A 57671-nucleotide genomic window follows, 5' to 3' on the forward strand; every position below is an offset into this window, starting at 1 on the left:
CGATAGCTACCGTTTCAGAAACAGCACGACACAGCCAAAGAAGGAGAGAAAGAAGACCCAGATACCCACCGAATAACCCGTAAAGCTGGTCCAACGGGTGGGTCAGAATTCAATGCAATTTGTGGGTCAGGATTCCGTGCAAATCAACATGTAGAGTTTGAGCAGAACGGCCGGATGGTAAGACGGTCGCCCCGTGATCGCGGGCGTGGTACCTTCGAAGCCCATGGAAGCCAGATCGAGCTCGTCTACGAATGTGTCGACGATCCGCACGGGATTGTCATCAGCAATAAAGTCTTCGAGACATTCCGGCAGCAACGTGGCCTGATTGCGGTTCGCACCCTCGACAAATCGCCCCATCTCCGCTTCTCGCGCTAACAGGTTGATTCAGTCTAGGTGGTCGCCCGGGTTTTTACACACCCTCGGCCACGAGCCGCCAGTCGAGGTCGACATCCATTTTGAATAGCCAGGGGCTCATCCGCCCCCGCTCAATGGCCGGTTTCTGGCGAGCAAATTTCCGGTGACACTGCCTCAACCCGGCCATGATGAGACGGTGGTAGTTTCGCGCCGAATGACCAAAATCCGTGCCAAAGCGAACGTTCATCCTTGGCGAGCATGTGACATATTGAGGCCGATAGTTCGTCTGCTCAATCGGATCAGATTGCCCGTGCCATTACAACGAGGAAAAAATGCGGCTTTTACGATCTTTCGTCACGCCTTTGGGTTTCATCGTTGCGATTTCATTTTGTGCGAACTGGTTCGCGCGAGCGGATACCTCTCCGGAGCACAATGCAGGGGGTTCAGTAGGCGCGGTCGCGCCAATTTTCCGTCAGCTTGTATATTTTCGCGTACCTGTTAGCTTTGTATCTGTATTCGAAGAAACGCACGGAGATCGCTACATCCATGAGTGGGTTTTGTCGGGCGAGAGCGTTTCGAACTGGACACAGATGATAACCCTCACAGGTGCACAAAATGTCAGCCAAAGGCATCCCGAGGCCACACCTAAAGCGTTCGCCGGTGCCATCGCCAGCCGGTTCCAACGCACGTGTCCGACATCGTTTTCAGCAAAAGGAATTTACGAGGGGCAATTGAACGCGCAAGACACGTTCATCCTGGTCGTCGGTTGCGGTAACGCGCCGACTAGTGCTGGACACAGCGAGACAGCCGTTATCGCCGTGGTCAAGGGAGAAAATGATTTCTATACGTTGCAGTGGGCTCAACGAGCTGACGCAACGCCGACGCCGAAGGACATCGACGTGAACTTATGGGCCGGGCGGATAAAAAGTCTCATGCCTTTGAAGCTGTGTCCAATCGTCGCTGGAGAACGTCCGCCATATCCAAGTTGTGTCGGAAGTTGAGCGAGCGCTCATTCGCTCACCGCTTCATTACCGTCACTTCCGGCGAGCGAGTGGTCTAACTCACAAAAGAGTCGTTCGCGAAAAGAGGTCGTGCGACCGAGAAGGGTCGGGAGTACTCACTGCCGACTGGCCGCTTCCGGGAAGCGGAACTCCACTGGCCGCTTTCCGGCGATGAATTTGAAGAGCGGACTGACGCAACCCGACCCTGTACTGCCGTTCAAGCACGCCCCCAGCCAATGGCGGCTCCTGAAGACGCAACGGTCATTCGACTGACCGAGCGAAGCCACCCGCTGAATGTCTGGGCGACGCATCCGGTGAACGTCTCTGCATAGCCATGCTGCGTCTCCCTAAGCACGCAGCTGAATCAATCGTTTCGTTGCGTCCTGACCCGCTCTGTGGAGAATGCGTCATTGGCGAGACCATCACCGTCAATGAGAGATCTGTTCAGAGGAGGGACCAAATTGGACTGGATGACCATGGGTATCGAACGGAATAAACATCCCGACAGAACCAGTCTTGATCGATTCCACCATCCTGTTCAACGGCGCTTCTGCATCCTCAGTTCGCGGCACACACCCGTTTTTACCCGAGAGTGCCGCGACGAAGACGATTGCCCATTCCTGGAGCACCTGTCGTGATTCCGCGAGCAGATCGCTAAACGTACCCAGTTCCTCAGGTGTTTTGTCCACGCACATCAGTGGTGTCAACGCGCCACCCTGACCCGCTTCGAAGCGGGTCAGCTGGTCTGGCGTGAAATCATCGGGCAACTCAACTGAGGTAAATACGAATAGCAGACGCTGTGGCTCCGGTTGTTGCCGTGCGACGCGAAGAAGTTCATCAAAACTCGAAATACTTATCATCAATCGTCCGTGTGGTGTCGTGAAGGCAAGGCAGTACGTCGGCTGTGGAATCCGACACATAATCCACTCGTCCTGCCTGGGGGAATTTAGCCGCCCACAAGTGGAGGAGTTTGAACTGCCCATCGGAGAACATGGAGGGAGACTGGCCGGTCTCGTCAATGTGATGGGATTTGCTCTGGCGGCTTATATGTCCACTTTACCCTGAGAACTCTAACACCTCATCGCGCCACGACCAGTGGTGAACGGCCGCAAGGGAGGGAGTCGACTGTCCGCGTCGGGTTGCGGATTCAACCGGTGGATGCAATAGGTTTCTCGAATCGTTCGGCCGCTTCTTGGAGGGGAGCCGACGTCTCAATGTCCGGGCGTCGCCTCGGGCGAATGATACTTCCTGGCCGCACTTCGACCGATGGCTCGCGCCGGTTCGATCGCCGCCGGGCGAATCTATGCGAAAGGCATAAATCGATCCTGAACAGCCCTTTTATGCGTCCGAGAAGAGACGTTCAGGCCGCAGGGGCTGTAGGCGACGCATTTCCGTCGAAATTCCTGGCAGCGAATCAGGGAATATGAAAAGTCGCGGCGATTTGGTGCCTTAGAAAATAGACGCTCACGCCCAATATAAAGAAGCCCGTCAATACGCCAGCAACACGTTGCGTCGTGACATTCTTCGGCTTGGGCGCGTTGTCCATTACGCCCCGTCCCTTTCTAAGGTGATTCATGGCGTACAGCACTACCGCCAATGCCCCAGCCCTGAAAATAGCGTCCCCTAGCGTCATGTTTGCCCCTAACGGATCACTCACTTTTACATCGTTGATTCAACACCTCTGAACACCTTACTGGTAAGCCCGTTTTTTGTCAGGCGTATTTATGGCGTTACCCGACCCAGAGCGTGTGAAAACGCTGTTTTCTGCGGCGCGAGCAATGGACGGCCAGATCGGTCAAGTTTTTTTCGGCGAGTTTGAATCGATCGAACATCACGCACGGTACAACAACGCCCCTAGGGGCTTTAGCCCCTCGCCAACTTCATGGCCTTCAGAGTCCTTGCCACGCCCAGTATGCTGATGACACGCTTCAGGTTGTAGGCTAATACCTGCAGGCTCATCTCTGTACTCGCTCGTCCGGGCGTTCGGGTCAGGAAGTGTGCAGGACCCATCCAGTGCTTGAGCGTACCGAAGACATGTTCGACCGTACTTCGGCGGATAACCGCGTGCGATTCTGCACGCGTTTGGCGACGGCGTGCGAACTACAGCGTCGGAATCATGCTCGGGAACTCCAGGTGGCTCTCCACGCGCTTGATGCCGGGCACGGCCTCGGCCGCAATGCGGATCGCGTGCTTTTCCTCCTCGGACTCGATCGCGCCCCATAGATGCGCGACGCCGTCCTTGACCATTACGCCCTGTTTTGGCAGCCCCCAGCGCTGACCATGCATTTCCCGAACTATCGCGTCGCGCAGACTCGCGTCGTCGTGCGAAGCCGAGTCCACGGTCGGGACGACACTCGCGAGTGCACGGATCAGGTTCGAGCGGCTGACGATTCCGACCAGCTTGTTGTTCTTCAGCACTGGCATGCGTTTGAGATGCCGGCGCTCCATCAGATCTGCGATCTGTACGAGTGGCATGTCCTCAGGAATCGAAATCACCCGGTCACGCATCACGTCGCCGACGAGATGGCCGTGCTCCTTCACATACCTCGCGGCCTGCTCGCGGGGCGATGACAACAGGAATTCGAACCACCACGGACGCTTTGCGTGGCTTGTGCCGTTTTCCGCGCGATGCAGCAGATCGCCCTGGCTGACAATGCCGACGACCTGTCCCATCGCGTCGACGACCGGCATCCCGCTGATATGGTTGTCGACGAACAGTTTTGCCGCGTCGTGGATCGTCATGTCCGGTGTGGCGGTGACGACGGACGGAGTCATGATGTCGAGTGCGCGCATGGCCGCCCCCTCAGCATGAGGCGACGGGTCCCCATCTGTTGCATCCGTCGTATGATTTCGGCAGACGCACCGGCGGCGGGCCGCGCGGTGCTGAGGCGCTTGAATCCGATACTCTATGAACGCTCGCGCCGTCAGCGATTCACGCACATGACGGACGATGTCCTCTTCGCTGCGCAGCGCGATCGTGGCGGCAAGTCTGCGCGCGCCGTGCCTCGGCAACGTCTGCAATTCGCGTAATCAGGCGCTTCCAGGGGCACGTCCGAGCTTGTTGCGAAATGCGTCACGCACTGAGTTTAGGCTAACTATGCCGTAAGGTGTGGCAGGCGCTGGGTGCGCCAGGCGCAACGGATTGTGCTTGTGATATGGCTCGGAACGGTGTGATTGTATATCTAGGCAAGTTGCGAATTGCGCGGCTTCAGAGGGGGCGTAGAGGTCCTGGCGGTCGAAGAGCGTCACGGCACCGTTACTTCACTGCGCCTTCGGTAAAAGCGGCCACGAATCGGTCAAGGAAGACGTTGTAGAGCAGCGCGACCGGCAGGCTGACGACAAGACATGCGCCCATCAGCGAGCCCCAGAAGTAGACGTCGCCGCGCACCAGGAAGGTTGGCACGCCAACGCTGACGGTGTACTGTGAAGAACTGGTGATGAACGTGAGCGCATAGACGAACTCCTGCATCACCAGTGTCAAGGTGAAGATAACGACGGTCAGGATACCGGCCGACGAAAGCGGTACGACAACCTTCAGGAATGCGCCGAAGCGACTCAAACCATCCATCATTGCGGCTTCTACAATGTCGCGAGGCACCGCTTTGAAAAAGCCCATCATCAGCCAAATGCAGAAAGGCACGGTAAAGCTTGGGTATACGACCACCAGCGACCACAGCGAATCCTGCAGCCCTAGCGCGCCGATGATGCGCGAAAACGGGATGAAGAGGATGGTGGGCGGGATCAGGTAGGTGACGAAGATGGCGATCGCCAGTTGCCGCCCCCGCCGCCCGGTGAGCCGCGCCAGGCTGTAGCCAGCTGGTACGGCCAGCACTAGCGTGATGATCACCACCAGCACGCCCACCAGCAGTGTGTTGACGAGCCAGCGCACGTACTGGGTTTCCTGGAACAGGACTCGTAGATTCTCCAGCGTGGGCGGCCGGTTGAAAAGGAACGGGTTGTTTGCCGTATTGATCAGGTCGTGCACGTCCTTGAAGGTGGTAATCAGCATCCAGTAGAAGGGAAAGACGCAGAACACGGCAAAGGCGGCCAGCGTCATGAATGCCGCGAGTTGCGCACCGCGCGTGCGCCAGCGTGCGTTCGTCCATGCGGCCTTCCAACCTTCCGTTGCCGAGTCGGCGGGCATGTCAGATCACCTCGGCGCGATGCGCCACCGTTAGCAGGAGCGCGACCACCGCCACCAGCAACGGGAACAGGAAGAGCGAAATGGCCGCACCTTCGGCCAGGTCGCCGCCCTGGATGCCGGTGAAAAAGGCCAGACTGGCCAGCACCTGGGTCGTATCGTAGGGGCCACCACGCGTGAGCACGTAGATGATGATCATGTCGGTCAACGTAAAGACGATGCCGAACAACAGCGCCACCAGCATGACCGGCATTAACAGTGGAATATCGATCCGGAAGAGTCGCCGCCAGAAGCCCGCGCCGTCCATGGCGGCAGCGTCGTGCAGTTCGTGCGGGATGCCTTGCATGCCGGCCAGGATGATGACGGTGGCGAGCGGAAGCAACCGCCAGACATCCACCACGATGACAGACGCCATCGCCAGATCGGGCTGGCCCAGCCATATCGGCCACACGCCGGGGCCGACCACGCCAAGCGCGCGCAACGTCCAGTTGATGATGCTGTAGACCGGGTCGAAAATCCATAGCCAGCCGATCGACCCCAGCGAGATCGGCGCGACCCACGGCAGCAGGATCATGAGGCGCACCAGCCACTTGCCAGGAAAATCGCGCGCCAGCGCCACCGCAAGGATCTTGGCGAGCACCACCACCAGTGCCTGCGAAATCAGCGTGAACACCAGCGCATTGCGCAGCGACTTCCAGAACTGGGGACTTTGCATGACGTGGCGAAAGTTTTCCAACCCGACAAATCGAGCCACCTGACTGCCAACAGTGACATCAGTCAGGCTGTACCAGATCGACAACAGGAACGGGAAGCCGAGCAACAGAGCGATATAGACGAGCGCGGGCGCCAGCATCAGGGGACCAAGCCAGCGATCGTCCCACGGAGCGTGCGCAATGCGGCGGCCTGAAGTTCGTGGGGTACTTTGGGACGCGTTCATGGCGAATTGGGGATCGTGTCCAGGCGCGCGCCGGAACGCGCGTCAAAGCGGCACAGATCGGCGCGTCGCACGGCGAAGAGGTGCCGGGTTCCAGCCTGCAGCGCCATGTTTGCCGTACATGGTATCCGGGAGATGACCTTGACCGGCGGCTGCGGCGGTTCCAGCAGCCCATACACGAGTCGATCCGCGCCAAGGTATTCGATGCGCGTGATGCTTACCGGGAGGCGTTCAAGTTGCGCATCGTTTTCGAAGAGTTCAAGTGGCAGGAAATGTTCAGGACGGAAGCCGGTTTCCACGCTGTCGGAGGCGATCAGGTTCATCGGGGGTGAGCCAATAAACGCGGCGACAAAGTGATCGGCCGGATGCCGATAGACTTGTTGCGGCGTGTCAAGCTGACGCATGCGGCCGTGGTCCAGCACCGCCACGCGGTCACCGAGTGCCATGGCTTCGATCTGGTCATGGGTCACGTAGATGGTCGTAGTGCCCAGGCGGCGCTGGATTTGCTGCAGTTCGTCGCGCGCAGAGGCGCGGAGCTTGGCGTCAAGGTTGGACAGCGGTTCATCCAGCAGGAAGGTCACGGGATCGCGCACGACCGCGCGCGCGAGCGCCACGCGCTGGCGTTCGCCGCCGGAAAGCTCGCGCGGCTTGCGTGTCAGCAGATGATCGATGCCGAAGAGTGTTGCGGCCCACTTGACCTTGATCGCGATAGTCTTGCGTGCCGTGTGCTGGGCCTCCAGCGGGAAGGCAATATTCCTGGCCACTGTCAAGTGCGGATACAACGCGTAGCTCTGGAAGACCATAGCCATGTTGTGCGCGCGCGGTGGGAGGCCGGTGACGATGCGACCGCCAACCAGGACATCGCCGGAGGTGGGCACCTCCAGCCCGGCGATCATGCGCAGCAGGGTGGTTTTTCCCGAGCCGGACGGGCCGAGCAACACCAGGAATTCGCCCTCGCGCACAGCGAGGTCGATCCCGTCGACGGCGGTGGTGCCATCGAAGCGCTTTGTCAGCGAGCGGGTTTCCACTGTCGCCATGGCGGTCCGGGTGTTGCTCTGTGAGGGGCGTGGTGCCAATCGCTTCGGACTGCGGGCGTCTTGCGGCGCTCGCGGCCCTCGATCGCCGTCTACACCAGCCCTCTGGCTTGCCATTTGGCGAAGATCCGCTTGCATGCGGCCTCGGCGTCGCGGATAGCGTCCTCTGGCGTGGCATCGCCAGTTGCAGCCCTCGCAAACATGGTGTTGAGTACCCAGGTATTGAAGATTTCGTCGATGGCGGCGTTGGCGTAGCCTGGGTAGCCGACATTGGTGGCCTGCGCCATCAGGCTGCCCAGCACCTTGTATTTGTCGCGTGGCTTGGCCTTGGAGTCGTCCTCAATCATTTTTTTGAGGTCAGGTACGGTGCTGGGGAAGCATGGGAAGTTATAGAACTCGCTGCCCAGGAAGCCCTGGCGGAAGTTGTCAATATAGTCCACGAGGAACTGCTTGGCGCCGGCAATGTTCTCGGCGAATTTCCAGATCACGTAGCAGTCCATCACATGTTCCAGGCAGATGCGCTGCGCCGGTCCGCGCAGGGCCTGCGTCAGCCAGATGTCGGGTGTGACCGGAATGTTCTTGTTTTCGCCCTCGCGCGTGATGGAAATGGCGTTCAGGCATAGCGAAATCTTGCCCGCCAGCATGGCGCGGTTGTTCGAGGATGGATCCCACGCCAACACTTCCGGCGTCATGGTGTCGCGATACAGCGCCTGGACGTACTTGACTGCCTCCAGCGTGCTGGGCGAATTCAACACCACGTTGCTGTGCGCGTCCTGCACGGAACCGCCGAAGGCGTAGAGTATGGTGCGCATGGCCATGGCGGTATCCAGTTCGGCCGACAGGCCAATGCCCACTGGTATGCCTTTCGTCTGCTTGATCTTCCGCCCAGCGCGCAGCACGTCGTCCCAACTGTCCGGCGACGGCAAACCGGCTTCATCCCACAGGTCTTTACGGTAATTCACGGGATCCGGCACGAAGCTGTCGGAGAACGCGAAGTACTTTCGGGTCTTGGGGTTGTAGGTGCTGTGCACCGCCAGGTCAACCGGCTTGCCATGCTTGCGCTGGCACTCTTCATAGATTTCGCGGTGGTCAATTACTTGCTCTTCGTACACCGGAGGCGGTGAGAGGAACATGAAGAGATCGTGCCCTTTCTGGGCCGAGACCTCGGCGGCGGCGCGCGTGGCCAGCGCCGGAATGCCGACGTGATCGACGATGACCTCAGTATCGTGGCGCTGACCCCACTCCTTCACGTAGGTGCCGTCGAACCACTTGTCGTAGCCCGGCACGAAATGATTCCACTGGAGAATTCTGAGGGTACGCCTGGTGGCGGCATGCGCGGGGCGGGGACCGACCAAAGGGGTGAGTCCGGTGGCGAGCGCGGCTGCTGCTGCCGCCTGCATGAGGCGGCGGCGCCGTGAATCGATGAGGGAACCGCTGTCGCGCGCGGGAAGGCGCTGGAACCTGGCAATGCGTGGGTTGCTGTTCATGGCCGCCTCGCAAGCAAGAATTGAACCGCATGCGCTCTGTCTGCGTGGTTACGCCTGGGGCGCACGTACCATCACTTTCAAGGATAGGGAACAATCCCGGAAATACAATTAGCCTTCCTCAGCGTTGGATACCACCTTTCCAGGAGCAAGACCGACATGGGTAAACAGCGCCGCGGGCGGTAACAGGGGTAATCTGCGGCGCAGATATGTTCCGACAAATTGAGAGAGGCTTCGACAGACTGAGTCGCGTCGCCGGTCTCAGCTACATAAGTCGGAATGATGCCCGGACACCCGAGATGGATTTCGATGCGTTTCACGCCAGGCATGCCTTCGGCAGTGGTCAGGTTCGCGCGGCGCGCTTCTTCCGATTCGATGACACCCCAACGATGCACGACACCGTCGCTTACGATGAGGTTCTCCCGCGGCAACGTCCAGGGCTACTCGCACAGCTCACTGTCGTCTGGCATTTGTGACGGCATGGTTTTCCCGGGCACAGTTGCGAGCGCATGGATCAAATTGGCCCAGCTGGCAATACCGACGAGATCGCCATCGGGCTGGCGGGCTTCAATAGCCGAAAAGGCTGATGAAGCAACATTCGACTTCGCCAGTTGAACGGCCGTTTGCTGGATGGAGCCGAAGTCTGAGGGTCGTAACGGCGGAGCAAGCGAATGACTCTTCATGGCCGATTGGGTAAGGTCGCCAACTGCCGCTTAGTGGCACTCCAGTTTGCAAAATCTGGATTTGGCTGATTGACCGGTTTGGAGAAAATTGTCTGACCGGGGTGGGTCGTCTGATGCCTTTCACATAGTTCGCTGTTCGGAGCGATTCCGCCCGAGCATCCGTTCACGCGACTCAAACGAGGACGGTGCTGCACAGTGGCGATGTTCACTAACGGCACCACATGACCTCGGCAACAACAACTAGCCGGGCACCCAAAAGGCCCCCCACCGCACATAACCAGAACCAGAAGAATCCGAAAAGGGGCGCCGCACCACAACCGGCGGCACCCCAAACCCGATCACTGGCCTGCATTCCTGACGGTGACCCAGGTGTGATACTGCTCGGACCAGAAACGCCGCGGCGGAGCCGAAGCAGAAGCCGGACGCGGCGGCGCTTCGGTATAGGCAGTCTGCATCTCCGGCTGCGCAGCCGCGGACGCATCCCCCTGCGTGTCCTCGCTCCGTGCCATCTCCCGAGCGTAAGCCCGCGCGTCGGCCTCGAACTGCTGGGGCGTGACGGCCTGAACCTCCTGATCCCCATCGTCGGGAACCTGATCTTCGCGCGCCGTTACCGGGGTCGCACGTGCGGGCTGCGGTGCCGGATTTCCCGTGGCGCGAGCCTGTGTGGTTGCCGAACAGAACTCCGCGACCAACTGGTCTGTCGATGGCGCCCGCGCGGACGCCGCCGTGGATTTCGGTGCTTGCGCAACCTTCGCAGCGTGGCGTGCCGGCGCCGGCGCCATTTGCGCAGGTTGCTGGTCATCCGGCAACGGGGCGCTCGAGACCGGAATCTGCTGTACCGTTTCGACGTCCCCCGCATCGCTGTAAGTCTCTTTCAGGTCGACGATTTTGCGCGCGGGCCGCGCGCCCGCCGCCGCCTGTGTTGCGCCACCGGACGGGCTGGCCGCGATGTCGGCATGTGCGGCCTTGTAACCGGCAGCATAGGCCTCCTTGACCGCCCTCAACTCCGCCGGCGTCATGGTGGCGGGACTCGTGTCGGCGATAGCGGGTAAGGATAACGAACCACATACTGCCACCAGTGACGCTGCGGCGAGAGGCCGTAAGTACAGGTTCATTGTATTGCGCGGGCACCCGACCGGCCGGCCGGGGAGGGATAGCACGCCAGCGTACGCCGGCCAGGCCCGCATCTCCTTGGACGAAGCTATCCTTGCACGGGAGGGGAGCCCGGATCGATGCCGACCCGCCCGGGCTCGCTCACAACGTCATCACGATCATCACTGGCGCCACCGGCGATAACCACCGCCGTACCACCAGGGTGTGCCGTAATACCCCTGCACCACGGGGTACGCCGTCGCTACCGTGACACCCGGCGGCGCATAGACGGGCTGCTGATACGCGGGCTGCTGATACACGGGCACGTACTGCACCGGCGGAACAGGCGGCGGTGGCGGCGCATACACGGGTACGTACTGAACCGGCTGGACTGGAGGGGGCGGTGCCGGTGCGTACATCGGCGGCGCGTACGGTCCAGGCGGCGGGACGTCCGCATACGATGGCGGCGGTGGCGGCAAGTACCGCCGCACTGCCGGCCGGGGTGCGTTCACCGGCCGGGGCGCCGCGCGGGCTGCGGCCACCTGTTCATCGTGATGTTTCCGAATGAGTCCCTTCAGGATCCGGTCGTCCGTGTTGCCGCGGTGAATCCAGCCGTTGCGATAGGCGCGCGCGATTTCGCTCATCTTCGCGCTCGGATCCTCTTTCGCGCCATCGGCATTAACGAGGTAATCCCCGGGCTGGAGGCTCCGCTGCACGGGGGCGCCGTTGTCGTAGGCCTCGGGCGGTCCGTCGGCATGCGCTGCGGGTCCGTAGATCACGGTGGCGAAGGCCATGCCAGCCAGACTCCGCGTAATCCGTTTCTGCATGGTTGCCTCCTTGCAGCGCGATGGAGTTGTTCAACGAGCGACCTGGCCAGCCGATGGCGCGCGAACGAAGTGCAAGTAGTCGATGCGAATGCAAACGGAGGTCCAGCCGATCCGCTGCCGCGACCGCGGCGCCTGGCGCTCCGGCTTGTCCGGCATCCCACGAGAGCCGATGAGCCTTGCCTCGAACGGTTCGCCCTCGACGAAGGCATAGAGGAAAAGTGCCGATACCACGTGCGGGAAACCCGCAATCGATCCCATCACCACCGTCAACACATGATTTCCCAGCTATGGTCTTGAATGTGTGGTCGACCACATACGCGCCCGCAAAAAGATGCGCGCATGTGAGCCGCGAGCGGCCAGGCGTGCGAGGAGCGTGTTATTTCAATGTCGATGTGCGAGACAGATGCCGTTCGTTGTCAGGCGATAACGAACTGGCCAGATGATGCGCAGCGGCACGGATGATCTGAATGGCGTCCGGCCGTGAGGGGACAACGCGCGGACGATCGCGATGCGATCGTCCGCAGGTTTTTAGCGGGATTCCCGCTGCTTTTCGATGATGGCGGCGAAACGCAGTCCGCGACGCAGCGCGGCCTGGGCAATCCTTCCGCTGGCCGTCTCGTCGAAATCGACGGCGTCGATTGCGTTGCGCACGATCAGTCCCAGCTCCGTGTCACCCTGCATGACGAGGCGGCGGCTGAAGAAGAGCGTGTCCGCATCGATTTCGCGCGCGGCCATCCGGGCGAAGTCGATGCCGCTCGATGCGATCCGCAGGTCCGGCCTGGCTTCCGGCGGACGCGCTTCAAAACGCGTGCTGCCGAGCGTGAAGCCCACGACGAGTCCGATATCGGTGACTTCCATCACGTAGCTGCGGCCTTGCATCAGGGCGCGCGTATCTTCGTCGAGCACGGGCAGCACCAGCTGGTTCATCAGTGCGCAGCACGCGATCGAGGGCGGACGCACCGGCAGCCGGCCAATGCAGGCGCGCAGCCAGGGCGTGGGGAAAGCGGGAAGCAGATTCATCATCGCGAAGCTCCGGTATGTTCGTTAGCCGTCTTGCCGTCGGCCGATGCGCCGTCCTGCATGCCCTGTACGCCGGGGCGGCCGAACCAGAAGCCGTTGGTCGCGTCGCCCGCGTGCAGTTCGCTCAGGCTGCCGAACGCTTCTTCCGCGCTGATATCCCCTTGTGCGAGGTTCGCGAACAGATCGGCGATGCGCGGCGTGTGCAGCGATTGCGGACTGATACGGAGCACCGAAACGCCGGCTTCCTTCAATTGATCGAGCTGGCGGCACAGGTTGATGACCTGCGCGGTCTGGGTCTGGATGCCGTTCAGCAGGATGAAAGGCTTGCCGTCCTGCGTCGTGACGCTAATGCCGCTCGGGTCGTTGATGCAGCGCTGTTCGCAGTTGTCTTTCTGCACGTTGTGATGGCGCGCGGTGAAGCAGCGCGACGACAGCGAAAGCGGTGCGTTGCCGAAAGCGAACATTTCGATTTCGCACGGCTGGGTGCGTTGCTGATGGATCGTGCGCACGGTCTCGCCGGTGCATTCGATCGACGGAATCCAGCGGCGCGCGCCGAGCCCGACGAGCCAGTCGAGCATCTGCGCGCTGTAGCAGTTCAGGTGCGGGCCGATCACGAAGGGGCGCTTGTGCGCGACGAGCGCGAGCGCCGACATGTCGTTCGCTTCGAGCAGGAATTCGTCGGTGTCGGCGATCTTGCGCATGCGGCGCAGGTCGGCTTCGGTTTCAGCCAGTGCGAGCGTCGACAGCACGACTTCCTTGCCGTGCGACGCGAGATCGTGCGCGAGGCCGAGCCAGTCGGACTGGCGCATGCCGAGGCGCCGCGAGCACACCACTTCGCCGAGGTAGACGGTGTCCACGCGCGAGAGCGCGATGGCGTCGTAGAACCGCATGATGTCGCTGCGATCCCAGTAGTACAGGATAGGGCCGAGGGAGATTTTCATTGCGTTCATTTCCAGGGGCGCGAGTACGGGCCGAGGGTATCGGTTTGCCCTTCCGAAAGAGCGCCGAGCGTCTTGAGCGAAGCTTCGTCGACCGTGGCCGTATCGCCGTGTTTTGCGAGTGCGTCGAGTGCCGAGCGCCACACCTGGGTGACCGAGGCGGCGTAGGCCGGGCCGCGCTGCCGTCCTTCGATCTTGATCGCCGCCACGCCCATGCGTGCGAGCGTCGGCAGGATTTCCATCACGTTGAGGCTGGTCGGTTCTTCGAGGGCGTAGTAACGCTTGCCGTCGACGTCGAAGCGTCCCTTGCAGATGGTCGGGTAACCTGCGGGCTCGCCGGAGCGGTAGCTGTCGACCAGCACCGTGCCGAGACGCGCGTCGAGCCAGGTGCCGTCCTTCGCTTCGCGCTCGGACCAGTGCACGTGGCGCGCGGGCGAGCAGACGCCGTCGAGGTTCGGCGCTTCGCCGCTCGCGTGCGCGGAGAGGGCGCAGCGCCCTTCGACCATCACGCAGAGGCTGCCGAAGCCGAACACCTCGATTTCCACCGTCGTGTTGTTGAGCACGTTTTCGATCTGCTCGACCGACAATACGCGCGGCAGCACGGCGCGCTGGATGCCGAACTCGCGCTGCAGGAAGTTGATGCCTTCGTAGCTCGTGACCGAGCCTTGAACCGAGAGGTGCAGGCGCAGGTCCGGATGGACGCGCTTCGCGTAGGCCATCAGGGCCGGGTCGGCCACGATGATGGCGTCGGCGCCGAGCGTCGCCGCCGTGTCGATCGCCTTGGTCCAGCGCACGAGATCGTCGCCGTGAGCATAGGTGTTGATCGCCATCAACACCTTGCGTCCGGCGCGATGGGCATATTGCACCCCGTCGGCGAGCTGGCGCTCGTCGAAGCCCAAGCCCGGAAACGCGCGCGCATTGGTGTCGTTCTTCAGTCCGAGATACACGCAGTCGGCACCGCCGTCGATCGCTGCGCGCAGTCCGGGCAGGCTGCCTGCCGGGCAAACTAGTTCGGGTATTTTTAGCTTATCCATTGGATCGGGTTTCAGTCGCATTCCGTGAAAGCATGCCGGCGCCGGTGCGAAGCGCAGATCAGGGCCGCCGGACTGCCATGGCCGGCACTTGTTCGCGCAATCGCCTCAGTGTGTCGTCGCCGGGATACGAAGCGGGGATCGGCCGCACCAGCAAGTCTTCCGGCGTGCATCCGTTGCTGCGCAATCCGGGTGGATTCGAACGGCACGATGCGGCCATCGTGGTTGCTGGCGTAACTCGGTTGGATGGTCACGGACGTAAACTACATGTCGTGCGGGACGGAATTCCACGGACTATAGGTTGTGCACATCGGCGATAGAAGTGCAGGACGTGAAAGATTTGCCCTGGATCAACGCGTATGCATTGCCGGCCGACATATCGAAAAATTTCCGTGCGACGGCGCTGTAGGGCCGTTGACTGTCATCGGCACTCGCGGTAGCGCAGCGTCGAGGCAAACGTCGCGGCGTCGAGCGTCGCGAGCCGGTCGAGCCAGGCAGGCGTAAAGCTGCCGGGTCCGGCCGTTTCGCGGGCGGCCAGTTCACCGGCGACACCGGCGAGGGCGACAGCGGCGACGGCCGGAATCCAGAGATTGCCCTCGTAGCCGCCCGCGCCGATGAAAGCCGCGACGAGCGCAGAGAGCGCACAGCCGGTTCCCGTGACGCGCGGCATCACTGCGTCGCCGTTCGCCAGTTCGATGCTGCGCTTGCCGTCCGTGACGTAGTCGATGGCGCCCGTCACGGCCACCACCGCATGCAGATCGAGCGCGAGCGCCCGGGCGGCGCCCCGTGCGTCGTCGGTACTGGCCGTGCTATCGACGCCCCGGCCGCTCGCGGGGCCGCCCGCAAGGCCGATGATCTCCGAAGCGTTGCCGCGAATGACGGCCGGTTGCGCAGCAATCAGCTTGCGCGCGAAGCTGGTGCGGAACGTCAGCGCGCCGACTGCCACAGGATCGAGCACCCACGGCACGCCTGCCGCGCGTCCGGCCTCGACGGCCAACTGGATCGCCTCGGCCTGCGCGGCGTCGAGCGTGCCGAGATTGACGGAGAGCGCGCTGGCCAGCGTGACGAATTCCGCGACTTCCTCGCGCGCCACCACCATGGCGGGTGACGCGCCTGCCGCGAGCAGCACGTTGGCGGTCATATTGGTGGTGACGAGGTTCGCGAGACAGTGGACGAGCGGCGCACGGCGGCGGACGTCGTCAACGACTGAGAAAAGTATCGATGGCAGCATGCTGGGGTCGGTGTTTGTTTGACAAAGACGATCCGCTCCGGGGATTCACGTGCGAACGTAGCGGAGTCGAAATTCCTGTGCAATGCGCATTGGCGGCCTGCCATGCGGTCGGTCGCGCAGGGGCGACAGGCGGCGGGCCTGGATCGACCGTGAATCTATCCAGTTCCCGCCCGTGCGTCGAGAGCCGTTCCGTCGCACACATGTTCCAGAACAAGGGATCTGGGCCGCAGGTTGTGCCTGTGGCGATGCCGCTTGCCGTTCTGCATCTCAGAATATAATTCCGGCAATGTCGCGCCGCTGCTGGGTGTTTGGGGCGCGGCGCTTTCCGCTTCAGGCGAACTCCGAACGCACTTTCTCATATCAAGATGGCTGATATCGAGCACAAGACAGCCCGGCCCGCAGTTCAAAAAGCGGTTCATAAGGAAGACCGGCATTTCGTGACCGCACTAGCGCGCGGGCTCGAAGTGCTGGCGTGCTTTCGCGGCGGCGATGCGATGCTGACCAATCAGGAAATCGCGCAACGCTGCAAGCTGCCGCGCTCGACGGTCTCGCGTCTCACCATGACGCTCACGAAGCTCGGCTACCTGATTCATCTCGAAGACAACGGGCGCTACCGGCTCGGCACGGCTTGTCTTGCGCTCGGCAGTTCGATTCTCGCGCGGCTCGACGTGCGCAAGATGGCGCGCCCGCTGATGCAGGAGCTGGCGGAATTTTCGGGCGGCACCGTGTCGCTCGGGATGCGCGACCGGCTCTCGATGCTGTATATCGAAAGCTGCCGCGGCACGGCGGCGCTCGCGCTCACGCTCGATGTAGGCTCGCGCATTCCGCTCGCCACCTCGGCGATCGGGCGCGCCTGGCTTGCCACGGTTGCGGCGCGCGAACGACATGACGTGATGGAGCAGATCCGCGAACTCGACGACGTTGCCTGGCCGCGCATCCGGCCCGGCATCGAGCAGGGCATCGAAGACCATCGCACGCTCGGCGTGACATGTTCCTTCGGCGAGTGGTAGAAGGACGTCAACGGCATCGCCCGCGCGTTTCAGGCGGGCGGCGGCTTGCCGGTCATGGCGATTAACGTGGGCGGCCCGGCGAGTTCGCTGTCGAAGGAGTTTCTGCTCGGCGAGGTGAAGCCGCGGCTGCTGGACATCGTGGCGCAGCTCGAAGAGGGCGGCCTCGCCGCGTGCCAGCGGAATTAGCGGAATTAGCGGAATTAGCGGTCGATGGGCAAAAACGTGCCGCTCGTATGCAGCACTTCGCGCTCGCCAACCCTGAGCGTGCATTCCGCGAACACGATGCGCCGGCCGTTGCGGCGCACGCGCGCATGCGCTTCCAGCCAGTCGCCGACATGGGCCGCCGAGAGGAATTCGCTGTTGAGCGTGGTGGTCACCGTGACGTGCGCACCGCGCTGTGCGTGCGGCGCCTGGCTCAGGTAGATGCCGAGGGTGCCGTCGGCGAGCGTCAGCAGCATGCCGCCGTGGGCGATGCCGAGCGGGTTCGTATGCGCGGCCTTGACGCGCACCGCCACGATGAGCCCGCCCGCCGTAGCCGGGCGCGTGTAGAGCGGGCCGAGCGCGCGGAAATACGGGCCGCCGTGTTCGAAGAGTGTGTAGCCGTCCGGTACGCCGCTCGACGCATCGTTGGCCGGGGCCATGAGCCTGCTGCTCAGCAATTCGGGTGTCATCTTTTTTGATCTTCTCAATACCAGCCGGGTCTCGCCGTGCCGTGTGCCCGGAAACGTTTGCCCGCATGCGGGCGTTTCGGCAGAAAAATAAGCGGCAGCGGGAAATTTAGCACCGGCCAGCCAGGGCCGTGTGGATCTCGATCAGATGCTGCGCGCATTGTTGCGCGCGTTTTGCAGCCCAGGCTCACGAGCCGGTTTTGCCCGCCCGCGAGCGCCGTGTTCGGGTGTGCGGGCTTTTTGTGGGCTCGCCATAGAATCGCCCGTGCATCTGCAGTGTGGAATCGACGGATGGATTCGTGGAATTCATCGCTAACGCGCCGGCATGTCGGGGGCGCGGTGCGTGCCCCGACGATTCCTGGTCAACGTTGCGCCGCGTTACTTCGCGGCGCTCAGCTCGGCAGCCGGCAGCGGCTTGATCGCGCCGCCGTCCACCACGGCCACGACGGCGTGGCCCATCGTCAAGCCGCCGTGCGCGTCGACGCCGGTCAGCCCGTTCGGATTGTTGTCCGCCGCCAGGTTCTTGAGCGCCGCGTCGTACGCCTTGCGGATCGCCACGGCGTCGGTCGTCGTGCCCGCCTGCTTCATCGCCAGCGCCGTCGCCCAGACCGCCGTGTAGTTGAGTGAGTTTTCCTGCGACGGCATGCGGCCATCGTGCGTCTTCGCAAAGCGCGCGACGAACGTCTTCGCTGCGGGCGACGGGTCGTCGGACACGGGCATCACGCCCACCGATCCATCGAGCGCGCCGTAGCCGCCCGCGACCTTCGCGACTTCGTCGAGCTTGGCCTGGTCCATCACGACGAAGCCGCCCTTGAAGCCCAGCTCGCGCGCCTGGCGGATGATGAGTCCGGTGGGCTCGGACGGCCCGCCGACAAAAATCACGTTCGGCTTCGACGCGAGCACGCGGCTCACGCCGCTGTAAAAGTCGGTGGCGCGGTTATACGACATCGGGTTGTCGGCGACGACCGTGCCGCCCGCAGCCAGCCAGACCGGCTTGAATGCGGCGGTCCATGCCTTGCCGTAATCGGTGTCGGTGTTCGCGAGTGCAACGCCCTTGCCGAATTTGCCGATCTCATACTTCACGAACGATCCCGTATACGACGTGAACTCGGGCGGGATGCGCAGCGTGAGCGGATTGCCGCGTGCGGCCAGCTCCGGCACGCTCGTATAGGCGAGCAGCAGCAGCTTCTGTTGCTCGTTCATGGTCTGCACGGCGTAGCAGCCGCCCGAGTGCGGCACCAGCACGACCGGCGCACGGTATTCCTGCACGAGGCGGCGTGCGTTGATGGCGGTTTCGCTCGGGTTGTACTGATCGTCCAGCGCAACGATGTCCACCTTGACCTTCTTGCCCGCCACGACGAGCCCGGCCTGGTTGATCTCGGCCACCGCCATCTGCATGCCTTCGAGCACCTCCTTGCCGTATTTGGCCGCGCCGCCGCTCAGCGGGCCGGAATAGCCGATATGGACGGTATCGTCGGCAAAGGCCGGCTGCGCTACGTGCGCGACGACAAGGGCCGCGATCAATGCCGGGGATAGCTGCTTGAGGGTCATCGTCTGTCTCCTCCACGGAGTTTCAGTTGCTGTTGTTGTGACCGGCGTTCGCCGCGTTCAGCCGCCCACATAGGCGCGGCGCACCGCTTCGTTACCGGCGAGGCTCTCGTAGGTGCCTTCCAGAACGATCCGGCCGGCTTCCACGACATACGCGCGATGCGCGATCTTCAGCGCGGCATGGGCGTTCTGCTCGGCGAGCAGCACGGTGGTTCCCGCGCGGTTGATGCGCTGGATCACCTCGAACGTCTGCTTGACGATGAGCGGCGCGAGCCCGAGCGACGGCTCGTCGAGCAGCAGCACGCGCGGCCGGCTCATCAGCGCGCGGCCGATCGCGACCATCTGCTGCTGCCCGCCGCTCAGCGCGCCGGCTGCGTCGTCCTTGCGTTCTTCGAGTGCGGGAAAGAGGGCGAACACTTCGTCGAGGCGGCTGCGATTGCCCGCGCGATCACGCCGGTGCGTGTACGCGCCGAGCATCAGGTTCTTCAGCACCGACAAGCCCGGGAAGAGCTTGCGGCCTTCGGGGCAATGCACCACGCCTGCGCGCACGACATCGGCGGGCTGCTTGCCGACGAGATCGACGCCCTTGAGCCGGATGTGCCCCGCGCTTGCGCGAGTGAGCGCGCTGGCCGCGCGGAAGATCGAGCTTTTGCCCGCGCCGTTCGCGCCCAGCAACACGACGAGTTCCCCTTCGCCCGCATGCAGCGTGATGCCGTGCAGCGCGCGGAAACTGCCGTAGTCGAGGCACACGTCATTGAACGTCAGCATGGTCGCTCCCGAGATAGGCGTCGATCACCGCCTGGTTCGTGCGGATCTCCGCCGGCGTGCCTTCGGCAATCTTTTCGCCGTGGTCGAGGACCATGATCTTGTCGGCGAGATTCATGATCATGTTCATCTTGTGCTCCACGAGGCACACGGTCATGCCCGCGGTCGCGATCTTGCGGATCAGTTCGGCGAGCCCGTCCGTCTCCTCGGGATTGATGCCGCCCGCGGGTTCGTCGAGCAGCAGCAACGCAGGCTCGGTCGCCAGCGCGAGCGCAATCGCCACGCGCTTGCGCTCCTCCTGGGTGATGTCGCCGGCCGACCGTGCCTCGATATTCGACAGGCCGACGAAATTCAGCGCGTCGCGCGCCTTCTCGCGGCAGGCGCGCTCCTCGGCCTTGCAGCGCCGCGTGCGCAGCAGCACGTCGAGCAGGCCCGAGCGCGTGCGCAGCCGGTGCCCGACGATCAGGTTGTCGAGGACGGTCGCGCCTTCGAAGAGCGTCGTCGCCTGGAACGTACGCGCCACGCCAAGGCGCGCCATCTGGTCCGCGCGCAGTCCTGCCACGTCCCGGCCGCGCAGGCGGATCGCGCCGCCCGTCGGCCGGTACATGCCGCTGATCAGATTGAAGAACGTCGTCTTGCCCGCGCCGTTGGGACCGATGATCGCGTTGACCTTACAGGGCTCGATCTTCGTGCTGACGCCGGTAACGGCGCACAGGCCGCCGAAGCGCTTGGTGAGATTGTCGATTTCAAGCATGGCCGTCTCCTTGCGGTGCGCGGCGCACGGCGGCGGCCTGCGGCATGCGGCGCAGCGCGAGGCGGCTGCGGGCGCTCTCGTAAAAGCCGACCAGCCCGCGCGGCAGAAAGATCAGCAATGCGATCAGAAGCGGACCGAAGACGAGAAAGCGGTAGTCCTGCATGAACTGCAGATACTGCGTGATCCACGGCACGGCGAGCGCGCCGATCAACGGACCGGCCAGCGTCCCCACGCCGCCCACCATCATGTACATCGTCATGTCGAAGGTATGGTCGATGCCTGCGAGATCGGGGCCGAGAAAGCGGACGAAACCCGCATAGAGACCGCCGGCGATGCCCGCGTAGAACGTCGAGATCAGGAACGCCAGCAGCTTGTTGCGCATGAGATCGATGCCGAGCGCCTGGGCGAGGTTTTCGCCGTTGCGGATGGCAATGAATGTGTGCCCGAGCAACGAATGGACGATGCGGTGCATGAGCCAGAGCCCGGCGGCGAGGAAAGCGAGCGTGAGGTAGTAGAGCGAGCGCGGGCTGTCGAACGATATGGGACCAAACCCGGGCGGCGCGGCGATGCCCATGATGCCGACTACGCCGTGCGTGAGGCTGTCCCATTTCTCGATGACGAGAAAGATGATGTAGCCCACGCACAGCGTGAAGATCGCGAAGTAGTTGCCCCTCAGTCGCAGCGACAGGATGCCGACGCAGAACCCGATCGCGACGCATACGACGCCCGAAAGCGCGAACGCGATCCAGAACGGCACGTGGTAATCCACGGTCAGGATGCCGACCGTATACGCGCCGATGGCCATGAAGCCGCCATGCGCGAGATTGAACTGGCCGGCGTAGCCGGTGATGAGATTCAGGCCGACCGTTGCGAGCGCAAAGATGTAGGCCGTAGACATGACCGTCAACGAATAGTCGTTGTGCACCAGGAGCGGCAGTGCGAGGCCGAGCGCGAGCAGCGCGAGCCATCCGGCGTGGCGTGCGGTAATCATGATGCGCGCACCTCCCTGGCGAAGAGACCTTGCGGGCGCAACGAGAGGATCGCGACGAGCAGCACGAAGGCGATCAGATCCTGATAGTCGGGCGAAACGTAGAACGCGCCGAAGCTTTCGGCGAGCCCGATGATGAGGCCGCCCGCGATGGCGCCCGGCACGCTGCCCATGCCGCCGAGGATGATGATGACGAATGCCTTGAGGATCACGAGCTGCCCCATGGCCGGATAGATGAGATTGATCGGCGCGTAAAGCGCGGCGGCAACGGCAGCAAGCGCGCCGGAGATCGCGAACGTGGCCATGCCGGCCTTGCGCGGATCGATGCCCATCAGCGCGGCGCCTTCGCGGTTCTGCGCGACGGCGAGGATGGTCGATCCGGCGACCGTGTGATGCAGGAACAACTGCAGCGCGAGCACGAGTCCAAATGCGCCGCCGATGATCAGGAGCCGCTGAATCGGCGCGATGACCCCGGAGAATTCGACGACCCCGGACCACGGCGGCGACATGCGGTGAAAGTCGGTGCCCCAGAGCACTTGCGCGGCGGCCTGCAGGAACAGCATCAGGCCGATGGCGGCGATCATCGGGGCGAGGCCCGAAGCGTTGCGCAGCGGATGGAACACGAGCCGCTCGGCGAGGACGGCAAGGGCCGCTACGCACACGGCGGCGGCGGCCATGCCGACCCAGTAGTTCAGACCGAGACGGGTCGTCAGAAAGAACGCGGCAAAGGCGCCGACCATGTAGAACGCGCCGTGTGCGAAGTTCGGCACCGCCATGATGCCGTACACGAGCGTGAGGCCCAGCGCGACGAGACTGTAGACGCCGCCAAGCGTCAAGCCGTTGAGCACCTGCTGCAAGAACAGATCCACCCTGATCCTCCTGAAAACGGGAAACCGGTGTACTGCTGAGGCTGTTGCCACTGTGACCGCTATGACTGCTATTGACTGCCGTTACCGCGTGATTCGCGCTGTCGTCGTGGCCGCATGCGGGCATGGCGATGGCGCGCGTCAGGGCATCATTTGGCAATGGATTCCGCTATGCAGTCAGCCTGGGGGAAATACCGAATGGTCGTTCGTTTTGTGCGGATCGCTTTGCAGGGCGGGATGGCGAACGTTTTGTGGCCGTGGCTTGCGCGGGCATTACGGCCAGGTCGGCTGGTGCTCGAATGAAGTCTTTTGCAGTGATTCTGCAGTGCAGACCTCATTGCCGAATGCTGGAATTCGGCAATGAGAACGCGTAAGGAATGAAGCAGGGCCGCCGGTCGTTCGCGCGGCCCGTTCAGGGTTACAGCAGCGGATTGATCGACTCAATCGCCCTTGCGTGCGGCGGTTTTCCAGCCAGATTCGACGAACACGCGGCACAGCGCTTCCATGCCTTTCGCGTCTTCGTCATCGAAGCGGGCGATCTGCGGGCTGTCCACGTCCCACACGCCGATCAGCGTGCCATCGGGCGCGACGAGCGGCACAACGATTTCCGATTGCGACGCCGAATCGCAGGCAATGTGGCCGGCAAACGCGTTCACGTCGCGCACGATCTGCGTTTCGCGCGTTTGCGCTGCAGTACCGCACACGCCTTTGCCCAGCCCGATGCGCACGCACGCGGGTTTGCCCTGGAACGGGCCGACGACCAGTTCCTTGCCGTCGAAGAAATAAAAACCGGCCCAGTTGAGCCCTTCGAGCGAGTTGAACACGAGCGACGAAAAATTCGCCGCGTTGGCGATGACGTCGGGCTCGCCTTCGATCATCGCGCGCGCCTGGGCGGCGAGTGTTTCGTAGAGGGCGGGTTTGTCGGCGGGGAGGGGGCTGTCGAGTGCAAACATGGGACGTTACCGGGTAGTGGGCGATGCGAAGCCATCGCGACGAGATCGTGACGAAGCAGCGTGGGAGTGTAGGCGAGTTTGGGCCGCTGCGCCAAAGGGACACACGCGGGACGCGCGCTCAGGATTATCCACGTTTCGTGTTGAATGGCGCCACGCGAACGCAGCTTGTTTCCGTGGCGTTTTCAGGCATGCTGGCGGTCATAACGCGCGGATCAATGCCGGTTCGCGCCAGCAACGGAGAACGAGACATGAGCAAGACGTACAGGGTGGCCGCCATTGCGGGCGACGGCATCGGTCGGGAGGTGATGCCGGAGGGGCTGCGCGTGGTGCAGGCGGCGGCGAAGCAATTCGGTCTTTCGATCGAATTCACGCACTTCGCGTGGGCGAGCTGCGACTACTACCTCGAACACGGCAAGATGATGCCCGACGACTGGTTTGCCACGCTCAAGGATTTCGACGCGATCTACTTCGGCGCGGTGGGCTGGCCCGACAAGGTGCCCGATCACATTTCGCTGTGGGGATCGCTCCTCAGGTTCCGCCGCGACTTCGACCAGTACGTGAACCTGCGCCCGGTGCGCCTGCTGCCTGGCGTGCCGTGCCCGCTCGCGAACCGTAAGCCCGGCGATATCGATTTCCTCGTTGTGCGCGAGAACACCGAGGGCGAATACAGTTCGGTGGGCGGCAAGATGTTCGAGGGCACCGAGCGCGAGTTCGTGCTGCAGGAGTCGGTGTTCACGCGTCACGGCGTGGACCGCATCCTGAAGTTTGCCTTCGAGGCGGCCAGCAAGCGCGCGCGCAAGAAGCTCACGGCGGCGACGAAGTCGAACGGTATCGCGATCAGCATGCCGTACTGGGACGAGCGCGTGGCCGCGATGGGCGAGCAGTACCCGGATGTGACGTGGGACAAGCAGCACATCGACATTCTCTCGGCGCGTTTCGTACTGCAGCCCGACCGCTTCGACGTGGTGGTGGCCTCGAACCTGTTCGGCGACATCCTCTCGGATCTCGGACCCGCCTGCACGGGCACGATCGGCCTCGCGGCTTCGGCGAACCTGAATCCGGAGCGGACGTTTCCGTCGTTGTTCGAGCCGGTGCACGGCTCGGCGCCGGACATCTTCGGCAAGAAGATCGCCAATCCGGTTGCGATGATCTGGTCGGGCGCGATGATGCTGGAGTTCCTCGGCAACGGCGACGCGCGCTTCACGCAGGCGCACGATGCGATCATGCGCGCCATCGAGAAGGTGCTCGTGGAAGGGCCGCGCACGCCCGATATGGGCGGCACGGCCAATACCGCGGACGTCGGCGAGGCTGTCGCCGCTGCGCTAGTAGTGGGGTAATAAGCGGGGCAATGAGGCGTTCGCGCAGTTCGGAATCGGCATCGCCGCGCAGGAGCCGGCAGGCGCGTGAAGCGTGTGGAAAGCGCGCGTGATGCAGTTATGGCGGGCGGACTCAGTTTTCGTCGGCGCCGTCGAGCGCCTTGCGGTCGCGGCGCTCCTCGTTGCCGCGTCGCGCCCGCATGCGCTGGCGCGACAAGGCGGCGATGACTTCGCCCGTGCTCGCGCCCGCGGGGATCTCGTTGCGGATCACGTTGGCCACCATCGGCAGGCCCTTGCGCTGACGCTGCAATGCCCGCGCGATGGCCGTGCGGCAATCCTCGCCGTGACAATCCCATTCGTCACGGGCTTTTCCGCAGTAACGGCATGTGTCCATCGCGCAAGTTTAACTGGAAACACGGCGCGGATTCGGGGCGCTATCGGGGGCGGCCCGCGATGCGGTGTTCGTCGCGGTTAAGCAGCAGGCGACGACTCGTCCGGTGAGATGCCCAGTTCCGCCGCCATCCGCTCGACCAGTGCGCGCAGTCGGGCCACTTCGTCGGCGAGGCGCTCGTGATCGCTTTTGAGCGCATCGAATTGCGCGAACGAAACGCCGTCGCGCGCGGGTTCCATTTCGCTCATCGCAACGCTGCCCGCCACCGCGCCAATGTCCACCTCGCCGCACAACAGATGCACCCAGCGATTCTCGCGCTCGCCAGGCGCGCGCGGTAGTTTTACGACGAGCGGCGGTTCGCGGTCGGCGAGTTCGCCAAGGAACGCCTCGACCGACGAAACGTCGGCGAATCCATGCAGACGAGCGGAATTCAGCCGCAGTTCGGCGGCGGTCTGCGCGCCGCGCAGCAGCAGCACCGCGATCAGCGCGACGGCCTGGCTCGGAATGCCGAGCACGCGGCTCAGGTTGTGCTCGAAGCGCGGCACCCGGCTGCTGCTGCCCTCGAACACGAGGCTCAGATGCTTGAGGTCCTCGATCGCGCCCAGCACCTCGGTTTCGGTGACGTTCATCACGGGCGCGCGCGCAGTCTTCTGATTGCAGCCCGATGTCAGCGAATTCAGCGACAGCGGGTAAGTGTCCGGCACCGTCTGCTGCTTCTCGACCAGCACGCCGACGATGCGCGCCTCCAGTTGCGTAAGGGCACGCAGGGCGCGCGGCGAGGAACTATCGGCAGGAAAATTCATAAACAGACTCGGTTTTCGGAGATCGATCGTGGGGCTCGATGATACTCGGGTCTGCCGGGAGCGACAGGGTTGCACGAGGTCCGTCACAATCACGCCCGAGGACCGGACCGGCGGGCGATGCGCCTCGAAGCCCCTCGAAGCCCCGCCGTCCGGATTCAACGCTTCGTTTTCAAGGAAATGCGCGATGGCATACGGTCAGCACAAGTACAGCGTCACGGTGGAATGGACGGGCAACAAGGGCACCGGCACATCGGGATATCGCGACTACAGCCGCGATCACATCATTCGCGCGGGCGCCAAACCGGAGATTCCCGGCTCATCGGATGCGGCATTCCTCGGCGACGCCGCGCGCTGGAATCCCGAAGACCTGCTCGTGGCGGCGGCATCGGCATGCCACAAGCTCTGGTATCTGCATTTGTGCGCGGATGCGGGCATTCGCGTTCTCGCGTATGCGGACGAGGCGGAAGGCACGATGCTGGACACTCCGGACGAGGGGCGGTTCACGCAGATCGTCCTGCGCCCGCGCGTCACGCTTCGCCCCGGCGACGACCGCGAACTGGCCGAACAGCTTCACCACACCGCCCATGCGAAATGCTACGTGGCGAACTCGGTCAATTTCCCCATCCTTTGCGAGCCGACAATCGAGTTCGCTTCTGCGTAGCGCGCGGCGCTTTGCCGCTATCGTTCGCACCCACGCCCGCCCGTGCTGGATCCGGCGCGCGGCCCAGGGGATCCGTGCGCGGCGGACGGCATGCCTTGCCCTATGCCGCGCGCCTAAAGTTTTGTAGTTTCGTGCCGTTGTCATAATCCGGAGCCGTAAATCCATCGATCTTGCGAATCGCAAGCGGTCATGCGCGCCCGCCAACAGACAAAAAATAGGATCGAGGGTGTGCCACGGCTGACTTCGACCCGCCGGAGATGGGAAATGCTCAACAAGCTGTCGATTCGCACGTGCCTTACGCTGATGGTCACGTTTATTGGCTTCGTGCTGGTTGTCGGCGCCGCCGTGGGACTCTTGTCGATCCGGCAAAGCGACACGGAACTGCAGGATATGTACACGGTTGACGTGCCGGCCGTCACCGATCTGGAGGGCAGTTCGAGCGAGCTTCTGCGTTTGCGCCTTGCGCTCGCCACGGCGTCGTCGTTCATGGCCATCGGCGACCAGCCCGGGGCGAAGGGCGTGCTCGAACACATCGACCCGTACCTCAAGAATTCGAACGACCGGCTCGACCATTTCCGGTCGATCGCTTCGGCGGACGACGCCGAAAACCAGAGCCTCCTGAAGGCGATGCTGGAAAAGCGCGATACGTTCCTGCACGAGGGCATCGACAAGGGCCTCGCGTTGCTGAAGTCCGGCGATTACAACAGCTTCACGGAACTGCAGGCGCATACGCTGCCGTCGCTTTACGCCGATTACGACACGGCGATGGCCGCCCTCGAAAAGCACCAGGCCGGCAACGGCGCGAAGCGCTTCCAGAATGCGCATGACCGCTTTGTCGTGGTCTGCGTGGCGGTTGCCATCGGCCTCGTGGGTGCGCTGGTCTTCGCATGGATCGCGCGCATCGCGCTGATGCGTGCAATCGTGGACCCGATCGATGCGGCGGTGACCCAGTTCCAGCGGATCGCGAATGGCGACCTCACCCAGTCGGTTGCCGTGACGAGCAGCAATGAAATGGGCAAGCTGCTGGCGGGCTTGCAGCGCATGCAGGAATCGCTGGTCACGATGGTCGGCACGGTGCGCGACGGCGTTGCCTCGATCGATACGGGCGTGGGCGAGATCGCGACCGGCAATACCGACCTGTCGCAACGCACTGAACAGCAGGCGGCATCGCTCGAAGAGACGGCGGCCAGCATCGAACAGCTCACGTCCACGGTGCGGCAGACGACCGGCAACGTTCAGGAAGCAAGCTCGCTTGCGCAGGGCGCCTCGGGGCTCGCAGCCCAGGGCGGCGACCTCACGCGCGAAGTGGTGGGCACGATGCAGCACATCGTCAGCGATTCGCGGCGTATCGGCGACATTGTCGGCGTGATCGAAGGCATCGCGTTCCAGACCAATATCCTCGCGCTGAACGCCGCTGTGGAAGCGGCGCGTGCGGGGGAAGAAGGGCGCGGCTTCGCGGTGGTCGCAGGCGAGGTGCGCTCGCTCGCGCAGCGCAGCGCAGCGGCAGCCAAGGAGATCAAGGACCTCATCGCAACGTCGAATGCGCGGGTCGAAACCGGCGCGGGGCTCGTGGAGCGTTCGGGCACGACGATGCAGGAGATTGTCGACGCCATTGCCCGCGTGAGCGCGATCATGGGCGAGATCGCTTCGGCGGCTTCGGAGCAGAGCACCGGCATTGACCAGGTCAATATCGCCGTCTCGCAGATGGATCAGGTGACGCAGCAAAACGCCGCGCTCGTCGAGCAGTCCGCAGCCGCTGCGGCGTCGCTCGAGGACCAGGCGCGCCGCTTGAGCACGGCGATGGCCGTGTTCCGCATCCGCTAAGGCAAAACCGATGCACGCGCAACGAGCCGTCGCCGCCTGACACGCGGCGCGGCTTGCGGCGCGCTGCGGTGCGGGGGCGCGGGGGGCGCGGGGGCGTATGGCAGCGCCCCCGTTGAACCGGCACGCGCCTTACCGCTTCCAGAGCGTCTTGCCCCAGAACGTCAGCGTGCGATCCCACGCCAGTTGCGCCCAGACGGGATCGTATTGCGTGGCCGCGATGCGCCCCGGGCCCTCGGCGGTTTCGTTGGCGAATGCGTGGTGCGCGAGATAGCGGTGAAACTCGACATCGACCTTCGCATCGCGCAGCTTCGTTTCGAGCGCATCGATCATATCCGGCTCGAAGAACATGTCCTGCGTGGCCCAGTGGCCGAGCACGGGCGCGGTGATCTTCGTGGCGTCGATATAGTCGAGCGGCGGACAGCCGTACCACACCACGACGGCGGATAGACCCGGAATCTGCGTCGCAGCGAGCAGCGTCAGCGCGCCGCCCATGCAAAAGCCCGTCACGCCGACGCGGTCGGTCAGCGTCAACAGAAAATCGACGGCGCCGCGGATGTCCTGCGACGCGGCGTCGGCGAAATCGAGCCCATTCATCAGGTGATTGGCCTCTTCTTCCTCGACCGTCGCCTTGCCGCGGTAGAGATCGGGCACGAGTGCCAGATAGCCTGATTGTGCGAGGCGGTTGGCTACGCCGCGGATCTGGTCGTTCAAGCCCCACCATTCCTGGATCACGACGATGGCGGGCGCGCCTTCGGTCTTCTCCGGTCTCGCGAGATAGCCCTGCAGCGCCTGGCCGTCGGGGCGGGTAAAGGTGATCATGGGTCCGGTGTGCTGTTTCATGATGGGCGTTCCTTCTGCAGGCGAAATCACGGTGGATGGAAGCCGTAGCATAGCGCCGGCACGGTGCGTGCGCCGTGACGCACGGGCGTTGGTCCGATGTCACTCGCCGATCAGATGCAGGCGCCGCGCGCGAGCACGTGCGCATGCTGTACGATGTCGCGCTTGCTGGCGTTCTCGCTTAAGGTTCGTTCGCGAGGCAGGCGTTGACGTTTTGCGCCTGCCTTGTGCAGGCTGTGCCTTTCGCAGCTTGATTCGACAGCGGGTTCGACAGCGCGGCCCGGTTGCAATCCAGACCTGTTCCAGGTTCAGTGCACGATGGAGTGATTCATGCAAGGTCTGAAACGACGTATCGTCTATGTCACCGTATTCGAGGGGCTGGGCATTCTGGCGACCGGGGTGGGGCTCTCGTCGATGGCCGGCAGCGACGCTGGCCGCGCGGGTGCGGCGGCGGTGCTCACGTCGGTGATCGCCACGCTGTGGAATTTCGTCTACAACATGTACTTCGAGCGTTGGGAAGCGCGCCAGACGAAGCGCGGCCGCAGCGTTGCGAGGCGCATCGCGCACGCGGTGGGATTCGAAGGCGGCCTTCTCGTGATGCTGGTGCCGATGTTGGCGTTGATCTTGCGCGTGTCGCTGGTGGAGGCGTTCGTCATGGACGCCGGTCTCTCCCTGTTTTTCCTCGCCTACGCCTACGTGTTTAACCTCGCGTTCGACTACGTGTTCGGCTTGCCGGCCTCGGCCATGCCCGCGCCCGTTTCTGCGCCAGTCCCTGCGCCAGTCTCCGCGCGCGAAACGACCCAAAGCTAACAGCGCCTCCAGAAATGACGCAGTCCGCTTTCGGGCCGCCGCGCGGCGGGTGAAAGCGGACTTCGCGTAGTTTGCATTCGGCTGCATTCGATTGCGTTCACGCAGGCGAACCTGCGCACGTCGATCAGAACATGTGCCGGATACCGAGGCTCGCGCCCACGGTCGAACCGCGCACGCCGAACAGTGCATTGTTGACCGACAAGCCCGAGTTCATGAGACCGCTATTGTTGACGTAGCCAACCTGCCCGTAGAGCGTCGTCCACTTGGAGAGGAAGAACTGCACGCCGCTCGACGCCATGATCGAGTGGTTGCTTTCGCCGCCGATATGGGCGCCGTCGTGGGTGTACCAGACGCCGGCATTCACGTTGAGGTAGGGCTTGACGAAGTAGCTGAAGCCGCCGGAGTACACGCTGTTACTGAACGAACCTGCGACCTTGTAAAGCGCATACGAGGCATAAATCGCGAGGTCGTTCGGGAAGCGATAGCTCGCGCCAAGCGTGCGGCCGACAAATGCAACCGTGCTGATCGGAACTGCGGTGCCGCCCTCGTTGCCGTTATACATTGCGCCGGTGATCGTGAGGCCGCCGATGTGATAGCGCAAGCTCGCCGAATACTGGCGACCGGCCTGGAAGTTGCCCGCCGTGCCGCCGAGCGCCATCAGGCCCGACGCCTGGATGCCGGCGATTTCCGGCGACGTATACGTAATCGAGTTGCTGTTGAAGAGGCCCGTGATCAGGACGTTGTCGAGGTAGCTCACGAGGCCGGTGCCGAAGTACGACATGGCGCGCGGGTCCATGTCGTAGAGCGCCAGGAAGAACGGCGAGTACTGCACACCGGCTTTCACCGTACCGAACTTGCTATCGATGCCGACCCACGCCTGGCGGCCGAACAGGCCGCCGTTCGAATTGTTGAACTGGCCGTTCGCGACGCTGAAGCCGTTCTCGAGCTCGAAAATGGCGCGCATGCCGCCGCCGAGGTCCTCGCTGCCGCGCATGCCGAAGCTGGAGCCGGTCATGCCGCTGTCGGTCATCGAGAACTGGTGGCCGCCGTTCGCGGTTGCGGTGCGGCTCGTGTACAGGATAGAGCCGTCGACAATGCCATACAGCGTCACGCTGCTTTGCGCCTGCGCCGCACCCGAAACACCCAGCAGTCCGGCTACGGTCAATGCCGGTACAAGCCGTTTTTTACTCATGCCTTTCCTGTCGCGCATTTCGTCGTCCTCATTAAATATTATTAGCTGCTTCGATGTGGTGGTGTCGCATCATTGCGACATCTTTATGGCGCTTGAAAATCCGGAACCGATCCTGCAGTCAATATGCAGGCGGGAGAGGCGAATGCGCTTGTGGCGCCAGGACGAATGACAACGGCTCGCGCGGGTGTGCACGGTATGCCGCGGCGCGGGCGCCGTGCGGGCGGTGCGGCGTCGGGTACGGTTTTGGAGTCCATGCGGTAAGCCGCAGATGCGGGTTCTCGTTCAACGTGCGTCCCTCCGCGGACTGGTTGTGTACGAAACTTTTACCGGGTTGCTTCCACGATTCGGCTCATTTTTATACGGTCGTGCACAATTTGTCATCCTGGGAGAAACGATTAGTTTTCGAGCAACCAGTCAAATTTTTGAATGGTGTACCGGATGCATCCCGCGTGAACGGGAAAGCCGTCGTGTCGTGCAGCGCACCGGACCATCCGCCGCCCAGGTCGCCGATCAGCGCGGCCGTATTCAGAAGCCGTTGCTGCTGCACGTTCAACGCGGTTTGCTGTTGACTCAGTTGCGTGGTCTGGGCTGTCGCGACCGTCGTGTAATCGACGGTGCCCGCCGCGAATTCATTCTGCGCGATCTGCGTGCCGTGAATGGCATCGCGTACGGCGGCGTCGAGCACAGCGGATTGCTGCTCCAGGATGTGCAGCGCGGACAGATCGTTTTCCACGCTCTGGAACGCGGTCAGCACCGTGCCGCGATAGTTCGCCACGGCCGCGTCGTAACCGGCGCGCGCCGCGGCGACCTTGCCGCCGCGCAATCCGCCGTCGAAGATCGTCTGCGTCGCGCTGGCGCCCAGCGACCACACGTAGTTGCTCATATGGAGCAAACCCGAGAGCGGCGATTGCGTGAAGCCGTCGAGCGCCGAGATCGAGATGGCCGGGTAGTACGCTGCCGTCGCCACGCCGATCGAGGCGTTCGCGGCCGCCATTTGCCGCTCGGCCGTCGCGACATCGGGACGGCGTTGCAAAATCGTGGAGGGCACACCCGCCGGAATCACGGGGAGGGCAGGCAGTTTCTCGCTGTGCGGAATCTCGATGTCCTCGGGATTGCGGCCGACGAGCACCGCAATCGCGTGTTCATTTTGCGCGCGCGCGACGCCAAGCGCGATCAGGCTCGATTGCGCGCCCTCCAGTTGCGTGCGCGCGAGGATGAGCGTGGATGGTGCAACCGTGCCGGCGGAATCCTGATCGGCCACGACGCGCAAAAACGCCGTATAGGCGGCGACCGTGTTCGTGAACAGATCGATGTCGGCATCGGTCACGCGCAGGTTGATCACGGCGTCGGCGAGTGCGATTTGTTCGGATAGCTTGGCATTCGCGAGCGTCGCCTCGCTCGCCTGGGCAGTCGCGGAATTCTGTTCGATCTGGCGGCGCACTTCGCCCCACACATCCAGATCCCAACTGGCGTTGCCCTCCAGCGAACCTGCGTTGTTGATGCGGGCAAAACCGGCGCTGCTGCCGAGTGCGCTTGCACCGCTCACGCTGCCGAGCGTGCCCGTGGCCGAACGCTCCCGCGTGACCGAACCGGTCACGCCAAGCGTCGGAAAGAGGCCCGCGCGCGCCACGCGCACTTCGGCCAGCGCCTGCTGATAGTTCGCATAGCTTTGCCGCACGGTCTGGTTCGACACCACGACGAGCGGCTCCAGTTCGTCGAGCAGCGGGTCGTTGAACGCGGTCCACCAGTCGCCTTTCGGACCTTCGGCGGCGGGCTCGGCCTGGGTCCAGCCCGGCAGCGGCTTCCACGTGGCGGGCACGGCGACCTGCGGACGATGGTAGTCGGGGCCGACCATGCAGCCGCTGGTCAGCATCGCGAAGACGAAGGGTGCGAGCCGCAGCGCGGCGCGCATGAGCGTGGCGGGGGAGATTGGTTGCGTCCGCATGCGTGGGATATTCATCATGATGCGCTCTCATCGGCCTGGCGGTTCCAGGGCAGGCGCTCGGCCCAGCGCGCAAGGCGTGCGCGCAGGCGGTCGAGGAACAGATAGATGACCGGCGTCGTGTACAGCGTGAAGACCTGGCTCAACAGCAGGCCGCCCATCACGGTCACGCCGAGCGGCTGGCGCAGCGACGCGCCCTGGCCGATGCCGATCGCGAGCGGCACCGCGCCGAGCACGGCGGCGAACGTGGTCATCATGATCGGCCGCAGACGCACCACGGCCGCTTCGTGAATCGCGCGGCGCGCATCCATGCCTTCGTTGCGCTGCAACTGGATGGCGACGTCGACCATCATGATGCCGTTCTTCTTGACGATGCCGATCAACAGGATGATGCCGATCATCGCGATTACCGAAAACGGCGTGCCGAAGATCAGCATGGCGAGCGTCGCGCCGATCCCGGCGGAAGGCAGCGTCGAGAGAATCGTGAGCGGGTGGATGGTGTTTTCGTAGAGCACGCCCAGTACGATGTACACGACGGCGAGCGCGGCGAGGATCAGGAGCGGGACGGTGCCCATCGACTGCGCATACGCCTGCGCTGCGCCTGCAAACGCGCCGTGCACCGAAGCGGGCATGCCGATGTCGCGTTGCGCCTGCTCGATGATCTTCGATGCATCGCTGAGCGAGCCGCCCTTCGGCAGATTGAACGAGATCGTGCCTGCGACGAGGCCGCTCTGGTGGTTCACCTGCGTGGCCGTGTGGCTCGTGGTCCACGACATGAGGGCCTTTAACGGCACCATGGTTTCGGCGGCGGTGCTGTCCGCGCTGCCGCTCGAACTGCCGCCCTTGCTGTTCGCGATTGCGTTGGTGAGCTGGTTCGCCACGGCGTTCGCGTTCAGCGTGCTGGTGGTTGCGGCCGCACCGGCTGCCGTGCTTTTCACGATCCGTTGCGTTATGCCCGAAACGGCGCCGCCCGGCATCTGCGTCTGCGCGGCGCCGCTTGCGTTGCCCGCCGCCGTCGAAAGCCAGATCCGGTCGAACGACTGCGGAAACTGCCAGTACTTCGGCGCCACTTCCATCACGACGAAATACTGGTTGAGCGCGTTGTAGATGGTCGATACGGTGCGCTGGCCGAAGGCGTCGTAAAGCGTGCTGTCGATCTGGTTCGGCTCGAACCCGTAGCGCTTCGCCGTGTTGCGCTCGTAGGTCACGTACGCCTGCAGGCCGTTTTGCTGCAGGTCGGAGTTCACGTCCAGCATCTGGGCATGGTGCTTGTTCAGCTCGTCGACCAGCCGCGGCACCCACGTGAAGAGCGCGCCGGCATTGTCGCTCGTGAGCGTGTACTGGTATTGCGCGGCCGACTGCCGTCCGCCGATCTGCAAGTCCTGCTGCGCCTGGAGAAAGAGCCGCGCGCCGGACACGGCGCTGAGTCTGGGCCGCAGCCGGTTCACCACTTCGGTTGCCGAGGCGCGGCGCACGCCGATCGGCTTGAGTTCGATAAAGACCGTGGCCGAGTTGAGCGCGCGGCCGCCCGTGAATCCCGCCACCGAGGCGACGGCGGGGTCCTGCTGCACGATGGCCTGCAACTGTTCGAGTTTTTTCGACATCGCGGCGAACGAAATGCTCTGGTCAGCGATGATCTGGCCGATCAGGATGCCCGTGTCCTGCTCGGGAAAGAAGGTCGCGGAAAGCAGGCGCGCCACGAACACGTTGGCGACGAGCAGTCCGATCAGGATGAAGATGATGAGCGCGGCGTGGTCGAGCACGGCATCGAGCGAGCGCGAATAGGCGTGCTTGAAGCGGTCGAACTGCGCCTCGATCCACACGGCCCAGCGTGCGGGGGCACGTTCCGTGCGCTCGCGCTTGAGCACGTACGCGCACATGGCCGGCGTGACCGTGAGCGAGACCACGAGCGAAATCAGGATCGCGATGGACAGCGTCATCGCGAACTCGTGGAAGAGCAGGCCGACAATGCCCGGCATCAGCAGGATCGGCAGGAACACCGCGATGAGCGAGAGGCTCATCGACACCACGGTGAAACCCACTTCGGCTGCGCCGCGCAGCGCGGCTTCCTTCGGTTCGACGCCGGCCTCGATGTGGCGCACGATGTTCTCCAGCACAACCACCGCGTCGTCCACGACGAAGCCGGTGCCGATCGTGAGCGCCATGAGCGAGAGATTGTCGATGCTGTAGCCGAGCAGGTACATCGGCCCGAAGGCGCCGACAATCGAAAGCGGCAGCGCGACGGCGGGAATCAGCGTCGCGCGCGGCGAAAGCAGGAACACGAACACCACGCCGATCACGAGCAGCACCGCGATAAAGAGCGTGCGTTCCGTGTCGGACACGGAGGCGCGCACCGACTCGGAGCGATCGATCGCCACGTGCACATGGATCGACGCGGGCAGCGCCGCTTCGATGGTCGGCAGGCGCGCCTCGATCTGTTTCACCGTCTTCACGACATTGCTGCCCGGCATCGGATAGACGATCACCAGCACGGCCGATTTGCCGTTGTAGAGGCCCGCGTTGCGGATGTTCTCGTTCGAGTCGAGCACTTCGGCCACGTCTTTGAGCAGCACCGGCGCGCCCTGGCGATACGCGATCACCACGTCCTTGAACGGCGCGGCCCGGGTGATCTGATCGTTCGACACGACCTGGTAGCGCTGGTCGCCCTGATCGATATGGCCTTTCGCGCTGTTGGCATTGGCCGCGGCAATCGCGGCGCGCACGTCCTCCATGCCGATGCCGTAGCTGTTGAGCTTGCCGGGCTCCAGTTCCACGCGCACGGACGGCAGCGCGCCGCCGCCGAGCGTGATCTGGCCCACGCCGTCGACCTGCGAGAGCTGCTGCTGGATCACGGAATCGGCGGAATCGTAAAGCTGCGCTTTCGTGAGCGTGTCGGAGGTGAGCGCGAGCACCATGATCGGCGCGCTCGCCGGGTTGTACTGGCGATAGCTCGGGTTGCTGCGCAATGTGGTGGGCAGATCGGCGCGCGCGGCCTGGATGGCCGATTCGACGTCGCGCGCCGCACCGTTGATGTCGCGATTGAGCCCGAACACGATGATGATCATCGACGAGCCGACGTAGCTGATCGACGTGAGCTGCGAGACGTCTGCGATGGTGCCGAGCCTGCGCTCCAGCGGCTCGGCCACCGTGGCCGCCATGATGTCGGGGCTCGCGCCCGCCATGCTGGCCTGCACGACGATCACGGGAAACGCGATGTTCGGCAGCGGCCCGACCGGCAGCCGGAAGAACGCGAGCGCTCCGGAAATCAGGATCGCGATTGCGAGGAGCGAGGTCGCGACCGGTCGCCGGATAAAGAGCGCCGAGATGTTCACGGCGTGCCCTCGGGGGCGGGCGGCGCGCCGCCGTCTTGATTGCCTTCACCGCCTGAACCGTCCGCACCGGCCGCCGGGCGCTTGCGGCCGAAGCGTTGTGCGAGACGGTCGAAGAACAGATAGATCACGGGCGTCGTGAACAGCGTGAGCATCTGGCTCAGCGTGAGGCCGCCGATAATCGCGAGACCGAGCGGCCGCCGCAATTCCGAGCCCGTGCCGCTGCCGAGCAGCATCGGCAGCGCGCCGAGCATGGCCGCGAGCGTGGTCATGAGAATCGGGCGGAAACGCAGCAGCGACGCTTCGAAAATCGCTTCGCGCGGCGGCTTGCCGTGCACGCGTTCGGCTTCGAGCGCGAAGTCCACCATCATGATGGCGTTCTTCTTGACGATGCCGATCAGCAGCACGATGCCGATGATGCCGATCACGTCGAGGTCGTTGCCCGCGATCATCAGGGCGAGCAGCGCGCCGATGCCGGCGGAGGGCAGCGTCGACAGAATCGTGACCGGATGCACGTAGCTCTCGTAGAGCACGCCCAGCACGATATAGACGGCCACGAGCGCGGCGATCAGCAAATACACCTCGCTCGTGAGCGAATCCTCGAACGCCTGCGCCGCGCCCTGGAATGTCGAGGTGATCGATGGCGGCAGTTGCGCGGCCGCCTCGGCCTTGCGGATGTCGCGCACGGCGGCGGAAAGCGACGCGCCCTTCGCGAGATTGAACGAGATCGTGACCGAGGGGAACTGCGCGAGGTGGCTGATGGCGAGCGGCGAGCGCGTGATGTGGATCGTCGCGATGCCCTTGAGCGGCACCTGCCCCGAGGTGCTCGTCTGGCTCGGCAGATAGAGGTCGCCGAGCGAATCGACCGTGGGCAGCGCCTCCGGCTTCGCGACGAGAATCACGCGGTACTGGTCCGACTGCTGGAAGATCGTCGAGACGATGCGCTGGCCGAGCGCGTCGTAAAGCGCGTTGTCGATGGTCGCCGCCGTGATGCCGTAGCGCGCCGCGAGCTGGCGGTTCACTTCCACGTCGATGGAGAGGCCTTCGGTGTTCAGGTCGCTCGTTACGTCGGTGATCGCGGCAATCTGCTTCATCTGCGCGATGAGCGCGGGCACGTACTGGTTGAATGCTTCCTGATTCGGGCCGCGCAGCACGAACGTGTACTGGTTGCGCGAAACGGTGGTGTCGAGCGTGAGATCCTGCTCCGGCTGCAGATAGAGCCGGATGCCGGGCACCTTCGCCACGCTTTCCTGAATGCGCCGCGCGATTTCCGCGGCGGTTCCGGAGCGGTCGTCGTGCGGCTTGACGTTGATCAGGAAGCGGCCATTGTTGAGCGTCGTGTTGACGCCGTCGATGCCCACGTACGAGGTGAGCGAAACCACGTCGGGGTCCTTGAGGATCTCGTCGGCGAGCGCGGACTGGCGGCGCACCATCGCCTGGTACGACACGGAATTGTCAGCGACGCTGATGCCCTGGATCACGCCCACGTCCTGCACCGGGAACAACCCCTTCGGAATCACGATGTACAGCACCATCGTGAGGACGACCGTGCCCACGGCGACGAGCAGCGTGAGCGTCTGGTGATCGAGCACCCACGTGAGGCCGCGCTCGTACGCGGCGAGCGTCTTGTTGAAGATCCCTTCGCTGATGCGCTCGAAGCGGCTCGGGTGGCGTTCGGCCTGCGCGCGCAGGATACGCGCGCAGAGCATCGGCACGACCGTGAGCGACACGACGGCCGAGAGCACGATGGTCACGGCGAGCGTCACCGCGAATTCGCTGAAGAGCCGCCCGATCACGCCGCCCATGAACAGCAGCGGAATCAGCACCGCGATCAGCGAAATGGTCAGCGAGAGAATGGTGAAGCCGATCTGCCCCGCACCTTCGAGCGCCGCCTGCAAGGGCCGTTTGCCTTCTTCGAGGTAGCGCACGATGTTCTCGATCATCACGATCGAATCGTCCACGACGAAACCGGTTGCGATGATGAGCGCCATCAGCGAGAGGTTGTCGATGGAGTAGTTCAGTTCGTACATCAGCGCGAGCGTGCCGATCAGCGAGACCGGCACCGAAATGCTCGGAATGATCGTGGCGGGCACGTTGCGCAGGAACACGAAGATCACCGCGACCACCAGCACGACGGCGAGGACGAGTTCGAACGCGGCGTCGGCCACCGATGCGCGGATCACGCCGACGCTGTTCGAGACCACGGTGACCTGCATGCCTGCGGGCAGCGTCGATTCGAGCTGCGGCAACTGCTGCATGATGTGGTTGACCGTGGCGATCACGTTTGCGCCTGGCTGGCGCTGCACGTTCAGCACGATGGCGGGCGCGTGGTTGTACCAGGCGCCGCGCTCGATGTCCTGCGCCGCGCTCGTCACGCGCGCGACGTCGCGCATGAACACGGGCGAGCCGTTCTGGTAGGCGACGACCGTATTTTCGTAATCCTGCGGCGCCGAGATCTGGTCGTTCGAATTGATCGTGTAGTTGAGCTCGGGGCCGTCGAAGTTGCCCTTCGGGTTGCTCACGTTCACATTGGCGAGCAGCGTGCGCAGATCGTCGAGATTCAGGCCGTAGGCGGCGAGCTTCTGCGGATCGGCTTCCACGCGCACGGCGGGCACGTTGCCGCCTGCCGTGGTGACGAGACCCACGCCCGGCACTTCGGAAATCTTCGTCGCGAGGCGGTTGTTGGCCGCGTCCTGCAACTGCGTGAGCGACATCGACTTCGACGTGATCGCGAGCGTGAGAATCGGCTGATCCGCGGGATTGACCTTCGCGTAGGTCGGCGGTGCGGGCAGGCCGCCCGGCAGGAAGCTGTTGGCCGAGTTGATGGCCTGCTGGACGTTCTGTTCGGCGACGTCGAGATTCAGCGCGAGGTCGAACTGCAGCGTGATGATCGAGGCGCCTTCCGAACTGTACGAAACCATCTGCTGCAGGCCCGGAATCTCGCCTAGCTGCACTTCGAGCGGCGCGGTGACGGTGGTCGCCATCACCGAAGGACTCGCGCCGGGATAGAAGGTCTGCACCTGGATCGTCGGGTAATCGACGGAGGGCAGCGACGAGACCGGCAAGAACTTCATCGCCACGAGGCCGATGAGCACCATCGCGATCATCAGGAGCGATGTCGCGACGGGCCGGAGGATAAACAGGCGGGAAATATTCATCGGCGCCGGGGCAGAGGCTTACGATGCAGGCGACGCCGCGCGGCTCGCGTGCGCGCCGCTCGCCTCGTGCGCGCCGCTCGCCGCTGCGGGATGACCGGTCGAAGGTTTGATCTTCGCGCCGTCCGCGAGGCGGTCGAGGCCGTCGGTCACCACGCGCTCGCCCGCCGCGAGGCCCGAGACGACCACCGTGTGCTTGCCGTCGCTCGGCCCGAGCGTGACTTTGTGGACGGAGACGGTGTCGTCGGCGTTCACGAGATAGACGTAATCGCCGGGCGCGCCGGTCTGCACGGCGGGCGTGGGCACGAGCACGGCGTTTTGCAGCGTGTCCACCAGCAGCGTCACGTTCACGAATTCGTTGGGGAAGAGCGCTTCGTCGTTATTGGGCAAGCTCGCGCGCAGCGTGACCGTGCCGGTGGCCGTCGCCATCTGGTTGTTGATCGCGAACAGCTCGCCGGTGGCGATCTGCCGCGTGTTGTCGCTGCTGAAGATCGCGACCGGCAGCTTCGCGCCCGCGTTGACACGCTGCAGCACGTTGCCCAGCGCATTCTGCGGTACCGCGAACTGGACGGTGGTGGGTTTCATCTGCGTGATCACGACGATGCCGGGCTGGCTCGACGCGGTCACGAAGTTGCCCGGATCGACGAGCCGCAGGCCGACACGTCCGGTCACCGGCGCCGTGATGTGGCAATACTCGATGTCCAGGTTGAACTGCGCGATGCTCGCGAGATCGGCTTTGACGGCGGCCTCGGCTTGCTGGACGACGAACTGCTGGTTGAAGAACGTCTGCTCGGCGATGGACTGGCGTTCGTGCAACAGCGTAAAGCGCTGCAGGTCGGCACGGGCCTGGGCGAGCGCGGCCTGGTCTTTCGCGAGTTGCGCCTCGGCCTGCTGTTTGCTGATCTCGTACTGGCGCTGATCGATCTGCGCGATGAACTGGCCTTTCTCGACGTCCTGGCCTTCGTGATAGCCCACGGCGGTCAAGAAGCCGCTCAATTGCGGCAGGACCGTGACGGTGGCGATGGGCGTAATCGTGCCGAGTGCGTTGAGCGTCACGGGCATCGGGCCGAGCGCGACGGTGGCCACGGTGACGACCTGCACGGCCGGCCCGCCTGCGGGCTTCTTGCCGCGCAGCAGATGCACGACCACGAGCGCAATCAGGACGATGACGATGAGGGCGATCACGAGCGGGCCGCGTCGTTTGCGTGGCGGCTGTGCCGGCGGTTGCGCGGGTGGCGGGCCGGGCGGCTGTTCCGGCGGCTGCGATGGTTTTTGCGGCTGCTTTTGCGATTCCGGTTGCGATTTCGGCTGCGATTGCGGGGTTGGCGCGGTGCTCACGCTTGCCTCCATCGGTAAGCGGTCACTGAAAGTCGGCGTGCCTGTTCGCACGCGGGAGCGGCGGGCATCGGAAGCGCGGATTCCGTGTGGCGTGTTGAACGCGGTGGCCGTATCGTGTCGACGGCATGCCCGGAGCTTTCGGATCGCTGCATACGCATTCTCATGGTTGTTATGTCGCCGCCGCGCAGCCAGACGGGCTACGCGGAGAAGGCTCAGACTCGAAGTCTAACTAACCTGGGCGTGGATTTCGAAACGTCAGTAATTTGAAAGATTTTCGCGTATTACAACGACCCGATTCTGTGACGTGTTGTAACGCGGCGCGATGAAACCGGCGCGAGGCTGGCGTATTGGTCAGCGAGCGTTGTCGCGTGCACGCAGCCGGGTGAAAGGGTGCTTGAACTGCGCGTGCGATCTGTACGGAAGAAGGAAGAGCCGTCGCCACGGCAAGTGGCGCGCGCGAGGCGAGTGCATGTTGCACCCGGACTCGCGCTGGCCTGGAGAGTGACTGCGATGGTTGCTGCGATGGTTACTGCGGCATTCAGCGTGTTCCGGGGCCGGAAACATACCGGCCTGTCACGGGACGATGCGCGTCAGCCTTCCTTGCCGTCGATGCGCGCCCTCAAGAGCCAGGGCGCATAGCGCGCGAAATAAGCGCCGAACGCGATGATCCAGCAAACCGCCGACACGTTGATCGCGACGAACGTCAATTGCGGAGCGAGCGCCGGAACCAGCGCGCGAAAGAGTGCCGCGAGCACGAGCAGCGCATAGCAGGTTTTCTCGACGGCCCCTGCCACGAGCGGCCGGCCGGTATGGCCGCGCGCCGTGCGCGTGATCATGGCCATGATCGCGCCGCTGACTGCGCCCACCGTGAACGCGTGGATCGCGAGCGAATGCGGGACGACGCCCAATGCCGCCAGAGCGAGCATCAGGAAGCCGACGGCAATCCACGAATAGGCGATATGAAGGATCGCGAGGATCGGACGATTGCCGACATGCCAGACGCGCCAGCCGATCACCCGCATGGCCTGGACGACGGCGGCGGCAGCGGCGGCAACCGCGAGCACGGGGCCGGACACGCCGAAACCATCGAGCACGAACGGAAGCAAGGTCAGCGGCATGATGCTGGCCTCGACGAAGCGCCACTTCTTGATCGTCTGTCCGGGAATGGCGTTCGTGGTGAAAGTCGGAATCACGCGCCCGCCGATGATCGTCACGAACAGCACGAGCAGGCCGACCGCCATGTAGGCGCTACGCAGCGCCCAGTCCATGTGTCCGCTCGCCGCCGAAAAGTGGAAGGCGAAGTTCGTGGTTGCCAGCAGTGCGAGCGCGGCGGGCAGGAAGATGTTGTGTTTGTTCTGCCCATGCACGAGCACGCGCAGCAGAACGATCGCACTGACCGGCAGGAACGCGATGTCGACGGTCATGGCGACGGCGGCAGGCGCGCACGCCACCGCGACGCGGCCCGCGAGCCACAACACGCACAGCGCAATGAGCGATTTGCCCGCGGCGGGCGTCACGGATGTCCATGCCCGCACGGCGGTCAGCAGGAAGCCCACCACGATTGCCGAGGCGAACCCGAAGATCATCTCGTGGACGTGCCACAGCGAGCCCGGCAGATACGCGTGCAGTGCGGCTATCGGAAAGCCGTCGAGTTCGGCCAGCCACGCGAGGACGGCGGCGGTGCCGAAGAGTGCGCCACCCAGATAGAACGGGCGGAAGCCAAGCGCCCACAGTGCGAAACCGCGCGGAGCGGGCGGAGCTGGCGGAGCTGGCGGCGCTGGCGGAGCGACGCGTGGCTGTTCACGCGGCTTTTCGCGCGGCTGTTCGTCAATTCGGATGAGGGCCATGCTTGCTCTCCAGCAAATAGATTGATTTTATATGAATCTTATATGCGATGCAGCCGTAGCGCGGATGTGGCAATTCCACGCAACGGTCGCCTGGGGTCCGGCATTCTGCTCTCCCGCGGCGTATCGCCGCGCCTGGTCGAGAGACCGTCGGCTTCATTTTCCATGGCGCTCCGTGTGCTCTTCGTGACGAGACATGTTTGCAGGCATGGCGAACCTCGCCGCTTCAATATAGGGATCGAGGCGGTGCGCCTGATCGGGTTCGTGATCTTGATATCGTGTGCAGCACTGTCGCCAGTGCGCAACACAAATAGATCACAATGTGAGTAATAATACCGGTTAATCAGAACAGGCGCAGAACCGGCGTGGCGGATTAGCCGATACCGTTCATTTCGCCTCACTGCCCGCACTATTTGCCCGCACAACGATTATCAGAAAAGGGCGGCACAGTTTGTCAAACACGCGAGACGCGTGAAAAAACCCTCGAACGCCCGCCCGTACTAATCCGGATGGGGGGTGGAGGAGTAATCAGAACGGAGTAGTGTCCGTTTGTCACACGATCCGCAAGGGTAATGGAATAGCGCCGAATACTGCGTAAGCTGGCTTACAGTTAAATCCGTGAGCAAGCCTAAAAATGATCACGCAGAATATCCCCGGCAATAACAGCAATAATCAAGGCGCCGCATAGCGCGTGCTTGGATCGAGCACTTTCGCTTTCACCATCTGCTTTGCAGTCTGGATGATGTTTGCGATTCTCGGTATTCCGCTTAAAAAGCAGCTTCATCTCACCGACGCGGAATTCGGCCTCGTTGCCGCCATGCCCGTGTTGACCGGTTCGCTCGCACGCGTGCCGCTCGGCATCTGGACCGACCGCTTCGGCGGCCGGATCGTGTTCTTCCTGATCATGCTCGCAACCGTCGTGCCGATCTGGCTCGTTTCGTATGCGACGCAATTCTGGCAGTTCCTCGTGCTCGGCCTGTTCGTCGGCTTTGCGGGCGCTTCGTTCTCGGTCGGCACGCCCTACGTCGCGCGCTGGTTTCCGAAGTCGCGCCAGGGCCTCGCGATGGGCATCTTCGGCGCGGGTAATTCCGGCGCCGCACTCAACAAGTTCGTTGCGCCGGTACTGATTGTCGCGGCCGGTACGTGGACGATCGTGCCGAAGGTCTACGCCGTCGCGATGCTCGTCACGGCGTTCGGCTTTCTTCTGCTTTCGTCGAGCAATCCGGCGCATCGCGTCGTCGGCGGGACGCGGGCCGGGAATCCGGTCAAGGTGCTCGGCGATCCGCGCGTCCTGCGCTACGCGCAGTACTACTCGGTGGTGTTCGGCGGCTACGTCGGGCTCTCGCTGTGGATGCCGCAGTACTACGTGAACCAGTACGGCTTCGGCATCGAGGCAGCGGCGTTTCTCGCGGCCTGCTTCTCGCTGCCGGGCGGCGTGCTGCGCGCGATGGGCGGCTGGCTTTCCGACCGCTTCGGCGCCTATCGCACGACGTGGGCCGTCATGTGGGTCGCGCTTGCCGGTTTCTTCGTGCTGAGCTACCCGTCGACCGACTTCGTGATCCACAGCGCGCACGGCCCGATTGCGTTCCATCTCGGTCTGGGCCCGGTGTTCTACACCGTGATCATGTTTATCGTCGGCGTGGCGATGGCCGTGGGTAAGGCGTCGGTCTTCAAGTTCATCGGCGACAGCTACACGGACAACATCGGCGCGGTGTCCGGCGTCGTCGGCCTGGCCGGCGGCCTGGGCGGCTTCGTGCTGCCGATCCTGTTCGGCCTGCTCGTCGATCTGACCGGTGTGCGCACAACCTGTTTCATGCTGATGTTCGGCGCCACCGCAGTCAGCCTGTTGTTCATGCACTTCTCGTTCCGCCCCGAAGCGCTCGCCACGGCGCGCGCCGCAGAGGAGCGCGCAGCCCAGCAAAAAGAGGCACGCCCGGCACAGGCAGCAGACGCGGTACGCGCACACGAAGCGCTGGCCGACTGATTCCCACGCGCGTCTCACTTGCGGCGCGCTTTTTTGATTGAGCAAACAACATGTCCAAATATCTGTTAACGCAGTGGGAGCCGGAGAATGCCGGTTTCTGGAAGGCGAGTGGCGAGCAGGTGGCCAACCGCAATCTCTGGATCTCCATTCCTGCGCTGATGCTGGCGTTCGTCGTCTGGTCGCTGTGGAGCGTCGCCGTCGTGAATCTCGACAAGGGCGGCTTCCACTTCACCAAGAACCAGCTCTTCTGGCTCACGGCGCTCCCCGCGCTTTCGGGTGCGACGCTGCGCATTTTCTATTCGTTCCTCGTGCCGATTTTCGGTGGACGGCGCTTCACGGCCATTTCGACGGCCAGTCTGCTGATTCCGGCGCTCGGCATGGGCTTCGCGCTGCGCGACCCGTCGACGTCGTATGAAATGCTGCTCGTGCTCGCCCTCCTGTGCGGCTTCGGCGGCGCGAACTTCAGCTCGTCGATGGCCAACATCAGCTTCTTCTTCCCGAAGAAGCGCAAGGGCTTCGCCACCGGCATGAACGCGGGCATCGGCAACCTCGGGGTGTCGATGGTCCAGTTCGTCACGCCGATCGTGATCTCCACCGCCGCGTTCAGCGGTATTCTCGGCGGCGGTCAAACGTACGTCGCGAAGGGCGTCGAACACTCGATCTGGCTGCAAAACGCAGGCTTCGTCTGGGTTCCGCTCATCATCGTGGCAGCCATTGCCGCGTGGTACGGCATGAACGACATCGCCGACGCCAAGGCATCGTTCAGCGAACAGGCCGTCATCTTCCGCCGCAGCCACAACTGGCTGATGTGCTTCCTCTATGTCGGCACGTTCGGCTCGTTCATCGGTTTCTCGGCGGGTCTTGCGCTGCTCACGAAGGCGGAATTCCCCGCGATCAACCCGACCGCCTACGCGTTCCTCGGGCCGCTCGCAGGCGCCATGACGCGTCCGCTCGGCGGCTGGATCTCGGATCGCCTCGGCGGCGCGCGCGTCACGCTCCTCACGTTCATCGCGATGATCGCGGCGGTGGCCGGCGTGATCGCCTTCCTGCCGGCCGCGGGCTCGGCCGGCAACTTCGGCGGCTTCCTCGCCATGTTCATCGTGCTGTTCGCGCTGACCGGCATCGGTAACGGCTCCACGTTCCGCATGATTCCGGTGATCTTCCTCACGCAGCATCAGCGCGCCGCGAACGGCAAGGGTCCCGATGCGCAACAGCGCGCGCTCGCCGAGGCCGGCAAGGAATCGGCTGCGGTGCTCGGCTTTGCCGGTGCGATGGGCGCTTACGGCGGCTTCTTCATCCCGAAGAGCTTCGGTACGTCGATCGACGTCACGGGCTCGCCGGTCACGGCCCTGCTGTGCTTCATCGGCTTTTATGTCGTGTGCGCAGCGGTCACGTGGTTCTTCTACGCGCGCCGCAACGCGCCGATGCCCTGCTGATTCTGATTCGCACGGGAAGCCGTGCGCGCATGGGTGGACTAGTCCTTCAGGCGTAGTTCGGGCCGGGCGGGCTAGTCCTAATGCGTTTGCGGGCTGCTCCTGCTGGCGAATAGGCGGGCGGGCGCGCGCTGGTCATACTCATGCAGCACGAATTCGCTGAGTCCACGCGGTCGCAGACAGCTCACTGGGCGCAGCTTTAGTTTCGGAGAACAAGATGAGTTACTTTCTGGACCGTCTGAAGTTCATGTCGCGCGTGAAGGCGACGTTCTCAAACGGTCATGGCGCGGTCGTCGACGAGGACCGCAAGTGGGAAGACGGCTATCGCAGCCGTTGGCAACACGACAAGATCGTTCGATCGACGCACGGGGTCAACTGCACCGGATCGTGTTCGTGGAAGGTCTACGTGAAGAACGGCCTCATCACGTGGGAAACCCAGCAGACCGATTACCCCCGCACGCGCGCCGACCTGCCCAATCATGAGCCGCGCGGCTGCCCGCGCGGCGCTTCCTATAGCTGGTACGTCTATTCGGCGCAACGCGTGAAGCACCCGATGATCCGCGGGCGCCTGATGGACCTGTGGCACGAGGCGCGCCGCACGCTCGGCCCGGTCGAAGCGTGGGCTTCGATCGTCGAGAATCCCGAGAAGGCTGCGCGCTACAAGCGCGTGCGCGGGCTCGGCGGCTTCGTGCGCGCCGACTGGGACACGGCGGCCGAAATCATTGCGGCCGCAAACGCCTACACGATCGGCAAGTACGGCCCGGACCGCGTGGTCGGTTTCTCGCCGATTCCGGCGATGTCGATGGTTTCCTATGCGGCCGGCGCGCGCTACCTGAGCCTGATCGGCGGGGCGTGCCTGTCGTTCTACGACTGGTACTGCGACCTGCCGCCGTCCTCGCCGCAGGTGTGGGGCGAGCAGACCGACGTGCCCGAATCCGCCGACTGGTACAACTCCACCTATCTGATGGTGTGGGGTTCGAATGTGCCGCAGACGCGCACGCCCGACGCCCACTTCTACACCGAGGTCCGCTACAAGGGCACCAAGACCGTTGCGGTGTCATCGGATTTCGGCGAGATGGTCAAGTTCGGCGACATCTGGCTCGCGCCGAAGCAGGGCACCGACGCGGCGCTCGCGATGGCGATGGGCCACGTCGTGCTCAAGGAATTCCACGCGAGCGGCAAGTCCGCGTACTTCCGCGACTACCTGAAGCAGTACACCGACATGCCGCTGCTCGTCACGCTCGCCGAGCGCGACGGCGCGACCGTGCCGGACCAGTTCCTGCGCGCGTCGCAGCTCGCGGGCGGTCTGGACGAAGCGAACAACCCGCAGTGGAAGACGCTCGCGATCGATGCGACGACCGGCAACATCGTCGCGCCGAACGGTTCGGTCGGCTTCCGCTGGGGCGAGTCGGAACACAACGACGGCGCGAAGGTCGGCCGCTGGAATCTCGAACTCAAGGACGGCGGCAGCGGTCGCGAAATCGATCCGCGCCTGTCGCTCGTCGCGGAGCACGACGAAGTCGTCGAAGTGAGCTTCCCGTATTTCGGCGGGGAACACGGCGCGCTGCTCGCACGGCGCGTGCCGGCAAAGCGCGTCGCGCTGGCGGACGGGACGAGCGTGCTCGTCGCCACCGTGTACGACCTGCAGATGGCCAACTACGGCGTCGACCAGGGCCTCGGCGGCCCGAACGTCGCCGCGTCGTATGACGACGACGTGCCCTGCACGCCCGCCTGGCAGGAAAAGCACACGACGGTGCCGCGCAAGCTCGTGATCCAGGTGGCGCGCGAATTCGCGGACAACGCGGATCGCACGCACGGCAAGAGCATGGTGATTCTCGGTGCGGCGCTCAACCACTGGTATCACAACGACATGATTTACCGCAGCATCATCAATCTGCTGATGATGTGCGGCTGTATCGGACAAAGCGGCGGCGGCTGGGCGCATTACGTCGGCCAGGAAAAGTTGCGTCCGCAATTTGGCTGGGCGCCGCTCGCGTTCGCACTCGACTGGTCGCGCCCGCCGCGCCAGATGAACGGCACGTCGTTCTTCTACAACCATACGAGCCAGTGGCGTCACGAAAAGGTCGGCCTCGACGAGATTCTCAGCCCGGGCGCCGATCATAAGCGCTACGAGGGCCTCAGCATGCTCGACCTCAACGCGAAGTCCGAGCGCATGGGCTGGCTGCCGTCGGCGCCGCAGCTTGGCACGAATCCGCTCGACCTCGTCGACGCGGCGAAGCGCGAAGGCCGCGAACCGATCGCCTACACGGTCGAGAAACTGAAGTCGGGCGCGCTCGATTTCTCGTGCGACGACCCCGACAATCCGGTTAATTTCCCGCGCAACATGTTCGTGTGGCGCTCGAATATTCTCGGCAGCTCGGGTAAGGGCCACGAGTATTTCCTCAAGTACCTGCTCGGTACGCAGAACGCGCTCTTCGGCGACGAAGCGGACGCCATCAAGCCATCGGAAGTGAAGGTGCGCGAGGGCGCTGAAGGCAAGCTCGACCTGCTCACGGTGCTCGACTTCCGCATGAGCACGACCTGCCTCTATGGCGACATCGTGCTGCCGTCGGCGACGTTCTACGAGAAGGACGATCTGAACACGTCCGACATGCACCCGTTCATCCATCCGCTTTCGGAGGCGGTGCAGCCGTTGTGGGAGAGCAAGAGCGACTGGGAAATCTACAAGACCATCGCGAAGAAGTTTTCGGAGATCGGCGGCGCGCATCTCGGCACGCGCACCGACCTCGTCTGCACGCCGCTCATGCACGACACCCCGGGCGAACTCGGCCAGGCGTTCGAGCCGAAGGACTGGCGTCATGGCGAATGCGACCTGATCCCCGGCAAGACCGCGCCTGCGATGACGCTGGTGGAGCGCGACTATCGCGAGATCTACAACAAGTTCACCTCGGTCGGGCCGCTGCTCGACAAGCTCGGCAACGGCGGCAAGGGCATCAACTGGAACACCGTGCACGAAGTGGGCGAGCTCGCGAATCTCACGGGCACGTCGCGCCACGAGGGTGTGACCCAGGGCCGTCCGCGCCTCGAAACCGCAATCGATGCGGCTGAGATGATCCTCACCTTCGCACCGGAAACGAATGGTCATGTGGCGGTGAAGGCGTGGGACGCGCTCTCGAAGATAACGGGCCGCGATCATACGCACCTGGCCGAAGGCCGCGAGCACGACAAGATCCGCTTTCGCGACGTGCAGGCGCAGCCGCGCAAGATCATCTCGGCGCCGACGTGGTCGGGCCTCGAATCCGAGGAAGTCAGCTACAACGCGGGCTACACGAACGTGCACGAGCTGATTCCCTGGCGCACGCTGACCGGGCGGCAGCAGTTCTATCAGGATCACCGCTGGATGCTCGACTTCGGCGAGGGTTCGTGCAGCTACAGGCCGGCCATCAACACGAAGACCGTTGGGCCGATGCTCGGTGCGAAGCCGAACGGCGAACACGAGCTGGTGCTGAACTGGATCACGCCGCACCAGAAGTGGGGCATCCACTCGACGTACACGGACAACATCCGCATGCTCACGCTGTCGCGCGGCGGCCCGCACGTCTGGGTTTCGGAATCCGAAGCGAAGGAAGCCGGGATCAAGGACAACGACTGGGTCGAAGTGTTCAACGTGAACGGGACGCTGACCGCGCGCGTGGTGGTGAGCCAGCGCGTGCCGCGCGGCATGTGCCTCATGTATCACGCCCAGGAGAAGATCGTGAACGTGCCCGGCGCGGAGACGAGCGGCATGCGCGGCGGCATTCACAACTCCGTGACGCGCACGGTGCTCAAGCCCACGCACATGATCGGCGGCTATGCACAGCTCGCGTACGGCTTCAACTACTACGGCACCGTCGGCAGCAATCGCGACGAATACGTGATCGTGCGCAAAATGAACAAGGTGGAGTGGCTCGAAGGGCCGCTCGTCGAAGGAGCAGCATCATGAAGATCCGCGCCCAGGTGGCGATGGTCCTGAACCTGGACAAGTGCATCGGGTGCCATACGTGCTCGGTGACCTGCAAGAACGTGTGGACGTCGCGTGACGGCGTCGAGTACGCATGGTTCAACAACGTCGAGACGAAGCCCGGCATCGGTTATCCGAAAGAGTGGGAAAACCAGAAGAAGTGGAACGGCGGCTGGAAGCGCAATGACGACGGCAGCATCGAGCCTCGCCAGGGGACGAAGCTCAAGGTGCTCGCGAACCTGTTCGCGAACCCGAATCTGCCTGCCATCGACGACTACTACGAGCCGTTCACGTTCGACTACGAGCATCTGCAAAAAGCGCCGCTTTCGCAGACGCCGCCCACGGCGCGTCCCGTCTCGGTGATCACCGGCAAGAAGATGGACAAGATCCACTGGGGTCCGAACTGGGAAGACGACCTCGGCGGCGAGTTCGAATCGCGCGGACGTGACGCGCTCTTCGAGAACGTGCAGAAGGAGATGTATTCGACCTTCGAAAACACGTTCATGATGTACCTGCCGCGCCTGTGCGAGCACTGCCTGAATCCGGCGTGCGTCGCATCGTGCCCGTCCGGCTCGGTGTACAAGCGCGAAGACGACGGCATCGTGCTCGTCGACCAGGACAAGTGCCGCGGCTGGCGCATGTGCGTGTCCGGTTGCCCGTACAAGAAGATGTACTTCAACTGGAAGACCGGCAAGGCCGAAAAGTGTGTCTTCTGCTATCCGCGTATCGAAGCCGGTCAGCCGACCGTGTGCGCGGAAACCTGCGTGGGCCGCATCCGCTATCTGGGCGTGCTGCTCTACGATGCGGACCGCATCAGCGAAGCCGCATCGGTCGAATCGGAGCAGAGCCTCTACCAGGCGCAACTCGACGTGTTCCTCGATCCGCACGATCCGGAGGTTCAGGCCGAAGCTCGCCGCCAGGGCATCGCGCAAAGCTGGCTCGATGCGGCCGTGCGCTCGCCGGTCTACAAGATGGCGTGCGAGTGGAAGATCGCGTTTCCGCTGCACCCCGAGTACCGCACGCTGCCGATGGTCTGGTACGTGCCGCCGCTCTCGCCGATCCAGTCGGCGGCCGACGCGGGCCACATCGGCAGCGACGGCATGATCCCCGACGTCGAGAGCCTGCGCATTCCGATGCGCTACCTCGCGAATCTGCTGACCGCAGGCGACGAAGCGCCGGTTGTCGCCGCGCTGCGCCGCATGCTCGCGATGCGCGCGTACAAGCGCGGGCAGGCCGTCGACGGGGTCGAAGATCCCGCGCTGCTCACGGCGGCCGGGCTCACGGCCGCGCAGGTCGAAGACATGTACCGCATCATGGCGCTCGCGAATTACGAGGACCGCTTTGTCGTGCCGTCGTCGCACAAGGAGATGGTCGAGGACAGCTTCAACGAGAAGGGAAGCTGCGGTTTCTCGTTCGGCAACGGCTGTTCGGGCGGCGTGACGGAAGGGTCGCTGTTCGGCTCGAAGACGCAAGGCAGCGTGGTATTCGCGGACATGCCGAAGTCGCGCCGCAAACTGACGCCGAGCACGTAAGGGGAGAGCCACACGATGTCGATCTATCCCGTTCTTGCGGCGCTGCTCGATTATCCGCAGCAGCCGCTGCTCGATGCCCTCGACGAAATCGACGCGGCGCTCGCCGCGCATCCCGACGCGGCGCGCGAGCTGGCGCCGCTCGTCGGCGAGCTGCGCGGCCGTTCGCTGATCGAGTCCCAGGAGGAATACGTCGCGACGTTCGACCGCAATCCGCGTCACTCGCTGCATCTGTTCGAGCACGTGCACGGAGAGAGCCGCGACCGCGGCCAGGCGATGGTCGATCTGCTCGCGGAGTATCGCCGCTTCGGCCTCGAAATCTCGACCAACGAGCTGCCCGATTACGTGCCGCTCTTTCTCGAAGTGCTCGGCCTCATCGATGCAGACGATGCGTCGGCGCTGCTCGGCGAAGCGGTTCATGTGCTCGCTGCGATCGGCAAGCACCTGTTGGACTCCGGCAGTGCCTACGCGAGTATCTTCACCGTGCTGTGCGAGATGTCCGCTGTTACGCCCGAGCCGCTCACCGTGGCACCGGTGCGCGACATGGACGAAGCGCTGGAGGTGTTCGGCGTCGGCGAGGATGGCGTCGAGCCGCTCATCATGCGCAGCGAGGTGCAGCCCGTCCATTTTCACCCGCGCGCCGAGCGGCTCAATGCAACGGCCCGTGCAAAGGAAATGCAATGAATACGTTCAACCAGTTCCTGTTCGGCATTTATCCGTACATTGCGCTCGCAATCTTTCTGTTCGGCTCGCTCGCACGCTTCGAGCGCGAGCAGTACACGTGGAAGACGGACAGCTCGCAGCTCCTCTATCGGGGACAGCTGCGGCTCGGCAACATCCTCTTTCACGCCGGCATTCTGGGACTCTTCTTCGGCCACATGTTCGGCCTGCTGACGCCCGTTGTCGTGTGGGACACCCTCGGCATGCCGCACAGCGCCAAGCAGATGGTCGCGATGGTCGCGGGCGGCGTGATGGGTTCGATGTGTCTCGCCGGGCTCGCGATCCTGCTGCATCGTCGTCTGTCGAACGAACGCGTGTCGGCTGTCACGCGCACCGCCGACAAGGTGCTGCTGCTGTGGATTCTCGTGACGCTGCTGCTCGGTCTTTCGACGATCGCCGAATCGGCCAGCCACATGGACGGCACGATGATGGTGCGGCTCATAACGTGGGCCCAGCACATCGTCACGTTCCGTGGCAATGCGGCAAGCTATGTGAGCGAAGCGCCGCTCATCTTCCGCGTCCATCTGTTCATGGGCATGTCGCTCTTCGTGATCTTCCCGTTCACGCGTCTCGTGCACGTGTGGAGCGGTTTTGCTTCAGTCGGTTATCTTTCGCGGGCATGGCAGCTCGTGCGTAGCCGTTAATCACCATCGACGGCCCGCAGTGCCGGGGCCGCAATTTACCCGGGTGATCAGCCTCGCGCGATCACCCGGTTTTTTTTCAGGAGTGTGGGCGCCATGGCACGTCTCTTTGGCATTGCAGGCCGTTCGGGGCAGGGCAAGACCACCTTGATCGAGGCGCTGCTCGCCCATTACCGGTCGCGCGCGCTCGTCGTCAACGTGATCAAGCACAGCCACCACAGGCTCGAACTCGAACCGCCGCGCAAGGACAGCGCGCGCTTTCGCGCGGCGGGCGCGGGCGAGGTGCTGATCGTGTCGCCCACGTCGTGGGCGATCCTGCACGATGGACCGGAACCGTCGTTCGACGCGCTCCTGGCGCGGCTCGGTCCGGCCGATCTCACGCTGGTCGAAGGCTACACGTGCGTGGATCTGCCGCGGCTCGAAGTCGTACGCGGCGGCAGCGGCTGCGGCAGTGGCTATGAAGCGCTTTACCCGCACGATCCGCGCATCGTCGCGATTGCGTCCGATCTCGTTCCCGACACGCATTTGCCGGTCTTCGCACTCGACGATGTGGCGCGCATTGCCGCATTCATCGGCGAGAGAGCGGCCGAGTACGCCGTTACGGACGCTTCGGCGGATAATGCAGCCTGAGCCGCACACAGATCCAATCCGCCATGCCACAGTCCACCGCCGTGTCGTCGAACTCTCGCAACGCTGCGCCGCGTGCGCCGTTTCGTCAGCGGCTTTCGACCCGCATCATCGTCCTCTCGGCGGTGGCGCTCACACTCGTGCTCTCGATGATCAGCGGCACGCTTTGGCTGTCGTGGCAGCTCGAAGGCGCGGGCGCGGCGATCAACGATGCAGGCAGCCTGCGCATGCGCGCAAACGCGGTGGCCATCGCGTTGTGGGAGACGCGCCTCGGCCAGGCCTCCCAGCTCGATGACCAGATTCGCCAGATGGACACCACGCTCAGCCGGTTGCGCGGCGGCGACCCGGCGCGTCCGCTCTTCCTGCCCAACGACAAGGTCATCCACGCGCAGTTCGCGCGCGTGGCGGCGGCATGGCAAGACGAACTGAGGCCCGCCGCGCTGCACGAACGCGATCTGGCCATGCGCGAACCGGGTGCGTATATCGCGCTGCTGCCGGGTTTCGTTGCCGAAGCCAACCGGCTCGTCAGCCTGATCGAGCATGAAAATTCGCGCAAAACGGCGTGGCTGCGCATGTCGCAGCTCGCGCTCGCCGCGCTGTCGTGCGTCGGAACCGCGGCCATCGTCTATATGCTTTATCTGTGGTTCGTCGTGCCGGTGCAGCGGCTGCAGGATGGGCTTTCGCGCATCGAGGCGCGGGAGTTCGACACGCGGCTGCCGGTCAACACCGAAGACGAGTTCGGACAACTTGCGAACGGCTTCAACCGGATGGTCGCGGAGCTGCAGGCGCTGTACCTCGAACTCGAGGCGCGCGTGGAGGCGAAGACGGCGCAGCTTGCCGCGCAAAATCGTGAATTGGCGCTGCTCTATGAAATGGCGGCATGCCTCAATTCTCCCGAAACGGCTGAAGTGCTGTGCCACGACTTCCTCACGCGCCTGATGCGCGAATTCAACGCCGACGGCGGTACGGTGCGCGTGATATCGGCCGAGGACAACAACCTGCATCTGCTCGCGGCCGAGGGATTGACGGAGGAACTGGCGAATGCCGAGCGGTGCATGTCCGCGCACAATTGCATCTGCGGCGTGGCGTCGTTTACGGATGAACCGGTGATCGGCGATTTGCGCATCATGATGGGCGACGACCGCGAACTCGTAAAACGCTGCGTGCAGGCCGGTTTTGTCACGGTTGCGGCGTTCGCCATTGTTTCGCAGGACGAGACGCTCGGCACGTTCTCGCTGCACTTCAAGCGGCCGCGGCAGATTCCGGCGTCCGAAATCCAGTTGCTGCGCACGCTCGGCCGGCATCTCGGCGTCGCGCTCAAGAACCGCCGTCTGGTCGCGCTGGCGCGGCAGCTTGCCGTATCCGAAGAGCGCAATCTCGTCGCGCAGGGCTTGCACGACAGCATTGCACAGGGCCTGAGTTATCTGAAGATGCAGGTGCAATTGCTCGGCGAGGCAGGGCGCGCGGGCAATCTTGATGAAATCCGGGAACTCGTGCCGCTTCTTTCGGGCGGAGTTGAGGAAAGCTATCAAGACGTGCGCGAGCTGCTGCTAAACTTCCGCACGCGGATCGGGCCGGGGGCGTTGCGGCCCGCCGTCGAAGATACGGTCGCGCGCTTTCGGCGGCAGTCGGAGGCCGAGGTGACGCTGGACTATCGCGACGAAGGCGGCCCGCCGCTGCCGTCCGATCAGCAGTTGCAGGTGCTGTTCATCCTGCAGGAAGCGCTTTCGAACGTGCGCAAGCATGCCGAGGCGCAGTCGGTGCGCGTTACGGTGGTCAACGGACGCGATTTCCGGCTGGTTATCGAGGACGACGGCATTGGCTACGAGCCGGCCGAGCTCGATTCAGCCGGTGAAGCGCACGTCGGATTCCACATCATGCGCGAGCGTGCCAAGCGCCTTGCGGCGGCGCTGCATCTCGACGGCAGGCCGGGCCACGGCGCGCGCGTGGAGCTGATTCTCGGCGCCCAGGCCCGCATGGCTGCGTGACGTGAATGACTTTTAAACTTACGCTCACATGACGATACGCATTCTGCTCATTGACGATCACACGCTTTTTCGTTCGGGCGTGAAGGCGCTGTTGCAGCGCCAGCCCGATTTCGAGGTGGTGGACGAGGCGGCCGACGGCGTAGGAGGGATCAAGCGGGCAAAGCAGCACACGCCGGACGTGGTGCTGCTCGATCTGAACATGCCGGGGCTCTCGGGAATCGAAACGTTGCAGCTGCTCGCACAGGACCTGCCTGGCACTGCGTTCGTCATGCTGACGGTCTCCGAGGATGCGGACGACCTGACCGCTGCCATGCGCGCCGGCGCGTGCGGTTATCTGTTGAAGGACATCGAGGCCGATACTTTGGCCGACGCGATTCGCAGGGCGGCGGCCGGTCACCCCGTGATTACCGAGCACATGACGGCGAAGCTTCTCGAACAGATGCGCAGACCGGTTCAGGCACCCGTGCCGCGCGCAGGCGATACGAGCGAAGCGCTGACCGCGCGCGAAGAGGAGATCGTGCGCGAACTGGCGCGCGGCGCGAGCAACAAGGAAATCGCGCGCACGCTCGATCTGGCCGAAAGCACGGTGAAAATTCACGTGCGCAATATTTTGCGCAAGCTGAAGATGACGAGCCGCGTGCAGATTGCGCTCTATGCGAAAGAGCGCGAGGGCAACGGGGGAGCGAGTGGCGCCGCGAGAAATATTGCCGCGGACGAATAGCGCGCTTCCTGCAATTTCCTGCGTTTTCCTGAAAGTCGCCGCGCGATGTTCTAACGCCGCCGCTTTAACACCCTCCCGCTTTAACACCGCGTTAGCCTCCGTCGCAGCACTGCGTGGCCGGCGGCCGCATTTGATTTAAATCAAATATTGTTGTGCAAACTCACTCGCTGCTAAAACACAGCTTGCTGCAGGTGAATTAGCATCCAGTGCGTTGTCGTCGGGCTCAAACCGTTGAAATGCCGCGCGCTTTCTCATGTCAAGGCATTCCCCGGATGAGAGTGGGCCAATTTCAGCGAATTCGCGTGACGGCTTGATATCCGGCATGATGCGGTCATGGCCCGCGTGTCCGGCTGCGAAAAGCTATCTCGATCTACTTCCCGATACTTTCAACCACGGCATTTCCGGCGCAGGCCGCCGTTTGCCCGGGCATATCGCCTGCGTTCTGGAGGGAGTTCGAAGATGGCCAAGAAATTTCCGCTGATCCCCAGTCATCCTGAAAGATTGTGCTGGGGTTGCGACCACTACTGTCCGGCTGAAGATATGCGCTGCGGCAACGGTCAAAGTCGAACTCAGCATCCGATCGAACTGCTTGGCGACGACTGGTATTTGCATGGCGATTGGGGCATCGAGATTCCCGCCGACGACAACAACGCTGAAGCCCAGGGCGGCTCGGAGCCTGCCCTGGCGGCTTTATGTAAATCGGATTAAACAGGTCGGATCAAAGCGAATCAGGAAGCCATCGTGAATGCGGACATTGTGATTGTCGGCGCAGGTCCAGTCGGACTGTGCCTTGCCCACGCGTTGTCGGGAGCCGGACTGCGGATCACGCTCGTGGAGAAGCAGGGGCGGGACGCGCTGAGCGAGCCCGCATTCGATGGACGCGAAATTGCGCTGACGCACAACACGGTGGCGCTGATGAAGCGTTGGGGGCTGTGGGAGCGAATCGAAGACGTCGCGAAGTCGCGTCTGGTCAACGCAAAGGTGTTCAACGGTGCTTCGTCGCGTGCGCTTCAGATCGGGCACGAACTGAGCGATCATCAGGAACTGGGCTGGCTGGTCGCGAATCAGCTGATTCGCAAGGCCGCTTTCGATGTCGTGGAAGAAGGGCGCGCGAGCAATCGGATCGAGCTCCTGACCAGCGAAGAGGTTGTCGGGATCGAAAACGGCCGCGAAACGATCGAGGCGAGCCTTGCCAGCGGGCGGAAACTCTCGGCGCGTCTGCTTATCGCTGCCGATAGCCGGTTCTCGCTGACGAGAAGAATGATGGGCATCGGGGCCGACATGCGCGATTTCGGCAAGTCGA

The 57671-nt window shown here is 63.6% G+C and carries 46 protein-coding genes and 3 pseudogenes (1 of these 49 running past the window's edge); 17 read left to right on the top strand and 32 right to left on the bottom strand.

What is annotated here, in order from left to right:
* Positions 1-147: 147 nt before the first annotated feature.
* A pseudogene (locus EPN59_RS04715) lies at positions 148-357 on the bottom strand (IS5/IS1182 family transposase); the annotation flags it as partial.
* Positions 358-686: 329 nt separating this feature from the next.
* Between EPN59_RS04715 and EPN59_RS04720 the strand changes: the two are divergent.
* The gene (locus tag EPN59_RS04720) at positions 687-1355 is read left to right on the top strand and encodes a hypothetical protein (RefSeq protein ID WP_293041589.1); all 669 of its coding nucleotides are present in this window, start codon (positions 687-689) and stop codon (positions 1353-1355) included.
* Positions 1356-1783: 428 nt separating this feature from the next.
* Here the strand turns inward: EPN59_RS04720 and EPN59_RS04725 are convergent, their stop codons facing one another.
* From EPN59_RS04725 to thiM, 15 genes and pseudogenes are all read right to left on the bottom strand, one after another.
* Complete coding sequence (locus EPN59_RS04725; RefSeq protein WP_293041602.1) at positions 1784-2212, bottom strand: ribonucleotide reductase subunit alpha; 429 nt, start codon at positions 2210-2212, stop codon at positions 1784-1786.
* A gap of 1006 nt (positions 2213-3218) precedes the next feature.
* A pseudogene (locus tag EPN59_RS04730) lies at positions 3219-3449 on the bottom strand (transposase); the annotation flags it as partial.
* 6 nt (positions 3450-3455) lie between these two features.
* Positions 3456-4148, bottom strand: coding sequence for a CBS domain-containing protein (locus EPN59_RS04735; protein WP_293041604.1), 693 nt, complete (start codon positions 4146-4148; stop codon positions 3456-3458).
* Positions 4149-4611: 463 nt separating this feature from the next.
* Positions 4612-5499, bottom strand: coding sequence for a carbohydrate ABC transporter permease (locus EPN59_RS04740; protein ID WP_293041590.1), 888 nt, complete (start codon positions 5497-5499; stop codon positions 4612-4614).
* A gap of 1 nt (position 5500) precedes the next feature.
* Positions 5501-6433 carry a sugar ABC transporter permease gene (locus tag EPN59_RS04745; RefSeq protein WP_293041591.1) on the bottom strand — a complete coding sequence of 311 codons (933 nt, stop codon included), beginning with the start codon at positions 6431-6433 and terminating at the stop codon, positions 5501-5503.
* On the bottom strand, positions 6430-7467 hold the full coding sequence (locus EPN59_RS04750) for an ABC transporter ATP-binding protein (protein ID WP_293045616.1): 1038 nt from the start codon (positions 7465-7467) through the stop codon (positions 6430-6432). The genes EPN59_RS04745 and EPN59_RS04750 overlap by 4 nt, the downstream gene beginning before the upstream one ends.
* An 89-nt stretch (positions 7468-7556) precedes the next feature.
* The gene (locus tag EPN59_RS04755) at positions 7557-8951 is read right to left on the bottom strand and encodes an extracellular solute-binding protein (RefSeq protein WP_293041593.1); all 1395 of its coding nucleotides are present in this window, start codon (positions 8949-8951) and stop codon (positions 7557-7559) included.
* A gap of 437 nt (positions 8952-9388) precedes the next feature.
* Positions 9389-9631: a hypothetical protein gene (locus EPN59_RS04760; RefSeq protein WP_293041594.1), complete on the bottom strand. Its 243-nt coding sequence runs from the start codon at positions 9629-9631 to the stop codon at positions 9389-9391.
* Between the two features lie 338 nt (positions 9632-9969).
* Complete coding sequence (locus EPN59_RS04765; RefSeq protein WP_293041595.1) at positions 9970-10650, bottom strand: hypothetical protein; 681 nt, start codon at positions 10648-10650, stop codon at positions 9970-9972.
* A 255-nt stretch (positions 10651-10905) separates the two neighbouring features.
* Positions 10906-11550, bottom strand: a complete 645-nt coding sequence (locus EPN59_RS04770) for a hypothetical protein (RefSeq protein WP_293041596.1) — start codon at positions 11548-11550, stop codon at positions 10906-10908.
* A gap of 30 nt (positions 11551-11580) precedes the next feature.
* Positions 11581-11820 (bottom strand): hypothetical protein, encoded by a 240-nt coding sequence (locus EPN59_RS04775; protein WP_293045618.1) that lies wholly within the window; start codon positions 11818-11820, stop codon positions 11581-11583.
* Positions 11821-12078: 258 nt separating this feature from the next.
* Entirely contained in the window at positions 12079-12573 is a 495-nt protein-coding gene (locus EPN59_RS04780) for an SCP2 sterol-binding domain-containing protein (RefSeq protein WP_293041598.1), read from the bottom strand.
* Positions 12570-13511, bottom strand: a complete 942-nt coding sequence (locus EPN59_RS04785) for a U32 family peptidase (RefSeq protein WP_293041599.1) — start codon at positions 13509-13511, stop codon at positions 12570-12572. Before EPN59_RS04785 ends, EPN59_RS04780 begins: the two co-directional genes overlap by 4 nt.
* 5 nt (positions 13512-13516) lie before the next feature.
* Complete coding sequence (locus EPN59_RS04790; protein WP_293045620.1) at positions 13517-14542, bottom strand: peptidase U32 family protein; 1026 nt, start codon at positions 14540-14542, stop codon at positions 13517-13519.
* A 418-nt stretch (positions 14543-14960) separates the two neighbouring features.
* Positions 14961-15770 carry a hydroxyethylthiazole kinase gene (thiM, locus tag EPN59_RS04795; RefSeq protein ID WP_293036922.1) on the bottom strand — a complete coding sequence of 270 codons (810 nt, stop codon included), beginning with the start codon at positions 15768-15770 and terminating at the stop codon, positions 14961-14963.
* 365 nt (positions 15771-16135) lie between these two features.
* On the opposite strand from thiM, the pseudogene EPN59_RS04800 reads away from it, so the two are divergent.
* Positions 16136-16966 (top strand): annotated as a pseudogene (locus EPN59_RS04800) (IclR family transcriptional regulator).
* Between the two features lie 14 nt (positions 16967-16980).
* Here the strand turns inward: EPN59_RS04800 and EPN59_RS04805 are convergent.
* The 7 genes from EPN59_RS04805 to EPN59_RS04835 form a co-directional block, all read right to left on the bottom strand.
* On the bottom strand, positions 16981-17421 hold the full coding sequence (locus EPN59_RS04805; RefSeq protein ID WP_293036921.1) for a PaaI family thioesterase: 441 nt from the start codon (positions 17419-17421) through the stop codon (positions 16981-16983).
* A 405-nt stretch (positions 17422-17826) separates the two neighbouring features.
* Complete coding sequence (locus tag EPN59_RS04810; protein WP_293036919.1) at positions 17827-18999, bottom strand: ABC transporter substrate-binding protein; 1173 nt, start codon at positions 18997-18999, stop codon at positions 17827-17829.
* Positions 19000-19056: 57 nt separating this feature from the next.
* Positions 19057-19764, bottom strand: a complete 708-nt coding sequence (locus EPN59_RS04815) for an ABC transporter ATP-binding protein (RefSeq protein ID WP_293036917.1) — start codon at positions 19762-19764, stop codon at positions 19057-19059.
* The gene (locus EPN59_RS04820; RefSeq protein ID WP_293045622.1) at positions 19748-20515 is read right to left on the bottom strand and encodes an ABC transporter ATP-binding protein; all 768 of its coding nucleotides are present in this window, start codon (positions 20513-20515) and stop codon (positions 19748-19750) included. Before EPN59_RS04820 ends, EPN59_RS04815 begins: the two co-directional genes overlap by 17 nt.
* Positions 20508-21506 (bottom strand): branched-chain amino acid ABC transporter permease, encoded by a 999-nt coding sequence (locus tag EPN59_RS04825; protein ID WP_293045624.1) that lies wholly within the window; start codon positions 21504-21506, stop codon positions 20508-20510. The genes EPN59_RS04820 and EPN59_RS04825 overlap by 8 nt, the downstream gene beginning before the upstream one ends.
* Positions 21503-22372: a branched-chain amino acid ABC transporter permease gene (locus EPN59_RS04830; protein WP_293034614.1), complete on the bottom strand. Its 870-nt coding sequence runs from the start codon at positions 22370-22372 to the stop codon at positions 21503-21505. The genes EPN59_RS04825 and EPN59_RS04830 overlap by 4 nt, the downstream gene beginning before the upstream one ends.
* Positions 22373-22809: 437 nt before the next feature.
* The gene (locus EPN59_RS04835; protein ID WP_293034615.1) at positions 22810-23322 is read right to left on the bottom strand and encodes a GAF domain-containing protein; all 513 of its coding nucleotides are present in this window, start codon (positions 23320-23322) and stop codon (positions 22810-22812) included.
* Positions 23323-23570: 248 nt separating this feature from the next.
* On the opposite strand from EPN59_RS04835, the gene EPN59_RS04840 reads away from it, so the two are divergent.
* A complete protein-coding gene (locus tag EPN59_RS04840) occupies positions 23571-24659 on the top strand; it encodes a tartrate dehydrogenase (protein ID WP_293034616.1) in 1089 nt (362 codons plus the stop codon).
* A gap of 112 nt (positions 24660-24771) precedes the next feature.
* Here EPN59_RS04840 and EPN59_RS04845 read toward each other — a convergent pair whose 3' ends face one another.
* Together EPN59_RS04845 and EPN59_RS04850 are read right to left on the bottom strand one after the other, a co-directional pair.
* Positions 24772-25032, bottom strand: a complete 261-nt coding sequence (locus tag EPN59_RS04845; RefSeq protein WP_293034617.1) for a hypothetical protein — start codon at positions 25030-25032, stop codon at positions 24772-24774.
* 77 nt (positions 25033-25109) lie between these two features.
* The gene (locus tag EPN59_RS04850; protein WP_293034618.1) at positions 25110-25832 is read right to left on the bottom strand and encodes a YceH family protein; all 723 of its coding nucleotides are present in this window, start codon (positions 25830-25832) and stop codon (positions 25110-25112) included.
* Positions 25833-26016: 184 nt separating this feature from the next.
* On the opposite strand from EPN59_RS04850, the gene EPN59_RS04855 reads away from it, so the two are divergent.
* A complete protein-coding gene (locus EPN59_RS04855; RefSeq protein WP_293034619.1) occupies positions 26017-26493 on the top strand; it encodes an OsmC family protein in 477 nt (158 codons plus the stop codon).
* Between the two features lie 264 nt (positions 26494-26757).
* The gene (locus EPN59_RS04860) at positions 26758-28317 is read left to right on the top strand and encodes a methyl-accepting chemotaxis protein (protein ID WP_293034620.1); all 1560 of its coding nucleotides are present in this window, start codon (positions 26758-26760) and stop codon (positions 28315-28317) included.
* Positions 28318-28446: 129 nt separating this feature from the next.
* Here the strand turns inward: EPN59_RS04860 and EPN59_RS04865 are convergent, their stop codons facing one another.
* Positions 28447-29157, bottom strand: a complete 711-nt coding sequence (locus EPN59_RS04865; RefSeq protein ID WP_293034621.1) for a dienelactone hydrolase family protein — start codon at positions 29155-29157, stop codon at positions 28447-28449.
* A 327-nt stretch (positions 29158-29484) separates the two neighbouring features.
* Between EPN59_RS04865 and EPN59_RS04870 the strand changes: the two genes are divergently transcribed.
* Positions 29485-29964 (top strand): PACE efflux transporter, encoded by a 480-nt coding sequence (locus EPN59_RS04870; protein ID WP_293034622.1) that lies wholly within the window; start codon positions 29485-29487, stop codon positions 29962-29964.
* A gap of 124 nt (positions 29965-30088) precedes the next feature.
* Here EPN59_RS04870 and EPN59_RS04875 read toward each other — a convergent pair whose 3' ends face one another.
* From EPN59_RS04875 to EPN59_RS04900, 6 genes are all read right to left on the bottom strand, one after another.
* Entirely contained in the window at positions 30089-31156 is a 1068-nt protein-coding gene (locus EPN59_RS04875; protein ID WP_293034623.1) for a porin, read from the bottom strand.
* 355 nt (positions 31157-31511) lie between these two features.
* Positions 31512-33068, bottom strand: coding sequence for an efflux transporter outer membrane subunit (locus tag EPN59_RS04880; RefSeq protein ID WP_293045648.1), 1557 nt, complete (start codon positions 33066-33068; stop codon positions 31512-31514).
* Between the two features lie 47 nt (positions 33069-33115).
* Positions 33116-36430: an efflux RND transporter permease subunit gene (locus EPN59_RS04885; protein WP_293034624.1), complete on the bottom strand. Its 3315-nt coding sequence runs from the start codon at positions 36428-36430 to the stop codon at positions 33116-33118.
* On the bottom strand, positions 36427-39585 hold the full coding sequence (locus EPN59_RS04890) for an efflux RND transporter permease subunit (RefSeq protein ID WP_293034625.1): 3159 nt from the start codon (positions 39583-39585) through the stop codon (positions 36427-36429). Before EPN59_RS04890 ends, EPN59_RS04885 begins: the two co-directional genes overlap by 4 nt.
* Positions 39586-39603: 18 nt before the next feature.
* Positions 39604-40767 (bottom strand): efflux RND transporter periplasmic adaptor subunit, encoded by a 1164-nt coding sequence (locus EPN59_RS04895; RefSeq protein ID WP_293034626.1) that lies wholly within the window; start codon positions 40765-40767, stop codon positions 39604-39606.
* A 743-nt stretch (positions 40768-41510) separates the two neighbouring features.
* The gene (locus EPN59_RS04900; protein ID WP_293034627.1) at positions 41511-42767 is read right to left on the bottom strand and encodes an NnrS family protein; all 1257 of its coding nucleotides are present in this window, start codon (positions 42765-42767) and stop codon (positions 41511-41513) included.
* A gap of 688 nt (positions 42768-43455) precedes the next feature.
* Between EPN59_RS04900 and EPN59_RS04905 the strand changes: the two genes are divergently transcribed.
* From EPN59_RS04905 to ubiM, 11 genes are all read left to right on the top strand, one after another.
* The gene (locus EPN59_RS04905; protein WP_293034628.1) at positions 43456-44748 is read left to right on the top strand and encodes a nitrate/nitrite transporter; all 1293 of its coding nucleotides are present in this window, start codon (positions 43456-43458) and stop codon (positions 44746-44748) included.
* A 50-nt stretch (positions 44749-44798) separates the two neighbouring features.
* Positions 44799-46184, top strand: coding sequence for a NarK family nitrate/nitrite MFS transporter (locus tag EPN59_RS04910; protein ID WP_293034629.1), 1386 nt, complete (start codon positions 44799-44801; stop codon positions 46182-46184).
* 214 nt (positions 46185-46398) lie between these two features.
* Entirely contained in the window at positions 46399-50124 is a 3726-nt protein-coding gene (locus EPN59_RS04915; protein WP_293045626.1) for a nitrate reductase subunit alpha, read from the top strand.
* On the top strand, positions 50121-51674 hold the full coding sequence (gene narH / locus EPN59_RS04920) for a nitrate reductase subunit beta (protein WP_293042126.1): 1554 nt from the start codon (positions 50121-50123) through the stop codon (positions 51672-51674). The genes EPN59_RS04915 and narH overlap by 4 nt, the downstream gene beginning before the upstream one ends.
* A 15-nt stretch (positions 51675-51689) precedes the next feature.
* Positions 51690-52355, top strand: a complete 666-nt coding sequence (narJ, locus tag EPN59_RS04925; RefSeq protein ID WP_293042128.1) for a nitrate reductase molybdenum cofactor assembly chaperone — start codon at positions 51690-51692, stop codon at positions 52353-52355.
* Positions 52352-53035 carry a respiratory nitrate reductase subunit gamma gene (gene narI / locus EPN59_RS04930; protein WP_293045629.1) on the top strand — a complete coding sequence of 228 codons (684 nt, stop codon included), beginning with the start codon at positions 52352-52354 and terminating at the stop codon, positions 53033-53035. Before narJ ends, narI begins: the two co-directional genes overlap by 4 nt.
* A 93-nt stretch (positions 53036-53128) precedes the next feature.
* Positions 53129-53662: a molybdopterin-guanine dinucleotide biosynthesis protein B gene (gene mobB, locus EPN59_RS04935; RefSeq protein ID WP_293042134.1), complete on the top strand. Its 534-nt coding sequence runs from the start codon at positions 53129-53131 to the stop codon at positions 53660-53662.
* Positions 53663-53685: 23 nt separating this feature from the next.
* The gene (locus EPN59_RS04940; RefSeq protein WP_293042137.1) at positions 53686-55647 is read left to right on the top strand and encodes a type IV pili methyl-accepting chemotaxis transducer N-terminal domain-containing protein; all 1962 of its coding nucleotides are present in this window, start codon (positions 53686-53688) and stop codon (positions 55645-55647) included.
* A gap of 28 nt (positions 55648-55675) precedes the next feature.
* Positions 55676-56368 carry a response regulator transcription factor gene (locus EPN59_RS04945; protein ID WP_293042140.1) on the top strand — a complete coding sequence of 231 codons (693 nt, stop codon included), beginning with the start codon at positions 55676-55678 and terminating at the stop codon, positions 56366-56368.
* Between the two features lie 459 nt (positions 56369-56827).
* Complete coding sequence (locus EPN59_RS04950) at positions 56828-57076, top strand: DUF3079 domain-containing protein (protein WP_293042146.1); 249 nt, start codon at positions 56828-56830, stop codon at positions 57074-57076.
* Between the two features lie 33 nt (positions 57077-57109).
* A protein-coding gene (ubiM, locus tag EPN59_RS04955; protein ID WP_293042149.1) for a 5-demethoxyubiquinol-8 5-hydroxylase UbiM crosses the window boundary here: on the top strand, positions 57110-57671 show its 5' end (the start). 668 nt of this gene lie beyond the right edge of the window; the window shows 562 of its 1230 coding nt (coding positions 1-562); its start codon is at positions 57110-57112; its stop codon lies beyond the right edge, outside the window.

Source organism: Paraburkholderia sp. (assembly GCF_004298475.1).
Taxonomy (GTDB): Bacteria; Pseudomonadota; Gammaproteobacteria; order Burkholderiales; family Burkholderiaceae; genus Paraburkholderia; species Paraburkholderia denitrificans.

Coding starts and splice junctions, on each gene's coding strand:
- EPN59_RS04720 (WP_293041589.1), top strand. CDS start 687: ATGCGGCTTTTACGATCTTTCGTCACGCCTTTGGGTTTCATCGTTGCG.
- EPN59_RS04735 (WP_293041604.1), bottom strand. CDS start 4,148: ATGCGCGCACTCGACATCATGACTCCGTCCGTCGTCACCGCCACACCG.
- EPN59_RS04740 (WP_293041590.1), bottom strand. CDS start 5,499: ATGCCCGCCGACTCGGCAACGGAAGGTTGGAAGGCCGCATGGACGAAC.
- EPN59_RS04745 (WP_293041591.1), bottom strand. CDS start 6,433: ATGAACGCGTCCCAAAGTACCCCACGAACTTCAGGCCGCCGCATTGCG.
- EPN59_RS04750 (WP_293045616.1), bottom strand. CDS start 7,467: ATGGCGACAGTGGAAACCCGCTCGCTGACAAAGCGCTTCGATGGCACC.
- EPN59_RS04755 (WP_293041593.1), bottom strand. CDS start 8,951: ATGAACAGCAACCCACGCATTGCCAGGTTCCAGCGCCTTCCCGCGCGC.
- EPN59_RS04760 (WP_293041594.1), bottom strand. CDS start 9,631: ATGAAGAGTCATTCGCTTGCTCCGCCGTTACGACCCTCAGACTTCGGC.
- EPN59_RS04765 (WP_293041595.1), bottom strand. CDS start 10,650: ATGACGCCGGCGGAGTTGAGGGCGGTCAAGGAGGCCTATGCTGCCGGT.
- EPN59_RS04770 (WP_293041596.1), bottom strand. CDS start 11,550: ATGCAGAAACGGATTACGCGGAGTCTGGCTGGCATGGCCTTCGCCACC.
- EPN59_RS04780 (WP_293041598.1), bottom strand. CDS start 12,573: ATGATGAATCTGCTTCCCGCTTTCCCCACGCCCTGGCTGCGCGCCTGC.
- EPN59_RS04785 (WP_293041599.1), bottom strand. CDS start 13,511: ATGAAAATCTCCCTCGGCCCTATCCTGTACTACTGGGATCGCAGCGAC.
- EPN59_RS04790 (WP_293045620.1), bottom strand. CDS start 14,542: ATGGATAAGCTAAAAATACCCGAACTAGTTTGCCCGGCAGGCAGCCTG.
- thiM (WP_293036922.1), bottom strand. CDS start 15,770: ATGCTGCCATCGATACTTTTCTCAGTCGTTGACGACGTCCGCCGCCGT.
- EPN59_RS04805 (WP_293036921.1), bottom strand. CDS start 17,421: ATGGCCCCGGCCAACGATGCGTCGAGCGGCGTACCGGACGGCTACACA.
- EPN59_RS04810 (WP_293036919.1), bottom strand. CDS start 18,999: ATGACCCTCAAGCAGCTATCCCCGGCATTGATCGCGGCCCTTGTCGTC.
- EPN59_RS04815 (WP_293036917.1), bottom strand. CDS start 19,764: ATGCTGACGTTCAATGACGTGTGCCTCGACTACGGCAGTTTCCGCGCG.
- EPN59_RS04820 (WP_293045622.1), bottom strand. CDS start 20,515: ATGCTTGAAATCGACAATCTCACCAAGCGCTTCGGCGGCCTGTGCGCC.
- EPN59_RS04825 (WP_293045624.1), bottom strand. CDS start 21,506: ATGATTACCGCACGCCACGCCGGATGGCTCGCGCTGCTCGCGCTCGGC.
- EPN59_RS04835 (WP_293034615.1), bottom strand. CDS start 23,322: ATGTTTGCACTCGACAGCCCCCTCCCCGCCGACAAACCCGCCCTCTAC.
- EPN59_RS04840 (WP_293034616.1), top strand. CDS start 23,571: ATGAGCAAGACGTACAGGGTGGCCGCCATTGCGGGCGACGGCATCGGT.
- EPN59_RS04845 (WP_293034617.1), bottom strand. CDS start 25,032: ATGGACACATGCCGTTACTGCGGAAAAGCCCGTGACGAATGGGATTGT.
- EPN59_RS04850 (WP_293034618.1), bottom strand. CDS start 25,832: ATGAATTTTCCTGCCGATAGTTCCTCGCCGCGCGCCCTGCGTGCCCTT.
- EPN59_RS04855 (WP_293034619.1), top strand. CDS start 26,017: ATGGCATACGGTCAGCACAAGTACAGCGTCACGGTGGAATGGACGGGC.
- EPN59_RS04860 (WP_293034620.1), top strand. CDS start 26,758: ATGCTCAACAAGCTGTCGATTCGCACGTGCCTTACGCTGATGGTCACG.
- EPN59_RS04865 (WP_293034621.1), bottom strand. CDS start 29,157: ATGAAACAGCACACCGGACCCATGATCACCTTTACCCGCCCCGACGGC.
- EPN59_RS04870 (WP_293034622.1), top strand. CDS start 29,485: ATGCAAGGTCTGAAACGACGTATCGTCTATGTCACCGTATTCGAGGGG.
- EPN59_RS04875 (WP_293034623.1), bottom strand. CDS start 31,156: ATGAGTAAAAAACGGCTTGTACCGGCATTGACCGTAGCCGGACTGCTG.
- EPN59_RS04880 (WP_293045648.1), bottom strand. CDS start 33,068: ATGCGCGCCGCGCTGCGGCTCGCACCCTTCGTCTTCGCGATGCTGACC.
- EPN59_RS04890 (WP_293034625.1), bottom strand. CDS start 39,585: ATGAATATTTCCCGCCTGTTTATCCTCCGGCCCGTCGCGACATCGCTC.
- EPN59_RS04900 (WP_293034627.1), bottom strand. CDS start 42,767: ATGGCCCTCATCCGAATTGACGAACAGCCGCGCGAAAAGCCGCGTGAA.
- EPN59_RS04910 (WP_293034629.1), top strand. CDS start 44,799: ATGTCCAAATATCTGTTAACGCAGTGGGAGCCGGAGAATGCCGGTTTC.
- EPN59_RS04915 (WP_293045626.1), top strand. CDS start 46,399: ATGAGTTACTTTCTGGACCGTCTGAAGTTCATGTCGCGCGTGAAGGCG.
- narH (WP_293042126.1), top strand. CDS start 50,121: ATGAAGATCCGCGCCCAGGTGGCGATGGTCCTGAACCTGGACAAGTGC.
- narJ (WP_293042128.1), top strand. CDS start 51,690: ATGTCGATCTATCCCGTTCTTGCGGCGCTGCTCGATTATCCGCAGCAG.
- narI (WP_293045629.1), top strand. CDS start 52,352: ATGAATACGTTCAACCAGTTCCTGTTCGGCATTTATCCGTACATTGCG.
- mobB (WP_293042134.1), top strand. CDS start 53,129: ATGGCACGTCTCTTTGGCATTGCAGGCCGTTCGGGGCAGGGCAAGACC.
- EPN59_RS04940 (WP_293042137.1), top strand. CDS start 53,686: ATGCCACAGTCCACCGCCGTGTCGTCGAACTCTCGCAACGCTGCGCCG.
- EPN59_RS04945 (WP_293042140.1), top strand. CDS start 55,676: ATGACGATACGCATTCTGCTCATTGACGATCACACGCTTTTTCGTTCG.
- EPN59_RS04950 (WP_293042146.1), top strand. CDS start 56,828: ATGGCCAAGAAATTTCCGCTGATCCCCAGTCATCCTGAAAGATTGTGC.